At 35.8% G+C, this 55,989-nt stretch carries 53 protein-coding genes (1 of these 53 running past the window's edge); 8 read left to right on the forward strand and 45 right to left on the reverse strand.

The features are described from left to right. The 9 genes from F5ESL0259_RS04940 to F5ESL0259_RS04980 all read right to left on the reverse strand — a co-directional run. Positions 1-233 carry the 5' end (the start) of a PHB depolymerase family esterase gene (locus tag F5ESL0259_RS04940; protein WP_122037678.1) on the reverse strand. It extends 820 nt beyond the left edge of the window, so 233 of the gene's 1,053 nt are visible here — the first part of the coding sequence; it begins with the start codon at positions 231-233; its stop codon lies off the left edge, out of view. Between the two features lie 15 nt (positions 234-248). Further along, positions 249-1,454, reverse strand: coding sequence for an MFS transporter (locus tag F5ESL0259_RS04945; protein ID WP_122037679.1), 1,206 nt, complete (start codon positions 1,452-1,454; stop codon positions 249-251). A 98-nt stretch (positions 1,455-1,552) separates the two neighbouring features. Beyond that, positions 1,553-2,389 carry an AraC family transcriptional regulator gene (locus F5ESL0259_RS04950; protein WP_122037680.1) on the reverse strand — a complete coding sequence of 279 codons (837 nt, stop codon included), beginning with the start codon at positions 2,387-2,389 and terminating at the stop codon, positions 1,553-1,555. Between the two features lies 1 nt (position 2,390). Beyond that, positions 2,391-3,200: an alpha/beta fold hydrolase gene (locus tag F5ESL0259_RS04955; protein WP_122037681.1), complete on the reverse strand. Its 810-nt coding sequence runs from the start codon at positions 3,198-3,200 to the stop codon at positions 2,391-2,393. Beyond that, positions 3,201-3,863 (reverse strand): malonate decarboxylase holo-ACP synthase, encoded by a 663-nt coding sequence (locus F5ESL0259_RS04960; RefSeq protein WP_122037682.1) that lies wholly within the window; start codon positions 3,861-3,863, stop codon positions 3,201-3,203. It lies immediately after the preceding gene. Beyond that, positions 3,851-5,518, reverse strand: coding sequence for a biotin-independent malonate decarboxylase subunit beta (mdcD, locus tag F5ESL0259_RS04965; RefSeq protein WP_122037683.1), 1,668 nt, complete (start codon positions 5,516-5,518; stop codon positions 3,851-3,853). Before mdcD ends, F5ESL0259_RS04960 begins: the two co-directional genes overlap by 13 nt. Continuing rightward, positions 5,508-5,801 carry a malonate decarboxylase acyl carrier protein gene (mdcC, locus tag F5ESL0259_RS04970; RefSeq protein WP_046325010.1) on the reverse strand — a complete coding sequence of 98 codons (294 nt, stop codon included), beginning with the start codon at positions 5,799-5,801 and terminating at the stop codon, positions 5,508-5,510. Before mdcC ends, mdcD begins: the two co-directional genes overlap by 11 nt. A gap of 14 nt (positions 5,802-5,815) precedes the next feature. Then, the gene (mdcA, locus tag F5ESL0259_RS04975) at positions 5,816-7,456 is read right to left on the reverse strand and encodes a malonate decarboxylase subunit alpha (RefSeq protein ID WP_122037684.1); all 1,641 of its coding nucleotides are present in this window, start codon (positions 7,454-7,456) and stop codon (positions 5,816-5,818) included. 4 nt (positions 7,457-7,460) lie between these two features. Continuing rightward, positions 7,461-8,318 (reverse strand): ACP S-malonyltransferase, encoded by an 858-nt coding sequence (locus F5ESL0259_RS04980; protein ID WP_233558042.1) that lies wholly within the window; start codon positions 8,316-8,318, stop codon positions 7,461-7,463. 157 nt (positions 8,319-8,475) lie between these two features. On the opposite strand from F5ESL0259_RS04980, the gene F5ESL0259_RS04985 reads away from it, so the two are divergent. Both F5ESL0259_RS04985 and F5ESL0259_RS04990 read left to right on the forward strand, forming a co-directional pair. Then, complete coding sequence (locus tag F5ESL0259_RS04985) at positions 8,476-9,348, forward strand: LysR family transcriptional regulator (protein WP_122037686.1); 873 nt, start codon at positions 8,476-8,478, stop codon at positions 9,346-9,348. A 98-nt stretch (positions 9,349-9,446) separates the two neighbouring features. Further along, on the forward strand, positions 9,447-10,568 hold the full coding sequence (locus F5ESL0259_RS04990) for an acyltransferase family protein (RefSeq protein ID WP_122037687.1): 1,122 nt from the start codon (positions 9,447-9,449) through the stop codon (positions 10,566-10,568). A 59-nt stretch (positions 10,569-10,627) separates the two neighbouring features. Here the strand turns inward: F5ESL0259_RS04990 and F5ESL0259_RS04995 are convergent, their stop codons facing one another. The 7 genes from F5ESL0259_RS04995 to F5ESL0259_RS05030 all read right to left on the reverse strand — a co-directional run bounded on the left by F5ESL0259_RS04995 (position 10,628) and on the right by F5ESL0259_RS05030 (position 18,088). After that, a complete protein-coding gene (locus tag F5ESL0259_RS04995) occupies positions 10,628-11,254 on the reverse strand; it encodes a hypothetical protein (RefSeq protein ID WP_122037688.1) in 627 nt (208 codons plus the stop codon). Between the two features lie 103 nt (positions 11,255-11,357). Further along, a complete protein-coding gene (locus F5ESL0259_RS05000) occupies positions 11,358-11,540 on the reverse strand; it encodes a hypothetical protein (protein ID WP_122037689.1) in 183 nt (60 codons plus the stop codon). A gap of 24 nt (positions 11,541-11,564) precedes the next feature. Beyond that, positions 11,565-12,410: a MerR family transcriptional regulator gene (locus F5ESL0259_RS05005; RefSeq protein ID WP_122037690.1), complete on the reverse strand. Its 846-nt coding sequence runs from the start codon at positions 12,408-12,410 to the stop codon at positions 11,565-11,567. 90 nt (positions 12,411-12,500) lie between these two features. Continuing rightward, on the reverse strand, positions 12,501-14,525 hold the full coding sequence (locus F5ESL0259_RS05010) for an FAD-dependent oxidoreductase (RefSeq protein WP_122037691.1): 2,025 nt from the start codon (positions 14,523-14,525) through the stop codon (positions 12,501-12,503). 656 nt (positions 14,526-15,181) lie between these two features. Continuing rightward, a complete protein-coding gene (gene tsf / locus F5ESL0259_RS05020) occupies positions 15,182-16,057 on the reverse strand; it encodes a translation elongation factor Ts (protein WP_122037692.1) in 876 nt (291 codons plus the stop codon). A 40-nt stretch (positions 16,058-16,097) separates the two neighbouring features. Next, positions 16,098-16,901, reverse strand: coding sequence for a 30S ribosomal protein S2 (gene rpsB / locus F5ESL0259_RS05025; RefSeq protein WP_122026169.1), 804 nt, complete (start codon positions 16,899-16,901; stop codon positions 16,098-16,100). A gap of 155 nt (positions 16,902-17,056) precedes the next feature. After that, positions 17,057-18,088 carry a GIY-YIG nuclease family protein gene (locus F5ESL0259_RS05030; RefSeq protein ID WP_122037693.1) on the reverse strand — a complete coding sequence of 344 codons (1,032 nt, stop codon included), beginning with the start codon at positions 18,086-18,088 and terminating at the stop codon, positions 17,057-17,059. Positions 18,089-18,146: 58 nt separating this feature from the next. On the opposite strand from F5ESL0259_RS05030, the gene F5ESL0259_RS05035 reads away from it, so the two are divergent. Continuing rightward, positions 18,147-18,761, forward strand: coding sequence for a 1-acyl-sn-glycerol-3-phosphate acyltransferase (locus F5ESL0259_RS05035; protein ID WP_122037694.1), 615 nt, complete (start codon positions 18,147-18,149; stop codon positions 18,759-18,761). An 82-nt stretch (positions 18,762-18,843) separates the two neighbouring features. Continuing rightward, complete coding sequence (locus F5ESL0259_RS05040; RefSeq protein WP_122037695.1) at positions 18,844-20,019, forward strand: cyclopropane-fatty-acyl-phospholipid synthase family protein; 1,176 nt, start codon at positions 18,844-18,846, stop codon at positions 20,017-20,019. A 73-nt stretch (positions 20,020-20,092) separates the two neighbouring features. Here F5ESL0259_RS05040 and F5ESL0259_RS05045 read toward each other — a convergent pair whose 3' ends face one another. The 5 genes from F5ESL0259_RS05045 to F5ESL0259_RS05065 all read right to left on the reverse strand — a co-directional run bounded on the left by F5ESL0259_RS05045 (position 20,093) and on the right by F5ESL0259_RS05065 (position 25,920). Then, positions 20,093-21,493 (reverse strand): FAD-binding oxidoreductase, encoded by a 1,401-nt coding sequence (locus F5ESL0259_RS05045; RefSeq protein ID WP_046325024.1) that lies wholly within the window; start codon positions 21,491-21,493, stop codon positions 20,093-20,095. Between the two features lie 274 nt (positions 21,494-21,767). Continuing rightward, a complete protein-coding gene (locus F5ESL0259_RS05050) occupies positions 21,768-23,558 on the reverse strand; it encodes an ABC transporter ATP-binding protein (protein WP_122037696.1) in 1,791 nt (596 codons plus the stop codon). A gap of 1 nt (position 23,559) precedes the next feature. Then, a complete protein-coding gene (locus F5ESL0259_RS05055) occupies positions 23,560-25,314 on the reverse strand; it encodes an ABC transporter ATP-binding protein (protein WP_122037697.1) in 1,755 nt (584 codons plus the stop codon). A 72-nt stretch (positions 25,315-25,386) separates the two neighbouring features. Then, positions 25,387-25,602, reverse strand: coding sequence for a YneF family protein (locus F5ESL0259_RS05060; protein ID WP_046325029.1), 216 nt, complete (start codon positions 25,600-25,602; stop codon positions 25,387-25,389). 69 nt (positions 25,603-25,671) lie between these two features. Continuing rightward, the gene (locus F5ESL0259_RS05065) at positions 25,672-25,920 is read right to left on the reverse strand and encodes a DUF896 domain-containing protein (protein WP_122037698.1); all 249 of its coding nucleotides are present in this window, start codon (positions 25,918-25,920) and stop codon (positions 25,672-25,674) included. A 143-nt stretch (positions 25,921-26,063) separates the two neighbouring features. Here F5ESL0259_RS05065 and lexA point away from each other — a divergent pair, with 143 nt between their 5' ends. Continuing rightward, on the forward strand, positions 26,064-26,687 hold the full coding sequence (gene lexA / locus F5ESL0259_RS05070) for a transcriptional repressor LexA (protein WP_046325032.1): 624 nt from the start codon (positions 26,064-26,066) through the stop codon (positions 26,685-26,687). A gap of 37 nt (positions 26,688-26,724) precedes the next feature. Here the strand turns inward: lexA and F5ESL0259_RS05075 are convergent, their stop codons facing one another. Continuing rightward, positions 26,725-27,099, reverse strand: coding sequence for a MerR family transcriptional regulator (locus tag F5ESL0259_RS05075; RefSeq protein ID WP_046325033.1), 375 nt, complete (start codon positions 27,097-27,099; stop codon positions 26,725-26,727). Between the two features lie 59 nt (positions 27,100-27,158). On the opposite strand from F5ESL0259_RS05075, the gene F5ESL0259_RS05080 reads away from it, so the two are divergent. Next, positions 27,159-27,458 (forward strand): hypothetical protein, encoded by a 300-nt coding sequence (locus F5ESL0259_RS05080; protein WP_122037699.1) that lies wholly within the window; start codon positions 27,159-27,161, stop codon positions 27,456-27,458. Between the two features lie 224 nt (positions 27,459-27,682). Here F5ESL0259_RS05080 and F5ESL0259_RS05085 read toward each other — a convergent pair whose 3' ends face one another. From F5ESL0259_RS05085 to ylxM, 7 genes are all read right to left on the reverse strand, one after another. Further along, positions 27,683-28,450 carry a nucleoside phosphorylase gene (locus F5ESL0259_RS05085; RefSeq protein WP_122037724.1) on the reverse strand — a complete coding sequence of 256 codons (768 nt, stop codon included), beginning with the start codon at positions 28,448-28,450 and terminating at the stop codon, positions 27,683-27,685. A gap of 97 nt (positions 28,451-28,547) precedes the next feature. After that, positions 28,548-28,895, reverse strand: a complete 348-nt coding sequence (rplS, locus tag F5ESL0259_RS05090) for a 50S ribosomal protein L19 (protein WP_034981588.1) — start codon at positions 28,893-28,895, stop codon at positions 28,548-28,550. A 117-nt stretch (positions 28,896-29,012) separates the two neighbouring features. Further along, positions 29,013-29,738: a tRNA (guanosine(37)-N1)-methyltransferase TrmD gene (trmD, locus tag F5ESL0259_RS05095; protein ID WP_122037700.1), complete on the reverse strand. Its 726-nt coding sequence runs from the start codon at positions 29,736-29,738 to the stop codon at positions 29,013-29,015. Next, complete coding sequence (gene rimM, locus F5ESL0259_RS05100; RefSeq protein WP_122037701.1) at positions 29,728-30,243, reverse strand: ribosome maturation factor RimM; 516 nt, start codon at positions 30,241-30,243, stop codon at positions 29,728-29,730. Before rimM ends, trmD begins: the two co-directional genes overlap by 11 nt. A gap of 64 nt (positions 30,244-30,307) precedes the next feature. Then, the gene (gene rpsP, locus F5ESL0259_RS05105; protein ID WP_038523039.1) at positions 30,308-30,580 is read right to left on the reverse strand and encodes a 30S ribosomal protein S16; all 273 of its coding nucleotides are present in this window, start codon (positions 30,578-30,580) and stop codon (positions 30,308-30,310) included. An 87-nt stretch (positions 30,581-30,667) separates the two neighbouring features. Then, complete coding sequence (ffh, locus tag F5ESL0259_RS05110; protein WP_122037702.1) at positions 30,668-32,095, reverse strand: signal recognition particle protein; 1,428 nt, start codon at positions 32,093-32,095, stop codon at positions 30,668-30,670. Between the two features lie 4 nt (positions 32,096-32,099). Continuing rightward, entirely contained in the window at positions 32,100-32,441 is a 342-nt protein-coding gene (gene ylxM / locus F5ESL0259_RS05115) for a YlxM family DNA-binding protein (RefSeq protein WP_122037703.1), read from the reverse strand. Between the two features lie 365 nt (positions 32,442-32,806). Here ylxM and F5ESL0259_RS05120 point away from each other — a divergent pair, with 365 nt between their 5' ends. Beyond that, positions 32,807-34,240, forward strand: a complete 1,434-nt coding sequence (locus tag F5ESL0259_RS05120) for an APC family permease (RefSeq protein ID WP_199726692.1) — start codon at positions 32,807-32,809, stop codon at positions 34,238-34,240. Positions 34,241-34,312: 72 nt separating this feature from the next. Here F5ESL0259_RS05120 and F5ESL0259_RS05125 read toward each other — a convergent pair whose 3' ends face one another. The 15 genes from F5ESL0259_RS05125 to F5ESL0259_RS05195 all read right to left on the reverse strand — a co-directional run bounded on the left by F5ESL0259_RS05125 (position 34,313) and on the right by F5ESL0259_RS05195 (position 54,970). Continuing rightward, positions 34,313-35,737: a C69 family dipeptidase gene (locus tag F5ESL0259_RS05125; protein WP_122037704.1), complete on the reverse strand. Its 1,425-nt coding sequence runs from the start codon at positions 35,735-35,737 to the stop codon at positions 34,313-34,315. Between the two features lie 31 nt (positions 35,738-35,768). Continuing rightward, positions 35,769-37,001 carry a signal recognition particle-docking protein FtsY gene (gene ftsY, locus F5ESL0259_RS05130; protein ID WP_122037705.1) on the reverse strand — a complete coding sequence of 411 codons (1,233 nt, stop codon included), beginning with the start codon at positions 36,999-37,001 and terminating at the stop codon, positions 35,769-35,771. Between the two features lie 2 nt (positions 37,002-37,003). Next, positions 37,004-40,567: a chromosome segregation protein SMC gene (gene smc, locus F5ESL0259_RS05135; RefSeq protein ID WP_122037706.1), complete on the reverse strand. Its 3,564-nt coding sequence runs from the start codon at positions 40,565-40,567 to the stop codon at positions 37,004-37,006. A 12-nt stretch (positions 40,568-40,579) separates the two neighbouring features. After that, positions 40,580-41,266 (reverse strand): ribonuclease III, encoded by a 687-nt coding sequence (gene rnc / locus F5ESL0259_RS05140; protein ID WP_122037707.1) that lies wholly within the window; start codon positions 41,264-41,266, stop codon positions 40,580-40,582. 107 nt (positions 41,267-41,373) lie between these two features. After that, positions 41,374-43,146, reverse strand: coding sequence for an oligopeptide ABC transporter substrate-binding protein (locus tag F5ESL0259_RS05145; RefSeq protein ID WP_122037708.1), 1,773 nt, complete (start codon positions 43,144-43,146; stop codon positions 41,374-41,376). A 339-nt stretch (positions 43,147-43,485) separates the two neighbouring features. Continuing rightward, on the reverse strand, positions 43,486-45,258 hold the full coding sequence (locus tag F5ESL0259_RS05150; RefSeq protein WP_122037709.1) for an oligopeptide ABC transporter substrate-binding protein: 1,773 nt from the start codon (positions 45,256-45,258) through the stop codon (positions 43,486-43,488). A 344-nt stretch (positions 45,259-45,602) separates the two neighbouring features. Then, a complete protein-coding gene (locus tag F5ESL0259_RS05155; protein ID WP_122037710.1) occupies positions 45,603-46,523 on the reverse strand; it encodes an ABC transporter permease in 921 nt (306 codons plus the stop codon). 14 nt (positions 46,524-46,537) lie between these two features. Beyond that, positions 46,538-47,497, reverse strand: a complete 960-nt coding sequence (gene opp4B / locus F5ESL0259_RS05160) for an oligopeptide ABC transporter permease (protein WP_122037711.1) — start codon at positions 47,495-47,497, stop codon at positions 46,538-46,540. Positions 47,498-47,499: 2 nt separating this feature from the next. Further along, positions 47,500-48,477 (reverse strand): ATP-binding cassette domain-containing protein, encoded by a 978-nt coding sequence (locus F5ESL0259_RS05165; RefSeq protein ID WP_122037712.1) that lies wholly within the window; start codon positions 48,475-48,477, stop codon positions 47,500-47,502. 3 nt (positions 48,478-48,480) lie between these two features. Then, positions 48,481-49,491, reverse strand: coding sequence for an ABC transporter ATP-binding protein (locus tag F5ESL0259_RS05170; protein WP_046325048.1), 1,011 nt, complete (start codon positions 49,489-49,491; stop codon positions 48,481-48,483). Positions 49,492-49,609: 118 nt separating this feature from the next. Continuing rightward, complete coding sequence (gene acpP, locus F5ESL0259_RS05175) at positions 49,610-49,852, reverse strand: acyl carrier protein (RefSeq protein ID WP_122037713.1); 243 nt, start codon at positions 49,850-49,852, stop codon at positions 49,610-49,612. 17 nt (positions 49,853-49,869) lie between these two features. Further along, positions 49,870-50,871, reverse strand: coding sequence for a phosphate acyltransferase PlsX (gene plsX, locus F5ESL0259_RS05180; RefSeq protein WP_122037714.1), 1,002 nt, complete (start codon positions 50,869-50,871; stop codon positions 49,870-49,872). Between the two features lie 17 nt (positions 50,872-50,888). Beyond that, positions 50,889-52,925 (reverse strand): ATP-dependent DNA helicase RecG, encoded by a 2,037-nt coding sequence (gene recG, locus F5ESL0259_RS05185; protein WP_122037715.1) that lies wholly within the window; start codon positions 52,923-52,925, stop codon positions 50,889-50,891. Positions 52,926-52,927: 2 nt separating this feature from the next. Then, on the reverse strand, positions 52,928-54,586 hold the full coding sequence (locus F5ESL0259_RS05190; RefSeq protein ID WP_122037716.1) for a DAK2 domain-containing protein: 1,659 nt from the start codon (positions 54,584-54,586) through the stop codon (positions 52,928-52,930). Between the two features lie 21 nt (positions 54,587-54,607). Beyond that, a complete protein-coding gene (locus F5ESL0259_RS05195) occupies positions 54,608-54,970 on the reverse strand; it encodes an Asp23/Gls24 family envelope stress response protein (protein WP_109586431.1) in 363 nt (120 codons plus the stop codon). Positions 54,971-55,133: 163 nt separating this feature from the next. Between F5ESL0259_RS05195 and rpmB the strand changes: the two genes are divergently transcribed. Continuing rightward, the gene (gene rpmB / locus F5ESL0259_RS05200; protein ID WP_034981532.1) at positions 55,134-55,319 is read left to right on the forward strand and encodes a 50S ribosomal protein L28; all 186 of its coding nucleotides are present in this window, start codon (positions 55,134-55,136) and stop codon (positions 55,317-55,319) included. A 476-nt stretch (positions 55,320-55,795) separates the two neighbouring features. Here rpmB and F5ESL0259_RS09005 read toward each other — a convergent pair. Beyond that, positions 55,796-55,989: hypothetical protein (locus F5ESL0259_RS09005; protein ID WP_222710111.1), on the reverse strand; the 194-nt coding region annotated here is incomplete at its 5' end.

The raw sequence follows: 55,989 nt of genomic DNA on the forward strand, positions 1-55,989 counted from the left end.
ATAAATTTCTCGGCATCAAAGCTTAAAACTGACAATTCACTCATTTCTTCAAAGTAATAAATTAAGCTATTTGATTTTTCTTCAACATTTCTAATATTAATTTCTTTATTATTTACCGTAAAAGAAACGTCCTTTTCTAGTTTTTTTAAATCAGTATCAGACTTGAGCATAGCACTAGTGACAAAAGTGCCATTATCTGTAACTTCTTCTTGGTAAATTATATTAATATTCATTTTGTGATACCTGCCTTAATTTCTTTTTGCTAACTTATTGCGTAAAACTGCTAGTATTATAAAAACTATTCCCACGAACACCAGGTACCACATTCCTATTTTAATAATAGCAATTGGGCCGGAAACACCTAAAATGGATGCTGTCAGCGCCATTGTATATGGGGAAAGGAATGCTCCCCCATTATTAAATACCTTAGCAAGAGAGAGGAAAAAGTCTTTCGAAGTTGCGGGCACATCTTCCATTACTGCGCCATAAATGTAAGGAAAAATGATATTAGTGGCCGAAATAATCATCATTGAAATTGTAAATACCAGCATGTTAGGCGAATGTATGATGCCCCAATAACCGATAATACCTAAGACCATTGCAAATACAGGAGTATAATGTTTCAGCACTTTATAAATTTTGCCGTAAAAAGCGGTAAAAACAGCTCCCACAAGACCAGCCAAAGCTAAAGAGGTGGAAAAGAATTCCTGATGATTCAAATTTAATTGCTGGATTACTAGTGGCGCATCAGTTTGTTGCGGCATAATGGCATTGAAATAAACAAAAGACATCAAAATAGCTATTAAAGCCAAAACTGGTACATTTGTGGTCTTTTTTTCAGCTTTAGCATTTTTGAGAATTTCTTTTTGTTCGGCCTGTATTCGGTTTTCAGTACTTTGTGTATATCCCAAGGCAAAAAGAATAATAATTGGGATAAAAAGCAAATAAACTAAGTATGCCGCATGCCAATTTATTCCCAGTAATAGTCCAGCAACAAAAACTGCTAGGCTTTGGCCAAATGTTTGAATAGCCGACTGGTATCCCAGAAGTGTCCTTTGTTCATCTCCTGACCAAATATCACCTATTAAACTCGCAGTTGAGGTGGAATAAAGTCCATTACCCATTCCGAGAACAAATCTCGATACCTGAATTACATGAAAATTATTTATAAAAAATGGTAAGGTTCCACCAATTAAACCTAAAAATAGCCCCAGCAAAACGGTTTTGCGCTTACCTAAATATTTAATAAAAATAGATGACAAAAGCACAAAAATTACCATTCCGATTGATGGTATAGTCAGTAAAGCCTTCACATTTGCTGATCCTTCACCTGAAAACTGCTTTTCCATCATTGGCATCGTACCAGAAACTGCACTGGCAGCTGTCAATAAGGTTGAAATAGCTAAAATACCTATTTTTAAAAGCGGCTTATTTTTATCAATTTTAATAGTCATAGCTCCTCCTTAATATGTAATCGCTTGCATTAACTACACACTAAGTATAGGGAAAATGTGCTTTACAAAGTTTAAAAAATTAACTTATAATAGGCAAATTATTGACTTTTTAATTGTTCACGATATTGTTTAGGAGAAACTTGGTATATTTTTTTAAATAGCTTTTGTAGGCTCTTAACATTAGCAAAGCCACAATGATCGGCAATAATATTAATGGGTAAGTTGGTATTGGCAATTTCCTGATAAGCATATTGTAATCTAATCAATTGGAGGTAATGCATAAGACTTGTATGAACCTCCTTTTCAAAAAGACGATCAAGATAATTTTTAGAGAAATTAAAGTGTTTTGCTATATCGCTAAGTGTCAAATTTTCGGTAAAATTTTGCGAAAGATAAGCAATAATTTCTTTAACTTTATCCTGTTTTTTAACCTCATTAAATGTCAGAACTTCGCTTTTTTGAACTAAAAAATCTTTCAGAAGATGCGAAAATAGTAAATAAAAGTGCCCGAGAATTTCAATTTGAGCATAGTGATTATCCTTCTTCGTCCATAAATAATAAATGGCCGCTAATTCCTTTTTAATAATTTTATTTTTCTTAGGATCGGTATGTTGGGAAACAAAATAGTAATTAGCAATATTAGGCACCATCTTTTTCATGGTTTTTGCAGGAATTAAAAGAGTGAGCGATCTTCTTTTGTCACCTGGAGCAATGTTTTCAACACCATGAACTTCTCCAGAATTTATAATTATGAAATCTCCATCTTTTAAATGAGTTTTATGACCTGAAACAAAATAGTCACCATCACCGTGTACTGTATAATCAATTTCGAGAGATTGATGCCAGTGCTTAGTGATTTGAATAACAGACTTGTTATGAATAATGATTTTAAACGGTAAAATTCCTTGTGTAATGACTATTTCGTGTCGAAACATTTTAATTGCCCCCTCCAGGTAAATAGCCGCTTGCTAATAGAAAATGGCGTAAAAGTTGGTTGAACTGGCTTGGTACTTCTGCCATTATATCATGTCCACAGTTATCCAAAATGGCACACTTAATGTGTAGATTATTTAGACACATCCACTCGGCAAATTTTGCATTGTAATATGGACTTTGTCGGGAAGCAAAAACAGCCATTTTACGATCAGTATATTTTATAAGATCGCGCCAATCATATTGAATATGCTCTTGTAAAAGGTCCAGATTGCTTTGTCTATTAAAAGGGAACTTTCTTTTAATTAAATTAAGTCTATGAGTTACATCCGAATCAAGTCCATGTAAAGTTTCCTGAGTATTCGGAGCTTTTTGACATTGAGTTTTGTAATTTTGAGCAGTGAAATTCATAAAGCCAAAATGCCAATTTGTCGTGTTTAGCATATATGGACTCTGATCAACAATACAAGCTAAATCAATTAAGCTTGGTTTGCTATCAATTAAAGCAAATAAAACGCTGCCTCCCATTGAGTGACCAATAAAAGCAGCGTGATTAATTGCAAGAAAATCCAACAATTCAATTAGATCAGTAGTTAATCGCCTAAGAGTATGACCACATGCCGTCCGCTCACTTTGACCCATGTTACGATGATCATAAGTTAAGACCTGGTAACCCATATCCACTAAATAAGAGATTTGTTTCAGCCAAATTTCTTGATAACCTCCAAAACCGGTTATTAGCACTATTGGTTTACCTTTGCCGTAGAGATGAAAATTTAAATTTATACCGTCTTTTGTTTGATAATAGCTCATCTAGTTTACCTTTAAAAAATGCCATGGATCAGCCGTAAGGACTGGGCCAGCAGTTGTCTTGACTAATACTTTGGGACTACGGTTTGCTGCGTATTCTGCTAACGCAAACCCATTTTGTCCTTTAACTACCTGAACATCTGCATGAACTTGATATTGGTTTAGCATGGTCAATAATTTTCTAGACTGTTCAATATTAATCTTTCTTTTTGCAACTAAAATTATGTCTAAATCACTTCTATGATTTAAATTATTTTGTACCATAGCAATACCTGTTGCCATTTCATAAGCCAAGGAACCACCAATACCCCAACTATATTTCCTTAATAAGGGACATATTTTTTCTAGAGCTTGAAACTGAGGCAGTTTCCGCCTTTCAGGAGTCAAAATTTCCCATGATTTGTTTTTTATAAAATAAGCTGGACTATAACAATTTATTACTCGCTTTTTCACTAAAAATCCAGCTAAGCGCTGACTCCTACGACTTCCTCTCAGACCCACAGGAATAAGACCCTGCTTTGCAAGCCCACGTCTGACAACAACGATTTTTGCTTTAGACAAAGAATCCTTTGCCCAGTCAGGTAAAGGATTCCCTTTTAAAATTAAATCATGGTTGTCATTGAATGTTAGCAAGTCATGTGGCCAAACTTGTTTTATTTCTTCCATTGATCAAACACAATCCTACGCATTTGGTTTGTTGCTTTTCGTCCACTTTCAACAGCAATTGGGGTCTCATATCTAAAACTTAAATCAGTTGGTTGATTCTTTGTGCTTGCAATTGCTTCATCAATAATTGTTTCAATCTTTTGAGTTGCTTCCACATTAGCATCCCATGAAGAAACGTCAGGCACTAACTTGTATAAAGCACCAAGTTTTTCATAATTATGAATATCATAGGCCATTGCTGGAACGTGCTTAGTAGCCTCTTCAAGTTCCGCAATTGTACGCTCAGTAATCCGAGCGGCAGAAGCTTTAGACATGGCCTGGATTGTGATTGAATCGTCTGCTAAAGCAATAATGCGATTTGATTGCAATCCGTGGGCCAAAAATCCACCTGAAACAGCATCACCAGGAATAAAGGCAATTACGGGATGCCCAGATTGACGGGCTTTTGCGTAAGCCGCAGCAGCAGATGCCAAACTTATATGAATACCAATTAATTCCTCTTTATAACCATAAGCCTGACTTGGTACATCCACCACTAAAACCAGCGGACGCTTTGTCTGCTTATCTTTATCTTCTGCAACAATCTGGTTAACAACTTTAGCTACTAAGAAACCTTCCTGTAAGCCAACTTCACCTTCTCGTACTCGAGGAAAACGATTATGCTCATCAGGAACAATAGCAATATATTCTTTCCCATCTTTTGCAGCATGAAGAACCGTAGAGTAATTAGATTCAGCATTTTCAATTCCTGTCAGTTTTTCAAACCAGAGTCGACCACGTGATTTTGTTTTTGGTTGTTTACTTGCATGAGCTTCTTGAACTTCATGCTCTACTGGATTGTTTGCCGCAAATAAATTACTATACTCCTTGGTATCTAGGGGTTGAGTAAAATCAATTTTATCTATTAAAGAAAGATAAAAATCAGCTTGCTCAGTTCTATGTGCATCCTTATTTTCCATAATTGCATTTGAAATAGCTTCTTTAATGGCTGCAACATCATCTGTAACGACTTCATCAGCAATGCCAGTTTTAACCCTTTGACGTGTGCCTAAAGTGTCCCATATTAAATTCTTATCACTTGAATCAAATTCTCTAACACCAGCTTCTTGCTCTATAACTTCTGGGCCATTCAGCGCAATCCTGGCTTTTGGAGTTGTAATAAGGTATGAGAGAATTGCACTTGTAATAGACATGCCGCCAAAACTACCTACTCTTCCAGGTACAACACCTATTACCGGCACATATTTCTTGAGAGCAATAACTGCATTTTGTATTTCTGAAATTGACAACAACCCGTAATTAGCTTCCTGCAAACGTACGCCACCAGTATCAAGGATAATAATTGGATACTCTTTTTCACCTTTTTTATTATCCTCAAGCGTTTTTTCTAAGGCAGCTACAATTTTTGCACCAGAAACCTCACCAATTCCGCCTCCTTGAAAGCTTCCTTCAATTGAGATTATAACGGCATCCTTTTTGTTTAATTTACCTTTGACGACAATCACACCATCATCACTTTCAGGAACAATGTTTTGTGGTTCCAAATGTGGTGAAATGAAATCAAATTCAGGGCCAACAATTTCGCGGCCTGAATTTTCATCAAGTAAACTAAAAGCACGTTGACGTCCATTCAATTCTACAAAACTATTTTTCATCGTTTAATGCCTCCATTGCTTGAGTGAGGCGAAGATTAACCACGCCTGGGGTCGCTCCAAAATCATGAATAACAAATTTACCCTTTAAAGGATAACGAGTAAAAAAGCGATCAAGAACATTATGCCAAACTTCTTTGAACCCATCACTACCAGTTACGATGTCTACCGTTGTCTTCTCGGCCGGATAAAGTAAGATTTCCAAGTCTCCGGAAGCCACTACACCAACATGAACAAATTTTTTTACAGTTTCTGAATTTTGATAAGTAAAATTAAGTTTCTCCATTTTATTGACCTCCATTATGACCATGATCTGAACTTAGCCGGTGGATTGTATAAACCGTGTGACCATTCGACCAGATCATCCATTGTTTGAGCAGCTAGTAATGAGCGTTTAGCATCTTGTCTGCGAACTCCTAAGTCTTCAGGCAAAGCAACAATCCCTTGGGCGCGCAATTTCTTAACCTCTGCAGAATCAGAACGAAGCCCAATAGGAGTGACACCGGCAATTGCTTCAATAGCAGCTTTACGCTCTTGCATACTATCTGTTTTATAAAGATATGCAATCCCTTCTTCAGTCACAATATGCGTGGTATCTTCTGTGTAAATCATGATTGGCACATTAGCTAGTTTTGCTTCTTTTCTAACTTCCTCTGCGTCCAAATGATCGACAAAAACTGGTTTTTTATTTGAACCAAAGGTTTCAACCATTTGTACCACTAATTTTTGACCTTTTGCTAACGGATTATCAGCCGGCTTTAAGCTTTGCCAGGCTGCAGTCGAATGCCGTCTCCCTGTTGGATTTGAGCCCATGTTAGGAGCACCACCAAAGCCTGATAAACGACCATGAGTAACGGTAGAAGAGTTGCCCCACTGATCAATTTGCAAAGTTGAGCCAACAAACATATCGCAGGCATATTGACCAGCTACCTGCCCAAGAGCACGGTTAGAACGCATAGTGCCGTCTTTACCCACAAAGAAAATGTCAGGACGAGCAGCAATATATTTTTCCATACCAACTTCTCCGCCGAATGAATGGATCGAATCGACCCAGCCACTTTCAATTGCAGGAATTAAAGTTGGAGTCGGGTTCAGTTCCCAGTTACGACAAATTTTACCTTTAAGGCCTAACTGCTCGCCATATGTTGGTAGTAAAAGCTCAATGGCAGAAGTATTAAAGCCGACACCATGGTTAAGAGTTTGAACATTATGTTTTTCATAAATTCCGCGAATTGCCATCATTCCCATCAAAATTTGCAATTCACTAATTGCTTGGGGGTCACGCGTAAACAAGGGTTCAAGTTGATAAGGCTTATCTGCAGGAATGACTACATCTACCCAATCAGCTGGAATATCTACCCGAGGAACCTTATCAACAATCTCATTTGCCTGCACAATGACAATTCCATCATGAAAAGCTGCTGCTTCAACTATCGTAGGTGTTTCTTCAGTGTTAAAGCCAGTATATAAATTACCTTCATGGTCAACTTTGTCCGCTGCTACTAAAACAACATTTGGAATTAAATCAATGAACAAACGCCCAAAAAGCTCTAGATAAGTATGAATGTCACCTACTTTCATGGTCCCATCGGCAATCATCTGTGATACTCGCGTACTTTGTGGGCCAGCATATGAAAAGTCCATTTTAGTAGCAATACCTAAATCAAAAATATCAAGATGTTCCGGCCTGGAAATGCTGGACATAATCATATGCAAATCATGAACTTTTTCCGCATCTACTTTAGCTAGGGCTTCAGACAAGAAGGAAGCCTGTTTCTGGTTATCACCTTCTAAAACCACTTTATCCTGAGGCTTAATTAAAGTCTCAAGAACCTTAACAACATCTTCCGTTTGAGCAAATTTACCATCCAGAAGCTTACTTGCACTATTTAGCCGAGCAAGCTTTGCATCTCGATGAGAATGCCAATTTCTTTCACTCATTTTATTATCCTTTCCATTTATTTAGTAAAAAGTCGGCATCTGACACTGACATTTCACTTAAAACAATATTAGCTATTTGATCTGTTTTCATTTTTAATAATTTGGTAAACGCGTTCCCGGGAGAGAACTCAATACTAATTTGAGGATTATACTCAAGCGCCACATCGATCATTGTTTCCCAAAAAACTGGATGGATTAAATTATTTGCTAAATCATATTTAACTTCTTCAGCTTTTTTCACAGGATGACCATTATTATTTGCTAGATAAATACAGTCAGGATCCAGCAAGTTCAGCTTTGTTATTTCCTGACTCATTTTATTTGCTACTTTTGCCATTAAAGGCGAATGTGATGGGTTGGGAACGCGCAACAATTTAGCCTTTGTCGCACCACTTTTAGTAGCAAAATTTAGTACCTGCTTAATGGCAGAAAGCTTGCCTGACAATGTGTTTTGCAATTCCGAATTTTGATTGGACAAATATACCGGATTTTCTGACGTATGTATAGTTTTAACCATTTCAGCAACTTCTTGCCGAGATAAACCTACTATTACTCCCATACCATAGCCTTCTGGATAAGAAGACTGCATTAATTTTGCCCTTAAACTAACTAATTTAAAAACATCCTCTTTAGTAATTACATTTGCGGCATAAGCAGCGCCAAAAACTCCGAGAGAATGACCCGCAACAAGATCTGGTTGCCAACCCATTTTTTTAAGTTGATCAACCTCGCTAACTTGCAAAAGCAATATACTTAGCTGTATCTGTTGTGAATCTTGGTAGCCTTCTAAACTGTCTGTTAACTTCACTCCCGTCCAATTTTCAACTTTTAATTTCAAATCTGGGTCTATATCTTCTAACATACCTGGGTTTTGACCTCCCTGCCCAGGAAACAACCACAAACACTTCACGTTATCACCTCTTTGGATCTCACAATATTAGTTTAATCCCATTTAATAACCATTTATAATAGAAAATAGGAATAATAGTTAACTAAAAAGTTATTAATGAAGGTAAAAAATGAACTTAACAGGTCTGAAGTATTTTGTCAGTGTTGCAAGCCTTGGATCAGTTACTGAAGCTGCTAAAAGGGCGTTTGTAAGTGAATCGGCAATTAGTAAAACGATTAAACAACTTGAAGAAGAAATTGGGGTTAAGTTGTTTGATCGTCAAGGAAGAACTATTAAATTGAATCAACAAGGAAAAGTTTTTTACACGTATGTTTCTGACAGCCTTAATTTATTGAATCGTGGCATAAACGCTGTTAGGGTTAATTCTATAAACAAAATCAGTGAAATTAACGTACTTTTTACCGTAGGTTCTCCCTTAATTCCAATTATTGCTTTAAAAATGCAAAAATTACTGCCCAATGTCAGTTTGAACATTCATCAAAGGACAACCTTTGCCAAGGATCTCAAGCAATTCGATTTTATTATTTCTTCAAATAAGATCGCCGATTTTACGACAATTCCACTTTTAAGAGAAGAAATTGTAATTGGCTGGAAAAGAAACTTTATGCGAAAAAAGAATATGTTTAATATCACTGAACTAGAAAATTTTACTTTTGTAGGTGAAAATGACGAAACAGAATTACAGCAAACTATCAATAAATTTATGCTCAGTAATGATTTAAAATTGAATTTTAAATACCAGTCAGATGAACCAGCGACTGTTAGAGAAATGATCATTGCTGGATTAGGAATAGGTTTTATTCCTTCAGTAACTTGGGGAGAATACTTTAAAAATTCTAATGCAATTGATATTGCCAGAATTATTCCTAAATCTCCTCATCGCATAATTTATTTAAACACGCCACACCAGACATTAACTGACACGCAAAGATTGTTCAGTAATGAAATTGCCAATGTATTAGTAGAAGCACAATCATATTAAATTACAGAAAATGAGCTTGCATTTTTTTAAAAAAGCGCATATATTGAATTTAACTTCTTAGGGATCTCACAAATCTACTAAGAAAGGTCTTAAATAAAATGGATAAATATCATTATCCGGCATACGAAATAGCTGACATAGGTGATTACCTGAAGGTTTTTGCTTGCAGCGCCGTTATGTCTCAACCAATAATGTCCTTAATTATGGGAGTGGGACAACCATATAATACGCAAGATATTTTTGGCGTTATGTATAATTTGGTTAAGTACACTGCTCCAGCATTTATCTTTGGCATTTTGTATACAACTATTCGTACTAACGATATAGCAGGCAATTTTTCATATCAAAAACATTTACGAGCAAACTGGTCAAATTTGTTTGTTCCTACAATCTGGTGGACTTTGATCTACTTGTTGGGAATGCCCTGGCTTCAGCAAATAAGAAAGTTCAATAATTTTGGTACATTTTGCTGGCAATTTGTCAACGGTAACGCTGCTCCTCATCTATGGTATAACACCATGATGTTACAATTTATAATTTTGATGCCAATTTTCTGGGGAATCAGTCGTTATGTTGCTAACAACGTAAAACGGGGTTTATCAGTTGCCGGTATTACGTTTGTTTTGTATTTTTTCTGGCTGTGGTTTTATGACTTTTACGTTTTTCATGGGCCACACGAAAAAAGCTGGTATCTGCTGGATCGTATTTTCATTTCGTTTGTGATTTACGGTGTTTTTGGTGTATTGGCGTGGCAATTTAGGGATTACGTTAACACGTTTCTATATAAGTTTTGGTGGCTAATTTTAGTTGTTTTTGCTGCATGCTTTTTCTGGACTAATTTTGAATTACATGGCTTTGGCCATCCGGTTCTTTTTGCAAATGCGCCTTATTATAAACCATCAATGACATTTTATTGCTTGGCTGTAATTGCTTTGGTAGCTGCACTATGTCTATTTAATATCAGGCACAAATTGGAGAAATGTTTAAAATTTTTTCACTTTTTAGCAACCTATGCCTATAGAGCATATTTATCAAATGTGTTTTGGAATCAACTGCTGTGGCGTGGCTTAAATATGAGTTATCATGCTGTTTATCACCCATTTCTAACCTTTTTTGGCATGTGGGTACTGACATGGACATTATCCTTCACTTCAGCATATTTTCTTCATATTTGGTGGTCAAAAGCAAAAAAGTTCTTAAGCGGGTTTAGTCTAAAATAATAAATATTTCTAACCAAAAAGCACCTTGACACTAAAAAGAGTCAAAGTGCTTTATTTTTTTACTTTTTTACTATAGAAGCAATGCCTGCCATAATATTTAAGTACTGCTTTTCATTTTCTACAAAAGAATCATTGTTAACAATAATATCTGCTATGTCCTTTACTTTTAGTGCCCCATGCTTGATTTTGAACTGATCCTTATTTTTGGTCCGTTCTACTATTTCATCAAAAGTAAAATTCTCGCCGTTATCAATTGTTTGCTTTTGATATTCTCTTTGTGCGCGAACTTCAAGAGGCGCTTCAATGTAAATGTTCATCATTTTAGGACCCAGTTCTTTTTTTAGATAAACACCCAATTCTGAACGGTATAGGCTTTCTATTGATGCATAATGAATATTTTCTTCTTGCATTTTACCTATTAAACGGTATAAGAACTCTTTAAACACTTGTTCAGTGTCTTTAGCATAAAGATTGGTAAAATCTTGTTCTGATGGATGTCCAGTGAACTGATAATTACGTTCTATCATCATTTCTTTTTCTATTGCAATGATCTTCATTCGTTTAATACCAATGCTGTCAAAATAGATTCCAGCGGCAGATTTACCGCATTCACTTAATCCACCTAACGAAAACATACCTTTGACAAAATTTTTACGATTTTCAAAATCTTGCTCAGTAAATTCCATTTTCACGCCTCCATTAAAAACTAAAATACTGCGCTGTAAATTAACAGTGCAGTTTTAAAGTATACACGGAATGCTAATATTTTGCAAGCGATTTCATGATAAATCAGGTGATTTTCATTACAAATTCGGCTCCGTCTGGAGTAGACAAGAAAATAGCTCCAGCTATTAATAAGAAACCGACCAAAAAAGCAATATACTTTGTTGTTTTAGAAAATCTACCAGCAAAACCAAGATATATTAGTATTGCTCCAAAGGCAAGACCTAAAACCATAATCCAAAACTTCATAAATTTCCTCCTATGTTACTATTTTCACCACTTACTTTTGATTGGTATCCAGGCCTCATCATATCTGATATGCTTTTGCGAATTATCTAAGACTAAAAGTAAGGAAGTTATGATATCACCATTTAAGAGATAATTATTTTCTTTTAAATAAGATCTTATAGAATTTAACCACCCCTTATTATCAATATTTTGAGCATTACCCACTACAACTGTATGCAAGCAAGTTTTGGAAGGGATAGTATTAACACGATTACTATTTTTTAAACCAAAAGCTTTAAAATATTTTTCGCTGATTAGCATTTCAATTTCTGGTTCAATTTTTGATGTTTTATTCAAAATATCCTTTTTTCTATAACGGATTGAGCCATTCGTTATCGGCATTAACTCATTCCAAGTGCGATATTCATCTGTTTGTTCTTTATTACTTTTATGAGGACCGTCCATTTCTCGTAAAAACAATGTTTTTAATGTTGGTGATTTTGTTATTTCAAAAAAACTGTGATAGTTCAAAACTTTTTGTAAAAGCTTTATGTTGTGAGTCATTACTTCTATAGAAGCGTTGATACGTTCAAATTCTTTTTCAGAATCATGCAAATTTTTTACTAAAAACTTTAAAGCAATTTGTTCATTTGAAGCGTTTAAGACATCCAGTGTTTCATTAAGAGTTAAACCCGACTGACTAAGATACCTAGCCGTGAAAATTCGATATGTATCATTTAAATTAAATTGTCTCTGATTATTATTGCCAACTCTTTTAGGGTTGATTAATTTTTTTCTCTCATAATATTCTATACCCTTAATGGAAATCCCAAAATACTTACCCAGCTGTGAAGAAGTATAGACATAGGGATACGCTTTATGATCTATCATTTTTCTACTTCCTTTGTATGCTTATAGCTATATTAAAGCAGAAAAAAAGACTTTAACATATTTTGTCAAAATCTTTTTAAATTTTTTTAACTAGTTTTCATTCAATTTAGAAACAGCATCTTTAGCTGCAGCGCGTCCAAATACTCCACAATTTAATAATGACATACCATCTCCAAAATAATCGATTCCCATGACTCCACTGTCAGCACATGAACCGGCTGCGTATAATCCTGGAACGGGCTTTTCAGTATTATCGAGCACCTGACCGTTTTCATTAATTTTTGCTCCAGTATAGCCATCAGTACAAATCTGTGGCATTCTTAAAATATAAAACGGCGCGGTAATTTTAATCATGTTCTCTCCATTTTTGTGGAAGTCCTCATCTTTTCCTTTTTCACAGAGTACATTGTATCGCGAGACTGTTTCTTTTAATTTATCAGGTTTAATTCCAACATCTTGTGCTAATTTTTCAATACTATCTTCTTTATAACCAAAGTTTTTACCCTGAATTGTTTTTTTAGTTAGACCTAATTCAGTCATAACTGGGTATTTTTCTGCTGTCTTTTGCCCATAAACGGCATAGCCTTCATCGTAACCATTACGCCAACATCTTTTAGTAAACTCAAATGTAAAATCATCTTCAGAAACCAGTCTTTGACCGCCACCATCAACACATAGGACATCATAGTTTGGTAAAGTAGGAGATTCAGGAATTGCCTCAGGGAATTTATCCCCAAAAGAGACACCGTAAAAGTAATACATAAATTGCAAATAAGGAACATTTATTATTTTGGCATTAACCTGCTTGAAAAAGTTCAAAGCTGATCCATCGCCATTGCCAACTATTATCTCTATATTGGTCATTTTAGGATTAAGTTCCTTAATTTTTGCCATATTTGCGGTATAAGAACCTGTTCCAATTATTACCGCTGACGCATAGATCGACAGTTTATCACCATCTACAGTAGTTGCTTTAACACCTTTAACTTTTCCATCTTCCACGATTAGCTCATCTACTTTTATTCCCAATCGCAGATCTACACCTTTTGCTTTGGCTGAATCAACCAGAGCATGAATTAAAGTGGTTCCCATACCTTTAATAGTGTGAGCGCGTTTTGTTAATCTTGGCTTTTTAGGAGCTATATTAACCACTTTATCCCATTTTATTCCCTGATTTTCTAAAAACGAAATATAATCTGCAGACTCATTAGCTAGCTTGCGTAACAATTTGGGTTCAATATTTGGCTCATCACCATAAACAGTCATTAAATCATTATAAAAGTCATCGGCTGAGTCCATAATCCCCCTTCTCTTTTGTTCATCCGTATCAGCACCCATGACAAATCCTTGAGCACGGGTAGTAGAGCTGCTATAAGTTTGTCCCGCTTCAAGAAGGACTACTCTAGCACCTTCATCTGCTGCTTCAATTGCTGCACTAAATCCTGATAGCCCTGCTCCAATAGCTATAATATCTGTATGTATTTCCTTATGTTTAGCAATGGGCTTTTGAATTTTACGATTTGCAAAAGACTCAGGGTTACCACCCGCTTTTGAAATTGCTTTTGCAACACCAGAAAGGTATGCATTTGAAGAAACTGTTGCACTAGTAATCACATCAACAGTAGTAGACTGATTCTTTATTATTTTATTCTTTAATAGATCAAATGCCATTCCGCCAATTACTGGTGTATCAGTATATTCTGGTACAACAATATTTGTAATTCTATTATCTTTAAATGTGACATTGATCGATGCCCTGCCAGTACCAGGCAGTCCCTGGTTTTCTTTAAAAGACTTTACTTCAACTGTATAATTACCATCTTTTACAGTAGTTTCTGTTCCGACTTCTACACCATTTAACTGATTCTCAATATCTTTTAGAGCTTCGTTAAAGCCCTTAGAAGTTCTTGATGCTCCAGAAATCACATCAACTTGAAATTTTTTACTTTTATTTGCAGCATCTACAAGTTTTGGTAGGGCTTTTTCACCGACATCTTTGGTTTCATCACTTGAAACTAACTCTATTTCACTTAATTTATTGTCAGCAAATTCTCCTTTTAAAACTATCTGACTTTTAAATCCCTGGCCTTTACCTACAAATGATTTCTTAGTCATCTTTAAATCTCCTTATTAAATATCTTTTACAAATTTATTTTAATTGATGAAGTAACTTCATCGTCAAGATCATAAGTGATAAAAGTCACAATTTTTATAAAAAAGTATCTTGCTGCCAGTGCAACAAGATACAGTGCCAATTTTTATAAAAGCTCTAGCACTTAAATACATTTCACTTTCCTATGTGATTTTCATTATAAAGTCCGCTCCGTCTGGTGTAGCTATAAAAATGGCTCCAGCTAACAGTAAAAATCCTGCTAAAAAAGCAATATATTTTGTTGTTTTAGAAAGCCGACCAGCAAAGCTAAGGTATATTAGTATTGCTCCGAAAATTAGTGAAAGAATCATAACCCAGAAACCCATAAATATCACCTCGTTTTAAATAAATCTAGTTATAAACAAAATTTTGTCCTTTAATAAATACTACACTAATTCTAAAAGAAATTCCGCAATAAATGTAAATTGCTTTTAAAAATAAAAGAAAATTTAAGTTTTTTTGTTGAGATAGCTGTTTATTTTATACGTTATCTTGTTTTTTCTTATCATTTAGGATTGATTAAGATTTTTGTTACCTTAAAATGAGCGTTCAACTGAATACAAAAAGCCCTCATCAATAGAGATGAGAGCTTTTCATCAGATAATTTTATCAAAAATATCTATTGCATTTGTTCTTTTACTTCAGCAGCAAAGTCTTCTTGCTTCTTTTCAATACCTTCGCCAACTTCATAGCGCTTGTAGCCGACAACTTCGCAGCCTTCTGATTTAGCATATTCTGCTACAGTCATATCGCCATCTTTAACATAAGGTTGGTCTACTAAACAAATTTCACTAAGATACTTGTTTACTCTACCTTCAACAATCTTAGGAATAATCTTAGCAGGTTTGCCTTCATTTTCAGTTTCCTTAGTGAAAACTTCTTTTTGACGATCAAAGTCAGCCTTTGGTACAGAATCTTTGTTCAAGTATTCTGGATTAATTGCCGCAACGTGCATGGCAATGTTTTTAGCTGCTTCTTCACTGTTTCCTTTTAAGATAACAACCGAAACAATTGCACCACCATTATGCTTGTATGCACCAAAGACTTCATCATCATTTTTAGTAATTAAATCAAATCTTCTTAAAGTGATTTTTTCACCAATAACTGCTGTTAAATTAGTGATAGCATCACCAATTGTTGAATCACCTAGCGGAGCTTTCAATGCTTCGTCAACATTTGCTGGTTTCGCTGCCAAAATAGCTTTGGTAACATCATCTACCAACTTAATGAATTTATCATTAGATGAAACAAAGTCAGTTTCTGAGTTGACTTCAACCACAACTGCATCGTTGCCATCAAAAGCATATTCAGCAAGACCTTCGGCTGCGATACGGCCACTCTTCTTAGCAGCTTTAGCAACGCCATTTTCTCTTAAAATGTCAATTGCTTTTTCAATATCACCATCAGCTTTAACCAAAGCCTTCTTGGAATCCATCATGCCAGCACCTGTGCGGTCACGTAATTCTTTTACTTGTTTAGCAGTAATACTTGCCATTATTTTTCCTTCCAAATAAAAACTTATTGATAATTAAAAACTAGTCTTCATCTGAGTCAGAAGTTTCTTCAGCTTCTACTGCTTTTTCTGCATCATTTTCAGTATCAGCATGCTTTTCTTCTGCACCCTTAGCCATTTCAGCCTCGGCATCATCGTCATCTTGACCTTGTTTACCTTCAATAACAGCGTCAGCCATGGCACCAGTAATTAAACGAATTGCACGGATAGCGTCATCATTTGCAGGAATGACTACGTCAACTGGATCTGGATCAGTGTTAGTGTCAACCATAGCAACAACAGGAATACCAAGAATGTTAGCTTCGTGAACAGCAATCTTTTCTTTCTTAGGATCAACTACGAATAAAACATCAGGAATTCTAGGCATATCTTCAATACCACCTAAGAATCTTTCCAATTTATCCTTTTCTTTAGTTAAAAGAGAAGCTTCCTTCTTTGGCAACACATCAAATGTGCCATCTTCTGACATCTTCTTTAAATCTTTCAATCTTTGTACTCGGCTTTGGATAGTCTTCCAGTTAGTCAAGGTACCACCTAACCAACGTTGGTTAACGTAGTATTGGCCAGCACGAGTAGCTTCCTCAGCGATTGAATCTTGTGCTTGCTTCTTAGTACCAACAAAAAGAATAACGCCACCATTTTGAGCAACGGCTCTAACAAAGGCATAAGCATCATCCAACATTTTGATGGTTTTTTGCAAATCAATGATGTAGATACCATTTCTTTGGGTGAAGATATAAGGAGCCATCTTAGGATCCCATCTTCTGGTTTGGTGACCAAAATGGACACCAGCTTCAAGCAATTGTTTCATTGAAACTACTGACATATTAAATTCCTCCTACGGTTTTAATCCTCTCAAGCGGTCATTTCAGTATTTCACCATTGTGTGGCACCAAAATACTGATCGCTCTTGATGTTTTTTACATATATGCTAAAACGCATACGTTAAAATAATACTAGATTATTGCTGAAGATGCAAGACTAAAAGTCAACTTTATGCTCTTTTAAAAACTTTTCTTTCCATATTCTGTTATGGTGCTTAAACCAATATTCTCTTTTAAGTGCCAAATTTTTATCTGGAAATTCTTCATGATAAATTAATTTTACTGGCCTGCGTGATTTAGTATATTTAGCACCCTTACCGTTGTTATGTGCCTCTAATCTTTTTTGTAAATCATCTGTAAAACCCCCATAAAAGCTGCCATCGCTACACAATAAAACATAAAAAAAGTATTTTTTTATGTTTTTTCTTTTGGCCTTATCTTGTTCAGTCTCACGAATGATACACTGAATAGCAGGAAGATAATTGCCTTGTTGATCGTGTACCTCAATTGTATCCCTTAACACTAAACCGGCGCTCCCTGTATGCTTAACTGCTTCAATAATTATCAAATTGCAGTCTTCTCCGCGGTGTGAAACGTATGGTTGGATCACTTTAATACTCAAATCATGCTGAAGACAAAAATAAGCAATTTCATTTAACCGCTCAGGTCTGTGAACCATAAACATTTTCCCCTTCATCTTAAGCAAACCGCTCGCCACGGCAATTATTTCTTCAAGATTAATTAATATTTCGTGCCTGGCAATGGCTTTTGCTGGATCAGGATTAACTTTATGGTTTGGCGCCACTTTAAAATACGGTGGATTTACGACAATAACATCATAAGAATCCTTTCTTAAGAATTTCGGGGCATCCTTAACATTTTTTTGAAAAACTTGAATCCTGTTTTCCATCTGGTTTAGTGCAATAGATCGTTTAGCCTGTGATACCACTTCTTTTTGAATTTCAATTGCATCATATTTGGCACGATTAAAATAGGCCATGTACATTGTAGCTGCACAATTACCGGCACATAAATCAGCTACTTTAGAATTGTCTTTAATAACATTTTTTGCGGCCGCCGCTAATAAGAGAGTATCTAAAGAAAAACTAAAAGAGGTCTTATTTTGAATAATTCGTAAATCATCACTATACATATAATCAATGCGTTCATTTTTCAATAATTTTGCCATAAAAATTTGTCCTCTTCCTCAGCTTTGTTATAATATTCTACATCAATTGGAGGAAATTATGTTTTATCATTTTATTCGTCCCGTAGCTCGCTTTATAGTTTGGCTATTAAACGGACATCTACACGTTAATCATAAAGAAAGAATTCCAGAAGGCAACTACATTTTAGCAGCACCGCACAGAACATGGTGGGAGCCAATATTGTTTGCACTTGCCGCTAGCCCCAAAGAATTTATGTTTATGGCTAAGATAGAATTATTCAAAAATCCCATATTGCGCTTTATCTTAAAACACGCTCATGCCTTTCCCGTCGATCGGAAGCATCCTGGACCTTCAGCTTTAAAAACACCAATTAAGGGTTTGAAAAACGGCAACTTTTCTTTAATCATATTTCCATCTGGCACCAGACATTCAGCTGAAATGAAGGGTGGTACTATTGCCATTGCCAAGCTGTCAAATAAGCCTATAGTCCCCGTCGTTTATCAAGGGCCCCTCACATTTACCGGATTGTTAAAGCGGCAACCTTTGGAAGTTTGTTTTGGCGAACCATTCATGGTTGATCGTAAAACTAAGCTTACGCATGAAAATGAAGCACAGATCGATAACAAATTGAAAAAATCCTGGGATAAAATTGATTATGAGCAGAACCCAAGTTTTCATTACGATCCTCAATAAAAAGAGATAGTTTTACATAAAAATTATTTTATTCCAGTGTTAGAATATTAGTGTAAAAATGTCAGACGGAGGATTTTGAAAATTGTTAGAAAAAACTTTTTATAGAACAATGTTAAGTAAGTCTTTCCCGTTTCCGGTTAAAGTGACCTATTGGGACGGTAAAAGCGAAATATATGGAAACGGTACTCCGAGTATTGAGATTATTTTTAACGAGAAAATCCCAACCAGCGCTATTTCTAAAAATGCTTCTTTAGCTCTGGGAGAAGCATACATGGATAAAAAAATTGAGATTAAAGGTAGTTTGCAAAAATTAATTTGCGGAGCTTATGAAAGTGCTGGAAGCTTTTTGCGCTCCAGTAAATTCCGGAAATTTTTACCAAAAGAAAAGCATACAGAAGAACAAAGCGAAAAAGATGTTCAACGTCATTATGATATCGGTAATGACTTTTACAAATTATGGCTCGATCCTACTTTAACTTATTCCTGTGCTTATTTCGAAAATGAAAATGATGACCTTGAAACTGCGCAGTTGGCAAAAATACATCATATTTTAAATAAATTAAATCCAGAAAAAGGCAAAACTTTACTTGATATTGGTTGTGGTTGGGGAACGCTCATGCTGCTAGCTGCAAAAGAATACGGCCTAAAGGTGACCGGTGTAACCCTGAGTGAAGAACAATATAAGTTAGTGCAAAAGAAAATCTATGATCAAAACTTACAAGATGTTGCTGAAGTTAAATTAGAGGACTATCGGGAATTAGGCAATCAACAGTGGGACTATGTAACTTCTGTCGGCATGTTTGAACATGTTGGTAAAGAAAACTTAGGCCAATATTTCGGAGATGTTGCGAAATACTTAAAAAAAGACGGAGTCGCTTTAATTCACGGCATTACTCGCCAGCAAGGTGGTGCTAAAAATGCTTGGCTTAATAAGTACATTTTCCCAGGTGGTTATATACCTGGTTTAGCCGAAAATATCGACCATATTATTGCAAATAATATGCAAATTGCAGACATCGAAATGCTAAGAAGACATTATCAAAAAACTTTGGAAATTTGGGATCATAACTTCAACAGTAAACGAGATCAAATTCAAAAGAATATGGGCGAACGTTTTACCCGAATGTGGGATCTATACTTACAGGCTTGTGCTGCTTCCTTTGAATCGGGAAATATTGATGTTGTGCAATATCTCATTACCAAAGGACCATCCGGTAAAAATTTACCTATGACTAGGAAATATATGTTAAACAAGTAAAAAAATATCACATACAAAAAAGCTGATAAAACAAAATTTATCAGCTTTTTTAATGTTAAAACAAGAAAATATTTTAAGGCTCAAAAATTTTTCCTGGGTTGATAATATAATTAGGGTCAAACAGCTTTTTAACTTCACGCAATAAATCAGTATATTCTTTGCCATAAAAGTCTTCAAAGTAATTTGCTCTGGCATAACCAATACCATGTTCACCTGACATATTACCATCAAGAGATTTAGCAGTCTTATATAGTTCAGAAATAACCTTATCGCTGGTCTTGGCATATTCTTCATCTGTCATATTGTCAGAGCAAAGGTAGATATGCAGGTTACCATCGCCTGCGTGACCAAAGTTTGGAATGCGAATATTTAGTTCCTGTTCAAGTTCTTCAATACGATCCAAAACTACAGGAATGTGATTTATTGGTACACAAACATCAATTTCGTCCATTTTTGGAGTGGAATTTTGAATTGCTAAAAGCAATTCTTCACGACATTTCCAAATTTTCTTGGCTTCTTCGGAATCAGCACCCAGGACAACAGCTTTTTCAGCTTTAAACGGCTTTACTACTTCCAAAGTTTCCTTCAGCTCAGCCTTCCACTCATCTTCAGTAAAGGCATCAATACCAATCATAATGAAGCCATCACCTTTTTTAAGTGGAAATTCATCTTTAGCATATGATTCCCATAATTTAATCACTTTACGTCCCATAAATTCAACAGTTGTTGGCACAACACCTGATCTTAGGATAGCCGGAACGGATTTAATTGCATCATTTAGAGTTGGAAATGGAATAATAGCATTTATTGACTTGTGAGGTTTTGGATATAACCGGATTGTAACTTCCGTTATAACCCCAAGAGTACCTTCAGCACCGATAAACAAATCTTTTAACGAATAACCTGACGATGATTTAACTGCTTTGGAGCCAAATTTATATAACTTGCCATTTGTCAAAACAGCCTTGATCTCACGAATATGCTCTCTCGTTACACCGTACTTTATAGCCTTAAGACCACCGGCGTTTGTTGAAACATTTCCTCCTATTGTAGCCCAATGCATAGCAGGTGCTGGCATATAAACAAATGGCTTATCAGCACAAAACTCGTCTAGGTCCTTCAACCTGATTCCTGCTTGAACTGTCATTGTCAAGTTTTCAGGATCGTATTCTAAAATCTTATTCATCTTGATCATATCAAGTGAAATTCCGCCATCAACTGTCAAGTTAGCTCCCATTAAACCGGTGGAATTACCTCTTGGAACTAAAGGTATTGAGTGGTCACTTGCATATTTAACAACGTTCATGACTTCTTCATTAGTTGTCGGTTGAATTACCAAATCTGGCATTGCCCTCACAGTCCGAAATTGGTCATGATCCCAGTGCTTTGTGGGATTAGTAATAAATCTTTCTGGATCTGAGATAAATTTTCTTAAATTTTCCAAATCAGTTTCATTGATTTTATGATATTCCATTATAATTCCCTTCTTACTAAAAAGCATAGTATCCTATGCTTATAAATTAATTTACTCTATACTGCAAACGCTGTCAATAGTGTATATATTTATAACGTATATAAATATTTTCCAAGTTAAAAGTCCATTAAAAGTTTCAATTAGACTTCTTTAATCCTAGAAAATAAAAATAAAAGCTTTTAATTTGGTTTCTTTTATTAAAAATAGACACAATAAAACCTCCAAATTGAGATAATTTGGAGGTTTTATCAAAGCTTTTAATCGAGTACCGTTTTTACTTTTGACTGTTCTGTAAAGTATACAAGTTATAATAATAACCTTTTTGTGAAAGAAGCTCTTCGTGATTGCCCCTTTCAACGATTTTACCATCATTTAATACAATAATTTGATCTGCATCCACAATAGTTGAAAGTCTGTGAGCAATAGCAAGAGTAGTACGACCCTTACGAAGCCGTTTCAACCCCTGTTGAATAAGCGTTTCAGTTTCAGTATCAACGTTTGCCGTAGCTTCATCTAAAACTAAAATTTTGGGGTCAGTAACTAATGTACGAGCAAATGAAATAAGTTGTCTTTGTCCTTGGCTAAATTCACTTCCTCCTTCACCCACTTTTGCATGGTATTTACCAGGAAGATTTTCAATAAAGCCGTCCGCCTGAACAGTTTCAGCAGCCTTTTTTATTTGTTCATCCGTAATATCTTTATTATAAAGACGGATATTTGAGTTTATATCCCCATAAAACATGAACGGTTCTTGCAGGACCAGGCCTAGTTTTTTACGTAACTCAGCTTTTGGATACTTTTTGATATCAACTCCGTCAATTAAGACTTCACCCTGATAGAATTCATAAAAACGCATCATCACGTTTATAATTGAACTTTTACCTGAGCCAGTATGACCTACAATACCGAGAGTCTCACCGGGATTAACCGTAAAAGAAATATCATGTAAAATTTCGTTTTTACCATCGTAAGAAAAACTGACATGCTTAAATTCAATTTTTCCTCGATTTATTGTCAGGCCTGCTTCAGCATTTTGTTTAGGTTCATAGTCAGTATTATCTAAAATCCGAAAAATTCTCTTACCCGCAACAATACCGTCCTGAAAGAAAGTCATTTGATCCATCATATTAGCGATTGGATTAAAAAACTGTGAGATGTACTGTGAAAATGCATAAACAACACCAGCTGGTACAAAAGTTTCCCTTAATGGAAAACCAAAATACATTAAAGTTAAAGCCAGGGCGAGCGAATACAGTAGACTAGTCAAAGGGGAAAGTAAAAGTGAATTAAGATTAATCATATTGAATCTGGTTTTCATTAAGGCTGTATTTTCATCCTCAAAATGATTAGTCATGCGCTTTTCCTGCTTAAATTGCTGGATTAACGAAACTCCTTCGATTGACTCATTCAGGTTAGTATTAATGCGACTCAATCGCTCACGGTAACTGCGGTAAAGTTTGGAACTTCTTTTAGAATATTGCCATATTATTACCAAGAGTATGGGCAGAAAAGCCAACACAATCAATCCAGCCATCACATTTGTAGAAAACATTGCCACCATGGCTGAAATAATTGAGAAAAACGACATTACAACACTGGATAAAACGGTAAGAAAGTTACTCAATGTCATAGTATCATTAGTTACTCTTGAAACTATCGATCCAGCCGGAGTTTGATCAAAGTAGCGCATTCCCAGAGTATGTAATTTTTGATATAATTCCGCACGCAAGCCTTCAAGCGATTTTTCAGAACCTAAAGCAAAGAAGTACTCATAAGTGAATTGCAAAATTCCTTTGACAACTGAACCAAAAGCATAGAGAAAACCAGCAAATAAGATTATTTGAGTGGTTACATCTGCTTTTACCAAAAAGTTATCTAAAAAATACTGTAAACCATAAGGCAGCAGAACATTAATAATACTTACTAAAAGCGCTCCAACTCCAGCAATAATCATTTCGTTCTTAAAATGCATTACGAAACGCAAAAGGCGTTTAAAAATACTGAGCTGTTCTTTTACCGGTATTTCTTGAGACCAAACTGATTGAAATGAGTTTTCATCATCCATCTTATTCACCCACCTTATCTTCTAATTCCTGTCTTTGCCACATATCGGCGTACCAGCCATTTAGTTCGAGTAACTGATCGTGAGTACCTCTTTCAACAATACGACCGTCTTTTAATACTAAAATTAAATCGGCGTTCATGACAGAAGTAAGTCTGTGTGTCGCAATTAAAGTTGTCTTGCCTTTTCTTTCTTTCTTTAAAGAATGCAAAATGGCCATTTCTGTTCTGGCATCAACAGCAGAGAGAGCATCATCTAAAACTAATATTTGACTGTGCTTAAGTAAAGCTCTCGCAATCGACATCCTTTGCTTTTGCCCACCAGAAAGTGAAACACCATTTTCACCAACCAGGGTGTTGTATCCACCAGGCATTTCTAAAATGTCATTGTGTAAATCACTCTTTTTTGCGGCAGTGATAATTGCATTCTTATCACTGTCTGCATTTGAAAATGCAATGTTCTTTTGAATACTAGTAGAAAATAAATAATTATCCTGAGGTACATAAGAAATTTGCCGCAATAAAACATTAAGTGGAATTTCTCTAATATCATACCCATTTAGAGTTATCTGGCCATCATACTTATCAAATTCTCTCAGCAAAAGCTGAATTATAGTTGTTTTACCGGCTCCAACTTTACCAACAAGTCCCAAAGTTTGTCCCGTTTTTAGAGTAAAATTAATATTATTCAGCACTTGAACATTTGGTTCATCCGGATATGCGAAAAATTTAACGTGATAATCAAGATCCCCTGCTATGTCCTTAGCCGAAATCTTTTGATCTGCAAATTTATCAGTAATTTCTGATTTTTCTTCCAGCAACTTTTCTATACGGTCGTAACTGGCACTACCACGCTCTAAGATGTTAAAAAGATAACCAATCGCAAACATTGGCCAAACCATATTGCCAATATATGCAATAAAAGAAACCAGTTGACCAATGGTAAGAGCTTTATTGAAAACCAAAAGACCACCATAAATAATGGTAATAGTATAGGTTAAACCAATAAGCAATGTTCCTAAAGGATCAAACAGTGAATCCCATTTAAAAACTTGTTTATTAATTTTAATGGTGTCTTCAACCATCTGGTCAAAAGCGGCAGTATCTTCTTGACCCTGACCAAATGTTTTTAAAACTTTAATACCTGAAACTGATTCCTGCGTTTTATTATTCAGCCTTGAAAAAGCTGCTTGGGATTTGTCAAATGCATCGTGAAGCCTGTCACCTAATTTCCAAGCTCCCCAAGCTAGAAATGGTAATGGCAAAAGAGCAACAATCGTCAGGCGCCAATCAACAAATGCAATCATTGCAACCATAGTCGATACACTCATGATAAGAGAATCCACCAAAGTTAAAACACCTTCACCCGCAACTTCCTGGACAGCTGAAACATCATTTGTGGCATGAGCCATTAAGTCCCCGGTTCTGTGACGTTGATAAAAAGTACGATCCATCGCCATAAAGTGATCAAATAATTTCGATCTCAATTGCAATTCAAGTTCAGCAGCTCCACCCCATATTTGTCTACGCCAAAAATAGCGAAAGCCATAAAGCAAAAGGGCGGAGAAAATAATAGCTAAAATTAACAGACTATATTCTTGCCAGCTAATGTGACCTTTATCCAATTGATCTGCCATTAAGCCTAAAATTCTCGGTGGTACTAAGTTAACAACAGATGTAAGTGCTAAAAATGTAATACCGATGAGGTAACGCTTTTTTTCTTTTTTAAAGAACCATCCTAATTTAAAAAATATTCCCATTATTCACCTTAAAATTCAGTAAAAAAGCGGAGAAATTATTCTCCGCCGCACTAATTCAATCTAGTAAAATTGTTATTTTTGATGCTTCATCATGTTCATCACTTGGTTGACCTTCTTAGCCGAAGGCTTTTGGCCCATTTGAGACATCATAGCAACAATCATATCTTCACTGATTGGCGGATTATCTTTAAAATATTTTTTCATATATGATCTAGCACCATAGAAGCCCCCTACAAGGCCCAATAATAGTGCAATCACAATCAGAAAAATCGCTAATCCTAAATTCATAAAAAAATCACCTCAATTTGTCCAATAGTTATATCTTACCTAAAAAATAAGGAAAATTAAAGATCAAAGTTAATCTTTTCTTAAACCTTTTTTTCTTTGAGCTCGCTTTGCTTTCTCAGACGTAATTTCCTTACCATTCTTGTCAATTATGACTAAATTTTCAACATCTTGCTTGAAGCCAGCTCTAAAATTTTTGATAAATTCCTGGTGTAATTCCTTACGTTCTTTCTCTTCAGCTTCAGTTAAGCCTACGGATTTCTTTTTGTGATAAAGCTCATTAATACGACTGATTAATTTTTTTTCGGGATCTTCACTCATCTTTGCACCTCTCAATTAAAAAATTCTACCTTATTTTGGCAACGAAAAAAAGTATTAATTTTTTAGAACGTTTGTTTGCATTATACGAAATATTTTGCTAAAATTAAACATATAAGAAAACGTTTATAATACTGGAGATAATTATGACAACTAAACAAAATACTAAGCAGTTGCAAATTCTACGCTATATATATGAAACAGTTGAGGACAGAGGATTCCCTCCTACTGTACGCGAAATTTGTCATGCTGTAGATTTATCTTCAACTTCAACTGTACACGGCCATTTATCTAGGCTAGAAAATAAAGGTCTACTGATCAAGGATGCCACCAAACCAAGAGCTCTGGAAATAACAGATGAAGGTAAAAAAGCAATTGGCGTCCAGCCGAAAGAAATTCCCGTAGTTGGTGATGTTACAGCTGGTCAACCGATTTTGGCTGTTGAAGATATAGAAGATTACTTTCCCTTACCTCCAGATCTGGCAAACGATGCAGGAGATCTTTTCATGTTGAGAGTTCATGGTGAAAGTATGATAAACGCTGGTATCTTAAACGGAGACAATGTCATTGTCCGTAAGCAGTCTTCAGCAATCAACGGAGAAATTGTAGTGGCTATGACCGATGAAAATGAAGCAACTGTAAAACGGTTTTACAAGGAAAAAGGTCACTATCGATTGCAGCCTGAAAATGATACGATGGCACCGATTATATTGTCAAGTGTTCACATTTTAGGTAAGGTAGTTGGTCTATACCGTAATACTATTATTTAACAAAAGAACTTTATAGCATTATTGGAATAAATAAAAATTATTTTTTACGAGTTTCAATAATGCTTTTTATTTGCAAAATTTCTCCTACTTCTTCCAGCACTTTTTTCTGCATTTTTAATTTGTTTATTTTTGCATTTATAACAGCGATTTTATCCTTAATTAACTTTAAGTTTTGTTTACGCTGCTTTTCAGTACTACACGACTCATCGTGTAGTTTTTTTATATCCTTTATTTCTTGAAGTGAAAAGCCTAAGCCTTGGAACTCTTTAATTGCTTCAAAAGTATCAGTTTCGTTTTCAGTAAACCAATAGTTTTTTCCCTTACGACCAGGATTTAATAATTTTAAATAGATATAATGTCTAACGGTATCAGGTGTAGTATTTTCCTTTTGAATAAATTCTTTCAAATACATAATTATTTCCTTGACGTTGGGTCGACCCCAGATGGTTAAATTTTTGTGGAGGTATTAAAATGTCATATCTTACAATCTTATTTAATATTATATATGGTGTTATCATGATCAGCGCCAGCTTTCTATCTTTTACTAGTTTGCCAATTTGGCTAATCATGATCAACGTTTTGTCCGCATTAGGCATTATTGCCGGAAGTTTTCTAAAAAAACCACTTTTAACTACTATATTTTTAGTAGCAGTTTTACTTACCGCTCTAGCAAATGGAATTTTTCTTTACGGACAAATCACTTGGTCTCACTGGTTTATCAGACTTATTTTGACTATTATTTTGATTTGCTTGAACTTTAAGTATTTTTAGATATTTATCTAGCAAAATTCCTGTTAATAGTCAAGTGTAACTTCTCAAAATACTGTCATGATGGCAAGAAATTGACTTTCCACAACTAATGCTTTAAATCTATTCACAAACTTTATATTGAAAATATACTTCAAAATGTTGTTTCTAAAACTTTTTTGTTATTTGCTTGTGAATTGTGTGGCTGTTTCACTTTGGTTCCACAGCAGTTTTTTTCACAAACTTGGTTAAATTTCCTTAATAATATTTGCTGCCAAATTAATGGCTGTCTCATGAGCATCTCTGCCCCAGCGTCTGTCATCATGTTTTTCTAGGTCTTTAAGAGAATCTGCCGTAAATAATATTTGTGCAAAGTCGACCCCTCTAAATTGTGCACAAGCAGCCATTGCTGCACATTCCATCTCTACACAAGAGGCTCCCAACTCTTTAGCCTGCTTTACTTTCATGACAGTTTCCCTAAAGAAGCCATCAGTTGTCCAGGTAGTTACTTCTTCAACCTTAAGACCTTCTTCTTTCAGCAATTTTTTGGTCTTAGTTAAAAACTCTGACTTTAAGTCAATATATGTTCCTGGTTTCATATAGTGGAAAGAAGTGCCCTCATCTCTAATAGCTTTTGTAGGCACTAGAAAATAGTTCTCTGGTAAATCAACTAAGCAGCCTGCTGATCCGATTGCTAAAATTTGTTTAACACCATAGCTTATTAACCAATCTAAAAGCTCTACAGCAGCTGGAGCACCTATCTTTGCCTGACAAAAAGTAATTTTTTGTCCGTCTAAATCAACCTCATAAATTGGAGTTTCTCCTTCGAAGCAGTCAAAGAATCCAAGCTTTTTATGAGGATAACGAGCCAAAAAATCACTGATTACAGCAGGAGTTAAGAATGCAAACAGCAGCTTGGGCTGAAAATGAAAGTTATTAATTTCTTGTTCGTGATCGGGCTCTAAAACAGCCCTCGGATCAGTATCAAAAGTTAACAAAAATGGTTCTTTCATAATTCTCCTCCTCAATAAAAATATATTGCTAAAGATTTTAACATAAACAAAAAAGAGAATCATCCCTTTTGGAAATGATTCTCTTTCACTTAAGCGTGAATTAACGACGCTTTTCTGCAATTCTAGCAGACTTGCCATGACGATCACGTAAGTAGTAAAGTTTAGCACGACGTACACGACCATGACGCAATACTTCAACTTTAGCAACACGGGGATCGTTTACAGGAAAAGTACGTTCTACGCCGACACCAGATGCCATTTTACGCACTGTGTAGCTGGCACCAATGCCAGTGCCCTTGCGCTTAATAACTACACCTTCAAACATCTGAATACGTTCATGTGAACCTTCGACAACACGCACATGAACACGAACAGTGTCCCCTGCACGGAAGTCAGGTATATCATCACGTAATTGTTCTTTAGTTAATTCTTGAATTAATGGATCCATTTTTATTTTCTCCTTCTGCGGCATTCATTAGCGTTCTCTACGTCAGCGGAATACCCCTAACTATTAGTGCAAAATAAATTTACACCTCAATCATACTAGCAAAAATACCAGGTAAAATCAAGTTTGATCTTCTTCTTGTTTTATTTCTGCCATCATTTTTGCTTCTTCTGCACTTAAAGCATGTTGCTCAAGTAAATCTGGTCTGCGTAAATAAGTTGCACGCAATGCTTCTTTATGGCGCCACTGCGCAATTTTTTGGTGATTGCCCGATGTTAAAATTGCAGGAACTTTCATTCCTTGAAAATTCTCCGGTCTAGTGTATTGGGGATATTCCAGTAATCCATGTGCAAAGCTTTCTTCCACTGGTGAAGCATCATTACCTAAAATTCCTGGAATCAACCTGACTGTAGCGTCTATCATACTCATTGTTGGCAGTTCACCACCTGTCAAAACATAATCACCGATTGAAACAATTTCATCAGCCAAATCATAAACGCGTTGATCAAATCCCTCATAATGACCGCAAATAAATGTTAAGTTTTCTTCTTGAGACCAGTCTTGTGCCATTTTTTGGTTAAAAGTTTTACCTTGTGGTGCAGTAATAATTACTTTGCCCTTATTTTTAAGTGAATCAAGGGCTTTTTTGATCGGCATAATTTGCAAAACCATGCCAGCGCCACCACCATAAGGACTGTCATCAACGTGATGGTGAATATCAGTGGTAAAATCACGAAAATTGACTAAATTGAGCTGCCATTTACCATCATTAAGTCCGCGCCCCAGCATCGAAGTCGTGAGCGGGGTAAACATGTCAGGAAAAAGCGTCAATACATTAATCTTCATTGCGTAATCCTTCCAAAAGTTCTACAAATATCTTTTTATGTGCAATATCTATTTTCTTAACTACTTCATCAATATAGGGGATTAAATATTCATTACCATTTTGTTCGGTAACTTCCCAGACATCGTTTGCACCGGGAGTCTCAATACCAGTTATTTTACCTAAATCATTGCCGGACTGATTATCTATGATTGCACAACCCAAAATATCGCGGTAATAATATGCGCCATCAGGCAGGTCATGTTGATTTTGCTTGCTGACAACTAGCGTTTTTCCTAGCAATTTTTCAGCGCTATCAATATCAATTATTTCATTAAATTGCACTAGCCAAAATTGCTTAAAAGGTCTACCGCATTTAACAGTTAATTTGGTTTGCGGATTATCCTTTAAAGCTAGTTCTTGGTTTGAGGCAAAGCGTTCTTCAGGAAAATCAGTAATCAGAGCAACTTTTACCTCTCCTTTTAGTCCATGGGTAGACAATATACGCGCAACATCATAAAATTGCATAGTTTCTCCTACTCAAAGAAAAAAGCTTGAAGCAGTTGACTTCAAACTTTTAATAAACGATTCACTATTTATTGAACTTTGAATCATGCAGCTTCTTCATTAATCCTGCACCTGAAAGTAGTGAACGTACAGTATCTGAAGGTTGTGCACCCTTCTTTAGCCATTCAAAAATTTTATCTTCGTCTAATTTCAATTCCTTAGGAACAGAAACTGGATTATAGTAGCCAACTTCTTCAATAAAACGACCATCACGTGGCATTCTGGAATCAGCTACAACAATTCTATAAAATGGTTTTCTCTTGGCACCCATACGGCGCATACGAATTTTTACTGACATAAAATTATTTCCTCCTAAAAGTTACGTTAAATAATATAGCACGTAATTTAAAAGGTGTAAAGTGTTTTTACTTAACAGGTGCTTTTTTTATGAATGATACCTCTTGACCTTCATCCGTTTTTTCTTATTCTTCTTAAATTTCTTCCCCATGTGACGCATAGCCATTCGTCCCATTGGTGAATTCATTCCGGGCAAATTATCCATTCCCTTAAAATTACCTTTGGTAATTTTACTCATCATATCCCGGGCTTGTTTAAACTGTTTAATCATCCTGTTGACTTCAACTACTGGTCGGCCAGAACCCGCAGCAATCCTTCTTCTGCGACTTGGATTGAGCAATTCGGGATTTTCTCGTTCTTCTTTAGTCATAGATGAGATGATCGCTTTTATGTAGACAATTTGTTTTTTATCAAAATTAACATTTTTAAGCTGTGGATTGTTAGCCATTCCGGGAATCATCTTCATCAATTGATCAAGAGGACCCATTTTTTCAACTTGTTCAATCTGATCGACAAAATCGTTGAAATCGAAGGTATTTTCCTTCATCTTTTCAGCAACTTCTTCAGCCTTTTTAGCATCATAATCCTGCTGGGCTTTTTCAATTAAAGTCAGCATATCGCCCATGCCCAAGATTCTTGATGCCATCCGGTCAGGATAAAACGGTTCTAAATCAGTTAATTTTTCACCCTGTCCAGTATAAATAATCGGTTTACCAGTAACCGCTCTGATTGACAGTGCAGCACCACCACGCGTATCACCGTCAAGTTTGGTTAAAATTACGCCCGTAATATCCAAGCGACTGTCAAAGCCTTTAGCCACATCAGTTGCTGCTTGACCCGTCATTGCATCCACTACCAGCAAGATATTGTCGGGCTGGGCAACATCTTTGACACGTTCAAGTTCTGCCATTAACGGCTCATCAATTTCCAAACGGCCAGCAGTATCAATGATGACATAGTCATTTTTATTTTTATCAGCTTGGTTTAACCCATTTTGGACAATTTGAGCGACGTCTTTTTCATTTCTTTCACTATAAACAGGAACGTTTAATTGATCCCCAATTTGCTCAAGCTGGTCAATGGCGGCTGGACGATAAATATCACCTGCAATTAATAAAGGTCGCGCTTTTTCTTTTTGCATCAATCTGCTAGCCAACTTGCCAACTGTGGTAGTTTTACCAGTACCTTGCAATCCTACCATCATGATAATAGTGGGAATGTGCTTAGACTTGTTTAAAGTTACAGCACTTTCCCCCATCATCTTGGTTAATTCGTCATTAACGATTTTAATGACCTGCTGGCCGGGATTAAGACTTTCCTGAACCTCTTTTCCCAAAGCTTCTTGTTTAATCTTTTTGATAAAATCTTTAACAACCTTAAAGTTGACGTCAGCTTCAAGTAAGGCTAGTCTGATTTCTCGACTAGCGCTGTTGATATCTTCTTCAGATATTTTCCCTTTACCGGTTAAATTTTTTAAAGCTTTTTGAATTCTCTCACTTAAATTTTCAAATGCCATAGAATTATTCTCCCCTCAGTTGGTTTAATAAATTGGTAGTTATTTGCAAAGCTAGGTCTGACTTGTCTTTCTGAAGTGCAGTCGTAACTTTAAGCAATTTGTCTTCTATCATGTTGTAATCTCTTTGCATATGTAATTTATCTTCGTATTTTGTAAGCAGGCTGCGGCAACGACGCAAATTGTCGTATACGGCTTGACGAGAAACTTGATGGTTAAGAGCTATTTCTCCTAAAGATAGATCATTATAATAATAATCTTCAAAATAATCTTGTTGACTCTTGGTTAAAAGACTACCATAGTATGCGTATAGATCGCCTAGCATTTCATTTTTTTCAAGTTCGTCCATTACTCTCACCTTGAACCAGTATAGCAAAAATGTCAGAAGTTGACGATCTTGAAAGCCAAAATTTAAGTAAATGAAAAATATAAATTCTTGCTTTCTGAAATGTAAATCTGTATCATTATTTTTAATTTGGTTTTGGGGATACGTATGTCAATTTTTGAATAAATTATCCCTTAAAATTCTAAAAACGGTACATATTATTATATAATTTCGTACCGTTTTTTATTTGGAATCTCTGCCAAAATATCTAAATGAGGTAAGTTAGTAACAACTGTTTAACCCGTTTGCATTTAAATATTAGCAAGTGCTTTTAAAAACGCAGTGTATTTTCAAACAAATTATAAACTAAAGTTAAGGGGTAGTTTAATGTGAATTTATGGCAATTAATGAATCGCAAAGAAGATCCAGGCATTTATCAAGAAAAAGACGGTCATTTAGTTAGAACGCTCAAGGTGCGTGACTTCCTGGCACTTGGTGTGGGCACAATTGTTTCTACTTCAATTTTTACTTTGCCTGGAGAGGTCGCGGCTTTACACACCGGTCCAGCCGTCGCCATATCATGTGTGATAGCATCTGTTGTCGCTGGTCTGGTAGCGTTTGCTTATGCAGAAATGGCTGCTGCTATGCCTTTTGCAGGCTCTGTTTACTCATGGATTAATGTTATTTTCGGTGAATTTTGGGGCTGGTTTTCAGGCTGGGCTTTACTAGCAGAGTATTTGATAGGAATGGCCTTCATTAGCTCCGGTTTGTCAGCTAATTTGCGTGCACTAATTGCTCCACTCGGCTGGAAACTACCTGCTAGCTTAGCTAATCCATTAGGTGTCAATGGCGGTTTATTAGATTTAGTCGCTCTATTAGCTATTTTATTAGCAGCCTTTCTAGTTAGTTTTGGCGTTTCTAAAGCCTCTAGAGTTGAAAATATTCTAGTAGTTGTCAAAGTGCTCGCTATTTTACTTTTTGTCGTTGTTGGCTTAACAGTTATCAAAAAAGCTAATTTTATTCCTTTCATACCTCATTATCGTGCTACAAGTCACGGCCCTTTTGGAGGTTGGCAAGGAATCTATGCCGGAGTTTCAATGATTTATATCTCCTTTTTAGGCTTTGATACAATCGCTTCAAACTCGGCTGAAGCTGTTAATCCCCAAAAGACTATGCCGCGTGGAATTATCGGCTCTTTATTAATTGCGGTGGTGCTTTTTGTGGCTGTGAGCTTGGTTTTAGTGGGAATGGTTCCTTACCAGCAATATTTAAATTCTGCTGAACCAGTCGGATACGCTTTGAGAACAGCCGGTTTTACTCACATAGCCACCATAGTACAATCGGTTGCTATTTTAGGAATGTTTACGGCTTTGATAGGCTTATGTATGGCAAGTTCCCGCTTAGTGTATTCATTTGGCCGTGATGGTATGATTCCTAATAAACTGGGCAAGTTAAATAACAATCACCGTCCTGCAAACTCATTATGGACTGTGGCAATAATTGCGATTGTTATTTCAGCCTTTATTCCTTTTTCATTTTTAACACAATTGGTTTCTGCTGGTACTTTAATAGCTTTCATGTTTGTTTCAATTGGCATTTACCGTTTGAGACCACGTGAAGGAAAAGATATCGCCGACCCGGCATTTAAAATGCCCTGGTATCCGGTCCTTCCGCTTCTGGCATTTTTAGGTTCTTTTGCTGTTTTTTGGGGATTAGATCTGCAAGCAAAGAAATACATGCTAATCTGGTCACTAATAGGAATTGTTATCTATTTTGTTTATGGTATTCGTCATTCAGCCATGAACAAAAACTCAAAGAATTAAAATTATTTAACTTATAGCTAACAAAAAAGTCTGGAAAGTTTTTTCCAGACTTTTTAACTGTCCAAATAGCAGTTACAGGTTTTCATCCATATTAAAAGTTAATTTTGACATGTTGATGGAGTCTATCATCATTTGTGCCCAAAGTTTTTCAGACCGTTTTCTGGTATAAGCAACTGTCTCTTGGTTTGCTTTCGTCAAAAACGAAGTCAGCTCACTGCCCTTTTTAGCTCCTGCTGCTTTCATAACATCATAAACCCGGCGACGATAATATTGGTTCAATTCATTTAAATAATCTGTATCCAATTGCACAAATTGCGGATAGTGGGTTTCTACCAAAGCTGCCAGTGATTTATAGTACCACCAAGCATCAGTGAGATTATATTCCATTGAAGTATTATTGTATGAAGGATCAGTGTCATTCATATTAGCAAAAAATGGTACAAACGGTGTGAAAGTTGGGCCACCAATACACAGCCACATGATTGCAGCTTTATCATGATCAACATCATTTCTAATTTGCAAGATATGAGAATTTTGGGTTCTGTTTAATCCAATTGGCCGAAAACGGTGTTTTTGTTCCTCTGTTCCTTTACCGAAAGGATCATAAGGTGTGTTTTGGTAGTGACTGCCGAGGACATATTCAATATCTTCCCTAGTTATTTTCTTGGCAGCATGCCGAATGAATGGTAAATCACCGTCAGTGGGTTCTTGTTCAATTTCAGGATTAAAATATTTTTGACCATACCAAACTCTATTAGTGTTATAGAAACGATCCTGCTCACTGTAAGTTCCAAAAATGTGGCGGAAATTCCAACCTTGATGATCAACATTTAAATGATGCTGCGCCACAAACTCTTGAATGCCTTCACTCCACATAAAGTTGTCCGAATCAGCAAAATCAACTTGTTCGATTGAAACCCGATTGGCTGCTATCGCATAAGCATCATCTGGAATACGCTGAGCAACCCAGTGATGACCTGTAACTATTTCCATGTACCATATTTCATTTTTATCACTGAAGAGAACTGAGTTACCAGCTGGAGAACCAAATTTTGCAATCAGTTTTCCTAAATATTCAACTCCGTTTCTGGCAGAATCAATATATGGCAGTACAACAGATTGCATACAATCTTCGTCAAGTCCGTCTTTTACCAGGGGATCGAAAGCCAGTGCACGTTCATTACCATATGTCGATTCAGTACAGGACATAGCAACATTTTTTTGATTAATGCCGCTCTCATCATAATAACCGCGATTTTTATAGTCAACGTTAGGTACAGCTGGAACCGCCTGAGCATTTTCAGGTAGGTCTAATTTAAAATTGTTTAACCAAGACTTAATTTTTCGTCCAGGTTCATTTTTAGCAGCAGGTCTGACAATGAACTTTTGCGGCGTAATAGGACGAAAAGTATCATCATTACGAGCAATCATAGTTGAACCATCAACCGATGCATTTTTACCTACTAAAATTGTTGTACACGCACTGTATTCTTTCATTAAATATCTTCCTTTTGCACAAATTTTATTCTTAAATTAAATCATGAAATAGTCCAACTGCATAATTTGCAGCATCAAAATCTGCCAAATCACTTGCCTTTTCACCTAAACCAACTAATTTTACCGGTAACTTCATTTCATTTCTAATTGCTAAGACTACCCCACCTTTTGAGGAACCATCTAACTTGGTGAGCACCAAACCTGTTAGTTTGGTAGTTTTATCAAAATCTTTGGCCTGCAATAATGCATTTTGACCCGTTGAGCCATCAAGTACTAAAAGAGTTTCAGTAGGTTCTTCTGGAGCTTGCTTTTTTATCGTTCTTTCAATCTTTTCCAGCTCATTCATTAAATTCTTTTTATTTTGCAATCTACCAGCCGTATCCACAAGTAAAAAATCATAATTTTCTTGCAGAGCCTTTGTCGTGGCGTCATAAACAACAGAAGCCGGATCGGCTTGTTCCTTGCCAGTTACAACAGGAACACCAACTCTTTCTCCCCATTCAGACAGTTGTTCAACTGCACCAGCTCTAAATGTATCAGCTGCAGCTAAAAGAACAGACTTGCCTTCATCCTTAAAGCGTTTTGCCAATTTGCCAATTGTAGTAGTTTTACCGGCGCCATTGACTCCGACAAAAAGATAGATATTTGGTTTACCGTCATTATGAACAGTTAGCTTTTCATTTTCTGAATTACCACTTTCATCATAAAGGTCAACTAATTTTTCTACTATCACCCTTTTTAAATCGTCTCGAGATTTGGCTTTTTGCAATTTAGCTTCATCACGAAGTTCGTCTGTCAGTTCTTCAGCTGTTTCATAGCCAACATCAGACTCAATTAGTAGCTCCTCCAAATCGTCAAAGAAATCTTCGTCAACTGTTCTAAACTGTGCGAAAAAGCGATTTAATCTGGCACCAAAGCCTTGATTAGTTTTCTCCAGGCCTTTTTCATATAATTCAGTTTCATCCTGATATTCGCTAGCTGATTCGGGTTCAGCCTCTTTCTTTAGAGATTGCTCTGGCGTGGAAGTCGTAGAATCTTCATTTTGCTTTTCAGTTTCAGCAGTCTCAGCAGAAGCTTTTTCTACTGACGTTAAACCATTATCACTCTCTGTAGCAATTTTAGCTTTTTCATCTTCAGCTTGTTCAGTTGAAGGTCCTTGATCCTCTTTTGGACTTTCGCCTTTAGGTTGAGCACTATTTTCGTTATTTTTGGTTTCGTCATTTTCACCAAACAATGATTTTTTTATTTTATCAAATAAACCCAATTTTATTTCACCTCATTTTTTAATTCTTTTAAAGAAACGGATAATACTTGTGAAACTCCTGATTCTTGCATTACAACACCATAAAGCTGGTCTGCTCTTTCCATTGTGCCCCTTCTATGTGTGATTACAATAAACTGGGTATGCATGTCATATTCTTCTAAAAAGTTGGCAAAGCGAGTGACGTTAGAGTCATCCAATGCAGCCTCGACTTCATCTAACACGCAAAATGGCACTGGCTTAACCTTCAACATGGCAAAAAGAAGAGTGATTGCGGTCAATGCCCGTTCCCCACCAGAAAGTAAACTGAGTCTTTGCAGTTTCTTTCCTGGTGGTTGAGCTATAATTTCGATACCGGTAGCTAATAAATGATCTGGGTCAGTTAAGACTAGCTTGGCACTACCGCCCCCAAAAACAACTGGGAATAGTTCATTGAAGCTTTTAGCTACAGCAGTGAAAGTTGATTTAAACCGATTACAAACTTCTTGATCAAGTTCCGACATCGATTCTTCTAAGTTATCTCGCCCTTTTAGCAAGTCATTTTGTTGAGCATTAAGAAAATCATACCGTTTTTTAACGTTATCATACTCTTCAATTGCTTTTAGATTAACTGGCCCGATATCAGCAATAGACATACGATGCAATTTCACATCTTTTTGCAGTTGGGCACGATTTACTTCGTTATTTTCCTTATCTGCTTGATGCAAAGCTGCTTCATATGTTAACGAGTAATCTGAGCTCAAAGTATCTAAGCGCTGATCTATCTGGCTATTTAATTGCGCTATTTTGACAGAATATTCTTTTTGCTCGGCAGCCGCATCTTTACGCAGATCATAATTTCGGCTTGCCACCTGATCAAGCTGGTTAATTTGTGCATCATACTGGCCTAGTTTAGAACTCAAACTATTAAGCTGCTTTTGTAATTTCTGCTTCTTAACGGCGCCATCATTTTTTTCCTGCTCAAAGGCTGTCTGCTTTTTATGATCAAGCAGATCATTCTGCTTAAGTTCATTTAATTTTTGCTCTAAAGTAGCAATTTGTTTTTGCTGCTGCTTCAAGTCCCGCTTTTTTTCAGATATTTGTTTTGTAATATTTTCCAACTTGTTGGCATAAACAGCAATCTGCGGATCAAGCTCGTTCAATTTGGACTGAATATCATGATTTAGTTCAGTAAAGTTTTTAATTCGCAATTGCAGATCACTAATTTTTTGCTTTTGCTGAGAAATTTCTGTTTGAAATCTCTTTTTTTCTTTTTCAGCTAGACTAATCTTTTGCCTAGTGGAATCAATTTCCTGATTGCGTTCTTCTTTTTGCTGTTCAAATAAACTATTAGCAGCCTTTAACCTGTTAACTTCTTTTTCCTGATTTTGATACAAAAGTGCTGTCTCACCTAAATTCTGTTTCAGATTTTGGAGCTTTGCTTGAGTATCTTTCACTTTTTTGAGCAGAACATTATTTTTATCATTAGCAACAGCTAAATCTGCTTCGCTATTTTTTATTTTCAGCTGTAATTTGCCAATTTTTTTCTTTAGTTCACCAAGTTCTGCTGTAGTTTGAAGCGGAGAATTACTTTTTTGATTACGCACTCCTCCTGTCATTGAGCCACCCGGTGAAATAATATCGCCATCAAGTGTAACAATACGATAACGAGAAACGCGCTGCCTAATTTTCAGCGCATTATTTATGGTATCAACTATTATAGTATTTCCAAGCAAATAGTTAATCGCGGGCGTAATATTTTGACCTGGTAAACTTTTAACTATTTCACTTGCAATACCTTGAAAGCCAGAAAAAGAAGAAATCGTATTAATCGTTGAGGAAGGGATCGAATACTCCCGCAAGCCATCAAGGGGTAAAAAAGTAGCTCGTCCAGCACGATTTTCTTTTAACTGGTTAATGGCATCCCGAGCATCCAGTTTTGTTGCAGTTACTAAATTTTGAACTCCATTACCCAGAGCCGTAGCCATGGCAATTTCATATTTTGCAGGAAAAGTAATTAATTCACCCACAGCACCTATAACACCATGGTAATCCGCTAAATTATTTAGCACATTTTTAACACCATAAAAATACCCTTCGTGACGTTTACGGATATTTTCCAATGCATCATGGCGTGCTTTTAGTTGACTGAACTTCTGATTTGCTGTAGAAAGAGAATTTTGCAAAGTCAACAAATTATTTTGCGTTAGCCTTTGTTCTTCAGATAGCTCCTTTACCTGTTGTTTCTTATTTTGATAATCTTGTTTAAGACTTTTGCCTTCGACCTGAAGTCTATTAAGTTCAGCTTTTTCTTTTTTTAGTTCGTCAGAAACATTTTCTGTTTGCAGTTGGGTATTATCGCTAAGCTTTTTCAATTCAGAATTAAGATAAACAATTTCATTATTATTAGAAGTTTGATCTTGTAACAACTGAATATAATTTGACCGCAGCTGCTCTAAATTTTGGTTCAGTTGTTCCGGATTTTCTTTAAGCTGTGTCGTTAGCCCTATTCTCTTATTATTTAATTGCTCTTGTTCTTTTTTAAGATGGCCTTCTTCTTCAAGCAGATTAGTTGTTTCCTTTCTGCTACTCACTACCTGCTCTTTTAAGTCGCTTAATTCGGACTGATATTCTTTTTTAGTAGCTTCATTATACTGTTTGCTCTGCTCGGAAACTTGCAAATGCGTATTTATTTCGGAAAGCTTTTTTGTCAACGAAAATAAGTCATTTTGAATTTGATCTTTTTGAGCATTTAAAGTTTGAAATTCTTTTCTTTTGTCAGCTACCGCAGCCTGAGATGTCTTAACTTCTTGATCCAATTTTGTCAACAGATTTTGATTTTGGTCAGCTTTTTCTTGCACTGACTGTTTTTGCTTATCTAAGTCTTGAATTTCAAAAGCTAGCAAAGTTTTTAGTTCATGATCCAGACCTTTTTTCTGAAATTGATATTCCTTTGCGAGAGAGCTTTGTTCGTGAAGAGGTTCAATTCTCTGCTCCAGTTCTTTGACTAAATCATTGATACGCACCAAGTTATCAGTTGTCTGTTGTAATTGAGCTTTTGCTTCTTCCTTTTGCTTTTTAAAATGTAATACTCCAGCTGCTTCCTCAAACAGTGAGCGTCGCTCTTCAGGACGAGAATTTAATACTTGATCAACCCGTCCCTGTGAAATGATGGCTAAGCTTTCCTGTGAAATGCCAGAATCCAGAAACAAGGCTCGGACATCACGTTGTCTAACACTTTTTTTATTTATTAAATATTCGTTGTCTCCCGACCGTAAAATTCGCCGAGTTACAATTACCTGGTCATCTTTAAAATTAAGTTCGCCTTTCTTATTGTCAAAAATAAGGGAAACTTCAGCGTGGTTGGCCGGCTTACGAAATTCACTACCCGCAAATATCACATCTTTCATGTTTGAGCCCCGCAAAGATTTGGCGCTTGACTCACCCATGACCCATCTTATTGCTTCAGTAATATTGCTTTTACCACTACCATTAGGACCCACTATGCCAGTAATACCAGTATCGAATTCTATTTTTGTTTTTTCGGCAAAAGATTTAAAGCCGTCAATTATTAGTTCAGTTAGTGGCACACACTCATCTCCCTAATTAAGCTTATTTAAAGCGGTTTTTGCAGCCTCTTGCTCTGCAGCTTTTTTATTATGGCCTTGCCCTTGAGACAATACTTTGCCATTGACAACTAACTGTACAGTAAAACTAGACGGCAGCTGTTCTTCTTTCAAAACTTCGTATTCAATCTTTACTGGTCCATTTTGCTGCAGTAATTCTTGTAAATCTGTCTTATAATCACGTGAAGCATCAAATTTTCCAGCATCAATTAACGGATACACTGTTAAACTCAAAAAATGTTCGACTGCTTCCATGCCCTGATCAAGAAAAAGCGCTCCGTTAAATGCTTCAAAAACGTCCTCTAGCAGTGTCTTACGAGAACGCGCACCAGCTTTTTCCTCACCATGACCTAGATTAATTTCAGCCGGAAAACCAAATTTTTGGGCAAATTCCGCAAAGCCTTCAGTATCAACAATATTAGAACGCATTCTGGTTAATTCACCCTCATTGAGACTCGAGAAATTACGATAAAGGTAATCAGATATTGCTAATTCTAAAACTGCATCCCCCAAAAATTCCAACTTTTCATAATCACGAATGCCATCTCCAGGATGCTCGTTAGCATATGAAGAGTGGGTAAATGCTTCTTCTAATAACTTCTGATTGTTAAATTTAATTTTATATTTCTTATCCAATCGATTAATAAACTTGGTACTAACCATTCTATCATCTCCTTAATAACCTAAATTATACCAGTTTTTAAGTGTAAAAAAGAAAACTATTGTTTCTAAATAACAACAGTTTTCTATCTTTTATTCTATATTAATTTTTATTTTGTATAAGCAACCTTGTACCAAAGTGGATGTCCGTTATTTTGCTTGGATGGTTTTTGTGAATAGCCAGTAAGTTTGCTGTTAACAGCATCTATTTGATATGCATTGTAAAGCGGAACAACATAAGCCTGATCAAACATGTATTTTTGCCATTCATGGAATTTTTCTACACGATACTTATGGTTAAACGCCTTTTGAGAATCCATTTCTTTGATTAGTTTCGTATTTTCTGGAGTAACAAAACGTGAGTAGTTGGACATTGTCCCTTCACTAAACATTTGTTCCTGGGACGGTTCAGATGAAAGACCCCATGCAGCCATAAACATATCCACATCAGGTGAATCATGTTGCACTTTATCATAGAAGGAATTAAATTCTGTCAAACGGCCACCAACTAATTTAACATTTAGGCCAATCTTATTCCATTGTTGAATGAAGTTTTGCATGATCGGTTGTTGAATGGAATTACCAGACATGGCCATAAAGTGAATGGTTAGTGGCTTGCCATTAGGTTGTACACGCCACTTACCTTTTTTCTTGTAGCCAGCTTTATCTAAGATTTGATTGGCTTTCTTAATGTTATAGGTATAGCCTTTAACACTTTTATCAAAATAATCACCGAATTCTGCTGGAATTAAAGTAGGAACTTGGAAACTTAAGCCATCAGTATAATGTCTATAAACAGCATCAGTATTCATTGCATAAGCTATAGCTTGACGTAATGCCTTGTTATTCATTTTGGCATTAGGATTCATCACGTTCTTTGATTTTTTACTATCCCATTTACCAACCTTGAAAGCTAAATAACTGTAATATAGAGGAATTTTAGCAACAAATGTTACATCCTTTGTATCCTTAACTTGTTTCCACTGGCTGTTAGTAACCCTGATAATATCAAATTTATGATTTTTAATTGCTTGTGAAGCAGAGTTCGGGGAAACAACTTGGTAAACAATTTTATCTAATTTTGGCTGACCACGCCAATAATATTTATTCGGTACCCAGGTAACAGATTGACCACGTACAATTTTATCAAGCTTATAGGGACCAAAGAACAAAGGATTCTTTCTCAACTTATCTGACGATTCCAGTTTGTCAAACGGAACATCTTTTAAATAGTGATATGGTGCGGCTGCCTCCCAAATATAGCCGTTACCACTATAATACATACCAGGTTTTAATTCTTTGCAGTGCAGCACTACAACTCGTCCGTCTGGACCATCAGGCATTTCTATTCCTGAAATTGTTTTGGCCTTGCCTTCATGATATTCTTTCAACCCATTAATAATATTGAGTTGATTGGCGTATCTTTGAGATTTAGTTGCTTTATTTGCAATTATCTCATACGCGAATTCTATATCCTTGGCAGTAACCTGCTTACCATCAGACCATTTAACACCCTTCTTAACTGTAATAGTTGCAGTTTTTGCTTTACGATCAAGTTTAAGAGTAGCTGGACCCTTATCATTTATCTTGTAATTATCATCTGTTTCAAATAATGATTCTTGACCTGGACTTGCGACATCAGCACTCGGTTGATCCATTTGCAGTTCTTCATTAAAGACTCCGGTGAATGGTGTATCAGTTACTTCAGCAACTTTAATTGTTCCACCCTTCTTGGCAGTCTTAATCGGTGTCTCAATTGGGAACTTGCTGGCAGTCTTAGCCCCCTCATTGCTGGCGGTCTTATTGCTCTTACCACAAGCTACCAAAGTTAACGCAGCTGCGGTTACAACTCCGACTGAGCCTAAAATTTTTCTTGTTCTCATCATACATGTCTCCTTTATATGCAAAGTTAATAGTATTTTGGAAACAAGCTAACAGATAAATGTTAACATTAATCATTAAAAAATCAAGGCAAATTCAGAAATTATACTATTTATAAATAGTAAAGTAATCAAAATACATATTATTTAAATAATAGAAATTCTTTCAAATGTATAATTCAGCCAATACCAGAAAGAATTTAGATTTAAAAGCTTAATATGATTAGCTTTAATAATGTGTTATCAAAAATTATTTTGTAGAAAATCATAAAAAGTGGTTTTTAAAGAAACTAAAAAAATACCAAACTATTTTGCTAGTTTGATATTTTTATTTAAATTCAATTATTTAACATAACCAACTTGGTACCATAACTGGTGACCATTGTTATTTTGTGATGGTTTCAATGAGTATCCAGTAATCTTATCATTTACAGCATCGATACCATAAGCATTTGATGTTGGAACTACATAAGCTTGATCAAACATGTATTTTTGCCATTCGTGGAACTTTTGAACACGGTATTTATGATCAAAAGCTTTTTGAGAATCAATTTCATCAAGTAATTTACTGTTTTCTGGAGTGACAAAGCGTGAGTAATTGGATGGTGTTGCTTCTTTGTAAAGGTCAGCTGGAGATGGTTCACTTGAAAGGTTCCAACCTGCTGTAAACATATCAACAGAAGGATCATCGTGTTGCACTTTATCATAGAATGAATTGAATTCTGTCAGACGGCCACCAACCAAAGAAACATTTAAACCAATTTTATGCCATTGTTGTAAATAATTCTGTGCAATAGGCTCAGCCGTAGCATTTCCAGACATTGCCATATAATGAATCTTCAATGGCTTACCATTTGGTTGAGTACGCCATTTACCCTTCTTCTTATAGCCGGCTTTATCCAAAATCTCGTTCGCCTTTTTCAGATTGTAGGTATAACCCTTAAGATCCTTATTATAATAATCACCAAATTGCGCTGGAATCAGGGTAGGTACTTGGAAAGAAAGTCCTTTAGTATAGTGCTTATCAACTTCTGCAATATTCATCGCATATGCAATAGCTTGCCGCAATGGCTTATGATTCATCTTGGCATTTGGATCCATAACGTTTTTGCCCTTTTTGGCATCCCATTTACCAACTTTAAATGCTAAATAACTATATGACAAAGGAATATTGGCAATAAAATTAACATTCTTAGTCTTTTTAACTTGATCCCATTGTGAATTTATAACTCCAATGATATCAAATTTGTGACTCTTAATGGCCTGACTGGCTGAATTAGGATTAATAACCTGGTAAATGACCTTATCTAGTTTTGGCTTACCACGCCAGTAATATTTATTTGGTGTCCACGTTACTGATTGGCCACGAACAATTTTGCTAACCTTAAATGGGCCAAAGTACAAAGGCTTTTTCCTAATCTGATCAGATTCCTTTAGCTTACTAAAAGGAACATTCTTTAAGTAGTGATATGGAGCAGCTGATTCCCAGAAGTAACCGTTACCACTGTTAGTCATACCAGGTTTTAATTCAGGATAGTGAATCACAATTGTTCTACCATTAGGGCCATCGGGCATTTCAATACCAGAAATTGTTTTAGCTTTACCATCATGGTATGCTTGTAAACCTTTAATGGTGGCCAATTGACTAGTATATCTTTCTGATTGAGTAGCCTTATTAGCGAATATTTCATAAGAATATTCCATATCTTTAGCATTAACCTGCTTGCCGTCTGACCACTTAACACCCTTTTTGATAGTAATTGTGACAGTCTTATTTTTATTATCCAACTTCATTGTAGCTGGACCTTTATCGTTAATCTTGTAATTGTCATCAGTATCAAAAAGTGATTCTTCACCAGGAGATGCAACTGAACTATCAATAGCACTCATAGCCAACTCATCAGAAAAAATTCCTGTGAATGGTGTATCAGTTTCCAAAGCAACTTTAACAGTTCCACCCTGCTTAGCTTCCTTCTTAGGCACTGCTTCTGGGAACTTCTTAGCTGTTTTAGCATTAGAATTATCATCGGTCTTGCCAGATTTACCACAAGCTACCAGCGTTAAAGCAGCTGCTGTTACTACCCCCAATGATTTATATAAATTAGATTTTTTCATCTCTACATAACTCCTTTTTATTATCAGGAAAATTTAATTTTCAAAACAAGTTAATAATTAAATATTACCACATAAAATTAAAAAAGCAACGGTTTATTCATTTTTATTTAATAGATATTTATTTCAAAAAGAGCAATTTCTGATATTAATTGTTGCCACAAATACTTAATATTTACTTTTTTCAGTCTTTATGGGGTAAAAATTAAACAGTTTAATGTTGAAAATTTTGCTATAAAAATTAGTGATAGAGAAATTAGAGAAAAAACTGCTAATAAATAATATAGTAAACTCACGATATTATCTATTAGCAGAGATTTTAAAATATAATTGTTAAAAATTCAGTTTTAATTTTCCCTTTGCCGGGCGTCACCAGCTCTTTGTAAAGCACGACCAACATAATTGATACTTAAGGAAATAGCTAGTAACAATATTGTAGCCGGCAACCATAGCCAAGGCCTGTTGACAACGTTAACCGGATCATTGGCAAATCCAATTAGAGTACCTAAGGAAGGAACTGTAGGCGGTAAGCCGTAGCCAATAAACGACAAGCTGGTTTCAATACCGATGTTACCGGCAATTGTTAGTACGACATCGATAATCAGCATAGAGCCAATGTTTGGTAGGACTTCTCTAAACATTATTTTCAAGTCTGATGAACCAGAAGTTTTCGATGCCAGTACATAGTCTCTTCCTCTTTGAGAAAGAACAAATGCTCTAAAGTACCTTGCCGTACCTGTCCAGCCAAAAATCGAAATAATCCAAACTAAAGTAATAGGACTGTAATGCGGTACAACAGTTACCAAGACAATTTCTATAGGCGTTGCAGGCAAAACCTGCACAAAGTCCACTATTCTCATAATGACTGCATCAATATAGCCACCATAATATCCTGAAACGAGACCGACAATTAAACCAACAGTCTCACAAACAGCAGTAACCCCTAATCCAATAAGGATAGAATTACGACCACCCATAATTAATAGATTAAGAACATCTCGGCCACCATCATCCGTTCCCAGAATATGACCATCAGTGAACCAGCCTGTATAAGCTTCAATTATGTTTGCCTCAGTGACTTTATCAGACTTTAAAAATAGTGATCCGCCAAAAGTTAATAGTAAAATTAAGACTATCACTATGAAGGCAGTTAAAGCTTTCTTGTCCTTTACAACTTCTCGTACAACTACTCTAAAACTTGAAGCAGGAGGAGAAACTTGCACTTTCTTGGCTTTTTCAGTCGAAGTGGTTTTATTTTTTTTCAACATTTGTCTCCCCTTCTTTATTTTATCCTAATTCTTGGATCTACAATACTCATTATAATGTCTGAAAGTAAATTACCGAGTAGAGTAAGGAAACCAAAGATTAAAATTAATGCAGTTAGCGTAGTATAGTCACGCTGTTGTATTGAGTCTAAGAACAATTTTCCCATACCAGGATAACTGAAAACGGTTTCAATAATCATTGAACCACTTAACAGCCCAGTTATAACTGTACCAAATGAAGAAGCTATAGGTAACAATGAATTACGTAAAATATGTTTATTAAACACAACTTTTTCAGGAACTCCCTTACTGTGAGCCGTTCTAACATAATCTTCAACTTTATTATCGACAATTCCCGTTCTTAAGTATTGCACTATTCCAGTAGTAGTGATGAGGGCACTCAATATAGCTGGGAAAATGATATGGTAAAGCTGACTACCCAATGTACCCCAGAAACCAGAAGCATTAGGAGAAACCGAACCTGAAATAGGAAACCAGCCTAGGAGAAAGCCAAACAGCCATATACCTAAAATGTAAAATACAAAAGCAGGAATAGCAAAAGTAACATAATTAAAAATTTGTACAGCTTGGTCTTGCCATTCATCCTGGTGTTTACCAGCAATCACACCAAGAGGTATTGAAATACTGTAACTAATTATTGTTGTTAACAGCGAAAGCCAAAATGTATTTACAGCTCTATCGGCAATTAAAGAGGTCACCGGAACGTGCTGTATATAACTGGTACCTAAATCGCCTTTAAAAATATTACCTACCCAACGAGCATATTGAACAGGGGCCGGATCATATAGTCCGGCAGCTCTTTTCAGAGCTTCTAGTTGCCTAGGGTCAGTATTAGGATTAATTTGTCCCGTAAATGGGTCTCCCGGCATCATTTTTGCCAAGAAAAAGACCAAAATACTTAAAATGATCAATTGCGGGATCATAATTAAAATACGTCTTAAAACAGTTTTCCACATGATTATGCTCCCTCCCTATCATTTGTTTCTTCTTCGACTATTTCTTTTTCAGGTAAAGCGACTAAATGTTTATCTGATACGTGTTTAAGTGGAAAAACTCGTCCATCTTTGTCATACCACTTACTTTGATCATTCTGAAATTCTTGTTCAACTACTTGACGATGTTTCTTATGTTCATCTCGATGTTCAACATCGACTTGAGGAATAGCAGAAAGCAGCCTTTTCGTATAGATATGCATTGGATGCTGATAAATATCTTCTCTTGAACCAATTTCAACCAAACGACCACGATGCATAATAGCCAAATTCTCAGACATATGCTTAACGACACCTAAATCGTGAGAAATAAAGAGGTAAGCAATATTGTATTGCTGCTGAATATGCTTCATAAAGTTTAGCACCTGTGCTTGAACTGATAGATCTAAGGCACTTGTTGGCTCATCAGCGACAACCAGACGTGGATTAGTAGCAACCGCTCTGGCTACGCCAATTCTTTGTCTTTGACCACCGGAAAATTCGTGCGGATATTTATATATTGAGTCACTCGGCATACCAACGATGTCAAGTAATTCTTGCACACGGTCACGTTCTTGATCAGTTGTTAAATTCTCAAAATTGCGTATTGGCTCTGCAATAATATCCTCAATTCGTTTTCTCGGGTTTAAACTTGACAGAGAGTCCTGAAAAATCATTTGGACGTCTTTATTGTAATTGAGTCTGCGGCGATTTTTGGATTTGGTAATATCGACACCCTTATACATAATACTGCCACTGGTAACAGGTTCAACTCCAACAATAGCCTTGCCTGTAGTTGACTTACCTGAACCAGATTCACCTATAAGTCCGTATGTTTCTCCTTCATTGATAGTAATACTAATATCATCAACGGCACGAACATAATCGGTAATACGATTCCAAAAACCAGATCTGATAGGATAATGAACTTTTAAGTTTTTTACTTCAATAATTTCTTTAGCCATAAACTACTCCCCACTCACTTCATCTTGAAAGTGGAACGTCTTCCAGCAAGTACATCTAACCCAATGCCCTGGTTCAACTTCATGCATTACTGGATTCTCCTCATGGGCACTTGCAGGTATCCACGGTATTCTAGCAGCAAACCTGTCACCTTTTCTAGGCATATTTTGCAATGATGGAACTGTTCCTTGAATAACATGTAAATCTTCTTCTTCATCTTCAGATTGAGGCATTGAATTTAACAAAGATCGTGTATAAGGGTGAAGTGGATGTTCAAAAATTGTTTTGACATCAGCTTTTTCTACTATTTGACCACCATACATAACAGCAACTTCATCAGCTGTTTCAGCAACTACTCCCAAGTCATGAGTTATTAAAATAATACCAGATTGAGACTGCTTTTGGATATCTTCAAGCAAGTCTAAAATTTGTGCTTGAATAGTTACATCAAGGGCAGTTGTAGGCTCATCAGCAATGATAATTTCAGGTTTGCATGCAACGGCCATAGCAATAACGACACGTTGTCTTAATCCACCAGATAATTCAAACGGATACATGGCGTAAGTTTCTTCAGGTTTTGGCATACCAACCTGATTAAAAAGTTCAATTACACGTGCATGACGTTGTTTCTCATCCATATCCGTATGGTAATACAAAGTTTCTGCTACCTGATCACCAACTCTCATTAGTGGATTTAAACTGGCTAAAGGATCCTGAAAAATCATTCCAATTTTATTCCCACGAATTTTATCGAACAGTGATTCATTCAGGCCTACCAAGTTCAATTCATTATAAAGAATATCACCTGTTACTTTTGTATTTTTATGGTCGTACAAACCGATAATACTAGATGCGATTGTACTCTTACCACAACCAGATTCACCTACAATTGATAAAATTTCATTCCTTTTCAAAGTTAAATTAATATCATCTGCAGCATCATAAAATTTCCCATTTAAACGATATGCTGTATGTAAATGCTGGATATCTAGCAAGAGATCACTTTGTTTTTCCAAAGGTCATTTCCCCTCTCAAATCTTCAATGAATTTATTAAAGATATTTAATAAATTTATTTAATTTCTAATTATAACCGTGAAACAAATTGTATGCAAACTAATAATTAATTTTTTTAATTAGTTTTGATGATTTGCAACGTAATTAACAGCATCACCAACAGTTTTAATTTTTTCTGCATCTTCATCAGAAATCTCGGCGCCGAATTCATCTTCTAATTGTAAAATGAATTCCACTAAGTCAATGGAATCAGCGTCCAAATCACTAGTGAAATTAGTTTCATCAGTTATTTTGTCTTTATCAACTTCAAAATTATCTGCTAAAATATCCTTGATTTTATTAAAAATTTCTTCTTTACTCATGTTTCTACTCCTTGTTGTTACTTGCTTTCAGTAGCAAATTCTGCTTTAAAATTATCAATTATTTTTTCCTGTAAAATTTTATCAATTTGCTTAATTGTAAAATATACAGCACGCTGATCTGAACGACCGTGTGTTTTAACTACAGGAGCATTAACTCCGAGTAAAACTGCACCACCATATTTATCTACATCAAATTTTGAAATTAAACTTTTTAGTGCCTTTTTAATCATCAATGCACCTAATTTAACAAAAGGTCCATTATTAAGCAAACTATCTTTTAACAGATGGATTAAAACACCAGAAGTTCCTTCAATATTTTTTAAAACTGCATTGCCTGTAAAACCGTCTGTTGCAATTACATCAGCTTTACCATCCAATAATTCGTTGCCCTCGATGTTACCTATAAAATTAAGCTTGCTATTCAGCAATAATTGAAAGGCTTGCTGATGAACATCATCACCTTTATCATTTTCAGCCCCGTTATTAAGCAGACCAACCCGGGGGTTTTTTATTCCTCTTACTTTTTCAGCATAATATGATGCCATTTTGGCCCAAGCGAGCAAATATTCCGGTCTGCTTTTGGCATTAGCACCAACATCGATCATATTGAAACCGTCATCAGAATTTTTTACTGGCAGGGTCGGCATAAAACCCGGACGAGTTACTCCTTTAATTCGTCCTATTATAAATATACCACAAGCTAGAATAGCACCCGTATTACCTAGCGAAAAAAGTGCATCTGCCTTGCCCTGCTTCACAAATTGCGCTGCCACGACAAGTGATGAATCCTTTTTAGACCTAATTGCCTTAACTGGTTCATCTTCATCATTAATTATCTGAGTGGTATTAACAACTTCTGTTTGACTTTTATCCTCGCCTAATAGTTGCGTTATTTTCGCTTGATCGCCAAAAAGTATAAATTTCGTTTGCGGCAGTTCTTTTTTTACCTGCAATACTGCTTGAATAATTGCTTCAGGAGCATTTTCTCCGCCCATTGCATCAATAGCAATAGTTCTCATATTATCCTCAACCTTTACTAAGTTCTTTTTTGTTGTAATTGCTTATATTCTAACACTTGTTTTAAAGTTTTATTTTCTGATTTTTGCAAGAGAGGATCAGCTTTTATTACCTTTTTGGCCTCTTTTTGCGCCACTACCATGATATTGTAGTTGTTAACTACGTCTCCAACCTGAAATTCAGGTAAACCAGATTGGGCCTTACCAAAAAGATCACCTTCACCACGCATTTTCAAATCTTCTTCAGCCAGCTTAAATCCGTCAGTAGTGGAAGCTACAATTTGCATGCGGGATTTACCTGCTTGAGTATTGGGATCAGCTAAAAAAATACAATAACTCTGAGTTTTTCCCCGACCAATTCGTCCACGCAACTGGTGCAGTTGACTAATACCAAAGCGATCAGCATTATAAATAACCATCATATTAGCATTAGCAACATCTACTCCTACTTCAATTACGCTGGTAGTAACCAAGATGTTTATTTCACCTGCGGCAAAAGCAGTCATAATGTCGTCTTTTTTATTTCCAGGCATTTGCCCGTGAAGTAAAGCAACCTTTTCATTAGGAAAGTCATGACTTAACTTGTCATAAAGTTGCTCAGCATTTTTTAAATCCAATGCTTCCGATTCTGAAATCAAAGGCGTGACAGCATATATTTGGAATCCCCGCTTTAATTGCTCACGCATCAGTTGATAAACTTGATCCATTTGACTACTTGTTTTCCACCAGGAAACTATTTTTTTTCGTCCTGCTGGAAGGTGGTGTATTTCAGAAATAGTCATATTACCATACACTGTTAAAGCTAAAGTTCGAGGAATTGGTGTGGCCGTCATTGCTAAAACATCGGGCAAATTTCCCTTATTGATTAAAGCTTGTCTTTGATTGACACCAAAACGATGTTGTTCATCAATAATAACTAATCCCAATTTTTTGAAAATCACACTTGATTGAATTAAAGCGTGAGTACCAATGACCACATTAATAGTGCCATCTGTTAGTTCATTATAAATTTCTCTGCGCTCCAAAGTTTTGGTAGAACCCGTCAAAAGAGCACAGCGAACGCCCAAAGGCTTTAGTATTTCATCAATTTTTTTAAAATGTTGCGTTGCTAATATTTCCGTTGGAACCATCAGTGCAGATTGAAAGCCGGCTGTCACTGCCGCAAAAAGTGCATAAACAGCGACTATTGTTTTTCCAGAACCCACATCCCCTTGCAACAGTCGCTGCATTTGAACTGAAGAAAGCAAATCCTTAAAAATTTCGTTAATTACATGTTTTTGATCTGAAGATAGTTCAAATGGTAGTGACTTAGTAAGCTTGGCAATTTCATCTAAGTTATACTTTTTAGCAATCCCCTTATTACGCGGATTGTATTCAGTCAACTGGGCTAGTTCAGTTTGAAATATGAAAAACTCTCTAAAAATGGCACTTCTTTTAGCAACCTGAGATTCTGTAGCATTTTGTGGATGATGCATTTGTTGCACAATACTACTTTCAGGTAGCAAGCGGTATTTTTGCCTTATCTCAATAGGGACTACATCATCAACTTCAGCTAAATAATCATCTAAGGCAAGATTGATTAAATCTATTAATTTTTTTTGTTTAATTTGCCGGTTTACTGAATAAATGGGTGCCATGCCACTATCGTTTTCTTTTGCTGCAATGAACTTAAAGGCAGCCAGGCTTTGTCTAGCAGCATTAAACTTACCGTAAATTGCTACTTCTGTGCCAACTTCAATTTTTTCTTTTAACCATGGTTGATTAAAAAAATTGACCATGATGACATCATGGTCAATTCTTAATTTAAAACTAAGGCGGCTTTTTTTATACCCAAACCTAGTTACAAAAGCATCTGTTGCAACAATTCCCTTAAGCATTACCTTTTGACCATCCATGATCTGATCAAGAGGAATCGTTTGAAGCTCATCATAACGAAATGGAAAATAATACAACAAATCATAAATGCTATAAATTCCCAAACTTCCAAGAGCAGCCGCAGTTTTTGTTCCTACACCCTTTAAATTGGTCACCGGAGCAAAAAGTTCTTTTGCTATCATAATTACTCAACAGAAATCAGGAAATTATATACAGGTTGTCCGCCATCATGAAGTTCAAATTCAAGATCATCATGCTTCTCTTTAACAGCATCTATCAGTTTCTGAGCCTCTTTCTTGTTAGAATCTCGTCCAAACATCACAGTAACGATTTCGGAATCTTCATCCAACATTTTTTCAATCATTGAAGAAGCTGCAGTAATTATGTCAGTTTCAGCCACTTTAATTTCTCCATCAATAATCCCTAAATAATCGTCTTGATGGATCTCAACCTCATTAATTTTGGTATCACGATTTGCTTTAGTAACTTCGCCAGAAACAACAGTATCAAGAGCGTCAGTCATGTTTGCAACATTGTCATCAAGAGAATCGTCCGGATCAAATGAAAGCATGGCTGTCAAGCCTTGTGAAATGGTTTTAGTAGGGACAATGCCGACTGGGATGTCGCTCACCTCAGCTGCCTGCTTGGCTGCCATAATAATGTTGCCATTATTCGGCATCACAATTGCTTTTTTAGCACCTGATTTTTTGATTGAATCAATAATGTCTTGTGTTGAAGGGTTCATTGTTTGACCCCCAGAAATAATGCGGTTAACGCCTTCACTTTCAAAAAGTTTGCGAATTCCGTTACCAGAAGCAACAGCTATTACGGCAAAATCAACATTTTCCTGATTTTCTTCACTGTTATTTACTATTGTTTCGTGTTGAATCCGCATATTGTCAATTTTAATTTTTCCCAATTGACCAAATTGGCTGCCGTACGCAAAAATAGCTCCAGGGTGTTCAGTATGAACATGAACTTTTGCCACTTCTTCATCTGAAACTGCCAAAAGTGAATCACCTAACTGAGATAAATGCTCCCTAAATTCATCTAAATTAAAAGTTTTCTTATTAGGAACATCAGCAGTTAAATCAACCATGATTTCGGTACAGTAGCCATTAGTAATATCCTGAGTAGAAAGTTGTGATTGTACAGATTGATGATGCATGGCATTTATCATTTCATCCATTTCACCTTCATCAGGTTGGTACCGGTCAGCAAATTCTTCACCTAAAAGACCTTCTAGAAATCCTTCATATATAAAGAGTAAGCCTTGACCTCCTGAATCAACTACACCAACTTGCTTTAAAACAGGTAATAAGTCAGGAGTTGTCTTTAACGCTTTTTTAGCACCTTCAACAATCGCCTTCATAACTTCTTCAACATCATCGGTTTCATTGGCCTTATTGGCACCTTCTTGTGCACCAATCCGAGCAACAGTCAAAATAGTTCCTTCAACTGGCTTCATTACGGCTTTATAAGCTGTTGCAACCCCATTTGAAAAAGCATTGGCCAACTCTTGTGCATTAAGAGTTTTCATACCTTGAGTTGCCTTATAAACTCCTCTAAAGAGCTGAGAAGAGATTACCCCACTATTACCACGAGCACCCATCAACATCCCTTTAGCAAGGCTTTCTGTCAAATCACCCACACTATTGCTAGTATTTTGGGCAACAGCTTTAGCACCACTTTCAATAGTTAAATTCATATTTGTTCCAGTGTCTCCATCAGGAACAGGGAAAACGTTCAAAGAGTTAATAAACTCTGCGTTGCGACCAAGTCTGTGCGTAGCGACGCGAACCATATCTCTAAATTTTTTACTGTCTATTTCCTTTAAAACCAATATTTCTACCCTCCGCTTGAGTTATTCATCAAGCACTTTAACACTTTGAACGATGACATTAACAGCTTTAGTTTCAATTCCAAGTTGATTTTTCAAATTGAATTTAACACTATCTTGTACGTTGCGACTTACTTCAGATATTTTTAAACCATAGCCGACTATTATATAAACATCAACCGTAATCTTATTATCCTCAGACTTAACAACAACACCGCGCTTATAATTTGCTCGATTCAATATTCCATCGAAGCCATCACGGATAGCATTTTTTGAAGCCATGCCAACAACACCGTAGTTAGATGTAGCTGCGCTACCAACAACAGTTGCAATCACTCCATTTGAAACATCAATCAAACCGTTTTTTGTTTTGATTTTTACAGCCATGTTTACCTCCGAATCATTGTTCTCATATTATGAATCTATTTTATCATAGTAATCAAGTTTAAATGCAAAAATCCCTTCTTAAAAAATACTTTTGCAGTTGCAATGTTCTTAAACTTATGCTATCTTAATTTAGTATGAAAACACAATAAAGGAGGTTTAGCAAATGGCAAAAGATTATATCACTGGCAAAAAGACCACTTTTGGTAATACACGTTCACACGCACTGAATTCATCACGTCGTGCGTGGAAGCCAAACCTTCAAAAAGTTCGTATTCTTGTCGATGGCAAGCCAAAGCGTGTATGGGTTTCAACTAAGACATTAAAATCTGGTAAAGTTACCCGTGCCTAGCGTAAAATAAAAAAGTTTTTAAAGCAGAAGATTTCTTCTGCTTTTTTATTTCCCAAAATCTGTTTAAAAGTTTATGTTTAAATAGAGATATTCTTATTGCTCTTTCAATTAATTTTCAAGTCAAAAAAAGACAAGTTATAGTCTGTAGTTTTACTTGAAGGTATTGTTTTTAGCTAACCTCATTGGCAAATCTTTCATTTCAATTTTTTATATATTCTGCTATTAATAAAAGATGATGTTGCCGATACACTTCTCATTGCAACAATTTACTTATATAAAATTTGGTAATTTTAAGTTTTATCAAACATAACAAAGGCAGTATCTCCACCAATGTAAATCTTTTTTTACTCATCAAAAAGGATACAAATCATACCAATCTTTCAATTTTTTTAATTATATAATTTGTTTTGGAGCTTGCCACTATTAGTGGAAATCATAGCAGCAAGATAATTGAGGAGATATACCAAAAATATTTATTAACTTATAACAACTTGTTCCAAGAGATATAAAAAAACAGCAGTGAATGAAGTTAACCCCCGGAATTGAAGTGCTCCATAATAGTTAGACATTAATCTGACTATTAGGAGCACTTTTTTCATGACTAAATATTCAACTACTTTGAAAATGGAAATTTGCAGTAAATACTTATCCCACCAAACCTCTTTAGCTA

The organism is Lactobacillus sp. ESL0259 (assembly GCF_003693045.1).
Lineage (GTDB): Bacteria > Bacillota > Bacilli > Lactobacillales > Lactobacillaceae > Lactobacillus > Lactobacillus melliventris.

Coding starts and splice junctions, on each gene's coding strand:
- F5ESL0259_RS04945 (WP_122037679.1), bottom strand. CDS start 1,454: ATGACTATTAAAATTGATAAAAATAAGCCGCTTTTAAAAATAGGTATT.
- F5ESL0259_RS04950 (WP_122037680.1), bottom strand. CDS start 2,389: ATGTTTCGACACGAAATAGTCATTACACAAGGAATTTTACCGTTTAAA.
- F5ESL0259_RS04955 (WP_122037681.1), bottom strand. CDS start 3,200: ATGAGCTATTATCAAACAAAAGACGGTATAAATTTAAATTTTCATCTC.
- F5ESL0259_RS04960 (WP_122037682.1), bottom strand. CDS start 3,863: ATGGAAGAAATAAAACAAGTTTGGCCACATGACTTGCTAACATTCAAT.
- mdcD (WP_122037683.1), bottom strand. CDS start 5,518: ATGAAAAATAGTTTTGTAGAATTGAATGGACGTCAACGTGCTTTTAGT.
- mdcC (WP_046325010.1), bottom strand. CDS start 5,801: ATGGAGAAACTTAATTTTACTTATCAAAATTCAGAAACTGTAAAAAAA.
- mdcA (WP_122037684.1), bottom strand. CDS start 7,456: ATGAGTGAAAGAAATTGGCATTCTCATCGAGATGCAAAGCTTGCTCGG.
- F5ESL0259_RS04980 (WP_233558042.1), bottom strand. CDS start 8,318: ATGTTAGAAGATATAGACCCAGATTTGAAATTAAAAGTTGAAAATTGG.
- F5ESL0259_RS04985 (WP_122037686.1), top strand. CDS start 8,476: ATGAACTTAACAGGTCTGAAGTATTTTGTCAGTGTTGCAAGCCTTGGA.
- F5ESL0259_RS04990 (WP_122037687.1), top strand. CDS start 9,447: ATGGATAAATATCATTATCCGGCATACGAAATAGCTGACATAGGTGAT.
- F5ESL0259_RS04995 (WP_122037688.1), bottom strand. CDS start 11,254: ATGGAATTTACTGAGCAAGATTTTGAAAATCGTAAAAATTTTGTCAAA.
- F5ESL0259_RS05000 (WP_122037689.1), bottom strand. CDS start 11,540: ATGAAGTTTTGGATTATGGTTTTAGGTCTTGCCTTTGGAGCAATACTA.
- F5ESL0259_RS05005 (WP_122037690.1), bottom strand. CDS start 12,410: ATGATAGATCATAAAGCGTATCCCTATGTCTATACTTCTTCACAGCTG.
- F5ESL0259_RS05010 (WP_122037691.1), bottom strand. CDS start 14,525: ATGACTAAGAAATCATTTGTAGGTAAAGGCCAGGGATTTAAAAGTCAG.
- tsf (WP_122037692.1), bottom strand. CDS start 16,057: ATGGCAAGTATTACTGCTAAACAAGTAAAAGAATTACGTGACCGCACA.
- rpsB (WP_122026169.1), bottom strand. CDS start 16,901: ATGTCAGTAGTTTCAATGAAACAATTGCTTGAAGCTGGTGTCCATTTT.
- F5ESL0259_RS05030 (WP_122037693.1), bottom strand. CDS start 18,088: ATGGCAAAATTATTGAAAAATGAACGCATTGATTATATGTATAGTGAT.
- F5ESL0259_RS05035 (WP_122037694.1), top strand. CDS start 18,147: ATGTTTTATCATTTTATTCGTCCCGTAGCTCGCTTTATAGTTTGGCTA.
- F5ESL0259_RS05045 (WP_046325024.1), bottom strand. CDS start 21,493: ATGGAATATCATAAAATCAATGAAACTGATTTGGAAAATTTAAGAAAA.
- F5ESL0259_RS05050 (WP_122037696.1), bottom strand. CDS start 23,558: ATGGATGATGAAAACTCATTTCAATCAGTTTGGTCTCAAGAAATACCG.
- F5ESL0259_RS05055 (WP_122037697.1), bottom strand. CDS start 25,314: ATGGGAATATTTTTTAAATTAGGATGGTTCTTTAAAAAAGAAAAAAAG.
- F5ESL0259_RS05060 (WP_046325029.1), bottom strand. CDS start 25,602: ATGAATTTAGGATTAGCGATTTTTCTGATTGTGATTGCACTATTATTG.
- F5ESL0259_RS05065 (WP_122037698.1), bottom strand. CDS start 25,920: ATGAGTGAAGATCCCGAAAAAAAATTAATCAGTCGTATTAATGAGCTT.
- lexA (WP_046325032.1), top strand. CDS start 26,064: ATGACAACTAAACAAAATACTAAGCAGTTGCAAATTCTACGCTATATA.
- F5ESL0259_RS05075 (WP_046325033.1), bottom strand. CDS start 27,099: ATGTATTTGAAAGAATTTATTCAAAAGGAAAATACTACACCTGATACC.
- F5ESL0259_RS05080 (WP_122037699.1), top strand. CDS start 27,159: ATGTCATATCTTACAATCTTATTTAATATTATATATGGTGTTATCATG.
- rplS (WP_034981588.1), bottom strand. CDS start 28,895: ATGGATCCATTAATTCAAGAATTAACTAAAGAACAATTACGTGATGAT.
- trmD (WP_122037700.1), bottom strand. CDS start 29,738: ATGAAGATTAATGTATTGACGCTTTTTCCTGACATGTTTACCCCGCTC.
- rimM (WP_122037701.1), bottom strand. CDS start 30,243: ATGCAATTTTATGATGTTGCGCGTATATTGTCTACCCATGGACTAAAA.
- rpsP (WP_038523039.1), bottom strand. CDS start 30,580: ATGTCAGTAAAAATTCGTATGCGCCGTATGGGTGCCAAGAGAAAACCA.
- ffh (WP_122037702.1), bottom strand. CDS start 32,095: ATGGCATTTGAAAATTTAAGTGAGAGAATTCAAAAAGCTTTAAAAAAT.
- ylxM (WP_122037703.1), bottom strand. CDS start 32,441: ATGGACGAACTTGAAAAAAATGAAATGCTAGGCGATCTATACGCATAC.
- F5ESL0259_RS05125 (WP_122037704.1), bottom strand. CDS start 35,737: ATGAAAGAATACAGTGCGTGTACAACAATTTTAGTAGGTAAAAATGCA.
- rnc (WP_122037707.1), bottom strand. CDS start 41,266: ATGGTTAGTACCAAGTTTATTAATCGATTGGATAAGAAATATAAAATT.
- F5ESL0259_RS05145 (WP_122037708.1), bottom strand. CDS start 43,146: ATGAGAACAAGAAAAATTTTAGGCTCAGTCGGAGTTGTAACCGCAGCT.
- F5ESL0259_RS05150 (WP_122037709.1), bottom strand. CDS start 45,258: ATGAAAAAATCTAATTTATATAAATCATTGGGGGTAGTAACAGCAGCT.
- F5ESL0259_RS05155 (WP_122037710.1), bottom strand. CDS start 46,523: ATGTTGAAAAAAAATAAAACCACTTCGACTGAAAAAGCCAAGAAAGTG.
- opp4B (WP_122037711.1), bottom strand. CDS start 47,497: ATGTGGAAAACTGTTTTAAGACGTATTTTAATTATGATCCCGCAATTG.
- F5ESL0259_RS05165 (WP_122037712.1), bottom strand. CDS start 48,477: ATGGCTAAAGAAATTATTGAAGTAAAAAACTTAAAAGTTCATTATCCT.
- acpP (WP_122037713.1), bottom strand. CDS start 49,852: ATGAGTAAAGAAGAAATTTTTAATAAAATCAAGGATATTTTAGCAGAT.
- plsX (WP_122037714.1), bottom strand. CDS start 50,871: ATGAGAACTATTGCTATTGATGCAATGGGCGGAGAAAATGCTCCTGAA.
- recG (WP_122037715.1), bottom strand. CDS start 52,925: ATGATAGCAAAAGAACTTTTTGCTCCGGTGACCAATTTAAAGGGTGTA.
- F5ESL0259_RS05195 (WP_109586431.1), bottom strand. CDS start 54,970: ATGGCTGTAAAAATCAAAACAAAAAACGGTTTGATTGATGTTTCAAAT.
- rpmB (WP_034981532.1), top strand. CDS start 55,134: ATGGCAAAAGATTATATCACTGGCAAAAAGACCACTTTTGGTAATACA.